Source organism: Erwinia sorbitola (assembly GCF_009738185.1).
Classification (GTDB): domain Bacteria; phylum Pseudomonadota; class Gammaproteobacteria; order Enterobacterales; family Enterobacteriaceae; genus Erwinia; species Erwinia sorbitola.
Genome location: NZ_CP046509.1, coordinates 1475587 through 1532807 on the forward strand (window position 1 = coordinate 1475587; position 57221 = coordinate 1532807).

General features: G+C 53.9%; 57 protein-coding genes, 1 tRNA gene and 1 pseudogene (2 of these 59 only partly in view). 28 read left to right on the plus strand and 31 right to left on the minus strand.

Features of this window, described 5'->3' with window-relative positions:
- The 4 genes from GN242_RS06550 to ompC form a co-directional block, all read left to right on the plus strand.
- A protein-coding gene (locus GN242_RS06550; RefSeq protein ID WP_154753912.1) for a TolC family outer membrane protein crosses the window boundary here: on the plus strand, window positions 1-1319 show its 3' portion. The gene continues 31 nt to the left of window position 1, outside the view; the window shows 1319 of its 1350 coding nt (coding positions 32-1350); the start codon falls outside the window, past its left edge; its stop codon occupies window positions 1317-1319.
- Between the two features lie 36 nt (window positions 1320-1355).
- Entirely contained in the window at window positions 1356-3506 is a 2151-nt protein-coding gene (locus GN242_RS06555; protein ID WP_154753911.1) for a type I secretion system permease/ATPase, read from the plus strand.
- Window positions 3503-4672, plus strand: a complete 1170-nt coding sequence (locus GN242_RS06560; RefSeq protein WP_156287085.1) for a beta-barrel domain-containing protein — start codon at window positions 3503-3505, stop codon at window positions 4670-4672. Before GN242_RS06555 ends, GN242_RS06560 begins: the two co-directional genes overlap by 4 nt.
- Window positions 4673-5264: 592 nt before the next feature.
- On the plus strand, window positions 5265-6371 hold the full coding sequence (gene ompC / locus GN242_RS06565) for a porin OmpC (protein WP_154753909.1): 1107 nt from the start codon (window positions 5265-5267) through the stop codon (window positions 6369-6371).
- A 38-nt stretch (window positions 6372-6409) separates the two neighbouring features.
- On the opposite strand, the gene GN242_RS21635 is transcribed toward ompC, so the two are convergent.
- Window positions 6410-6580: a hypothetical protein gene (locus tag GN242_RS21635; RefSeq protein ID WP_195918389.1), complete on the minus strand. Its 171-nt coding sequence runs from the start codon at window positions 6578-6580 to the stop codon at window positions 6410-6412.
- A gap of 99 nt (window positions 6581-6679) precedes the next feature.
- On the opposite strand from GN242_RS21635, the gene GN242_RS06570 reads away from it, so the two are divergent.
- From GN242_RS06570 to GN242_RS06605, 8 genes and pseudogenes are all read left to right on the plus strand, one after another.
- A complete protein-coding gene (locus GN242_RS06570) occupies window positions 6680-6859 on the plus strand; it encodes a hypothetical protein (protein WP_154753908.1) in 180 nt (59 codons plus the stop codon).
- A 183-nt stretch (window positions 6860-7042) separates the two neighbouring features.
- Window positions 7043-8092, plus strand: coding sequence for an FAD:protein FMN transferase ApbE (gene apbE / locus GN242_RS06575; RefSeq protein WP_154753907.1), 1050 nt, complete (start codon window positions 7043-7045; stop codon window positions 8090-8092).
- 17 nt (window positions 8093-8109) lie between these two features.
- Window positions 8110-8751, plus strand: a complete 642-nt coding sequence (alkB, locus tag GN242_RS06580; protein ID WP_156287086.1) for a DNA oxidative demethylase AlkB — start codon at window positions 8110-8112, stop codon at window positions 8749-8751.
- A 95-nt stretch (window positions 8752-8846) separates the two neighbouring features.
- On the plus strand, window positions 8847-10499 hold the full coding sequence (locus tag GN242_RS06585) for a multidrug ABC transporter permease/ATP-binding protein (RefSeq protein WP_156287087.1): 1653 nt from the start codon (window positions 8847-8849) through the stop codon (window positions 10497-10499).
- 442 nt (window positions 10500-10941) lie between these two features.
- Window positions 10942-11247: pseudogene (locus GN242_RS21830) on the plus strand (phage late control D family protein); the annotation flags it as partial.
- Window positions 11248-11325: 78 nt separating this feature from the next.
- Window positions 11326-11745 carry a DcrB-related protein gene (locus tag GN242_RS06595; protein WP_156287089.1) on the plus strand — a complete coding sequence of 140 codons (420 nt, stop codon included), beginning with the start codon at window positions 11326-11328 and terminating at the stop codon, window positions 11743-11745.
- A 53-nt stretch (window positions 11746-11798) separates the two neighbouring features.
- Window positions 11799-16436, plus strand: coding sequence for an RHS repeat-associated core domain-containing protein (locus tag GN242_RS06600; RefSeq protein WP_156287090.1), 4638 nt, complete (start codon window positions 11799-11801; stop codon window positions 16434-16436).
- Window positions 16437-16438: 2 nt separating this feature from the next.
- Entirely contained in the window at window positions 16439-16831 is a 393-nt protein-coding gene (locus GN242_RS06605; protein ID WP_156287091.1) for an Imm50 family immunity protein, read from the plus strand.
- A 24-nt stretch (window positions 16832-16855) separates the two neighbouring features.
- On the opposite strand, the gene GN242_RS06610 is transcribed toward GN242_RS06605, so the two are convergent.
- Window positions 16856-17053 carry a hypothetical protein gene (locus GN242_RS06610; protein ID WP_156287092.1) on the minus strand — a complete coding sequence of 66 codons (198 nt, stop codon included), beginning with the start codon at window positions 17051-17053 and terminating at the stop codon, window positions 16856-16858.
- A gap of 253 nt (window positions 17054-17306) precedes the next feature.
- Here GN242_RS06610 and GN242_RS06615 point away from each other — a divergent pair, with 253 nt between their 5' ends.
- Together GN242_RS06615 and GN242_RS06620 are read left to right on the plus strand one after the other, a co-directional pair.
- A complete protein-coding gene (locus GN242_RS06615) occupies window positions 17307-18614 on the plus strand; it encodes an RHS repeat-associated core domain-containing protein (RefSeq protein WP_508610857.1) in 1308 nt (435 codons plus the stop codon).
- Window positions 18615-18642: 28 nt separating this feature from the next.
- A complete protein-coding gene (locus GN242_RS06620) occupies window positions 18643-18981 on the plus strand; it encodes a DUF7716 domain-containing protein (RefSeq protein ID WP_156287094.1) in 339 nt (112 codons plus the stop codon).
- A 48-nt stretch (window positions 18982-19029) separates the two neighbouring features.
- On the opposite strand, the gene GN242_RS21960 is transcribed toward GN242_RS06620, so the two are convergent.
- Window positions 19030-19158 carry a DUF7706 family protein gene (locus GN242_RS21960; protein WP_445224732.1) on the minus strand — a complete coding sequence of 43 codons (129 nt, stop codon included), beginning with the start codon at window positions 19156-19158 and terminating at the stop codon, window positions 19030-19032.
- Between the two features lie 402 nt (window positions 19159-19560).
- Between GN242_RS21960 and GN242_RS06625 the strand changes: the two genes are divergently transcribed.
- Window positions 19561-19767 (plus strand): hypothetical protein, encoded by a 207-nt coding sequence (locus tag GN242_RS06625; RefSeq protein ID WP_231617136.1) that lies wholly within the window; start codon window positions 19561-19563, stop codon window positions 19765-19767.
- A gap of 95 nt (window positions 19768-19862) precedes the next feature.
- On the opposite strand, the gene GN242_RS06630 is transcribed toward GN242_RS06625, so the two are convergent.
- The 6 genes from GN242_RS06630 to GN242_RS06655 are packed head-to-tail and all read right to left on the minus strand — an operon-like array spanning window position 19863 to window position 25221.
- Window positions 19863-20657: an amino acid ABC transporter ATP-binding protein gene (locus GN242_RS06630; protein WP_154751757.1), complete on the minus strand. Its 795-nt coding sequence runs from the start codon at window positions 20655-20657 to the stop codon at window positions 19863-19865.
- Window positions 20658-20659: 2 nt separating this feature from the next.
- Complete coding sequence (locus tag GN242_RS06635; RefSeq protein WP_154751756.1) at window positions 20660-21559, minus strand: amino acid ABC transporter permease; 900 nt, start codon at window positions 21557-21559, stop codon at window positions 20660-20662.
- On the minus strand, window positions 21549-22070 hold the full coding sequence (locus GN242_RS06640) for a GNAT family N-acetyltransferase (RefSeq protein ID WP_154751755.1): 522 nt from the start codon (window positions 22068-22070) through the stop codon (window positions 21549-21551). The genes GN242_RS06635 and GN242_RS06640 overlap by 11 nt, the downstream gene beginning before the upstream one ends.
- 11 nt (window positions 22071-22081) lie before the next feature.
- A complete protein-coding gene (locus GN242_RS06645) occupies window positions 22082-23023 on the minus strand; it encodes an ABC transporter substrate-binding protein (protein WP_154751754.1) in 942 nt (313 codons plus the stop codon).
- 57 nt (window positions 23024-23080) lie between these two features.
- Window positions 23081-24211, minus strand: a complete 1131-nt coding sequence (locus tag GN242_RS06650; RefSeq protein WP_156287096.1) for a M20 peptidase aminoacylase family protein — start codon at window positions 24209-24211, stop codon at window positions 23081-23083.
- A gap of 11 nt (window positions 24212-24222) precedes the next feature.
- Entirely contained in the window at window positions 24223-25221 is a 999-nt protein-coding gene (locus GN242_RS06655; RefSeq protein ID WP_154751752.1) for an MsnO8 family LLM class oxidoreductase, read from the minus strand.
- A gap of 202 nt (window positions 25222-25423) precedes the next feature.
- Here GN242_RS06655 and GN242_RS21640 point away from each other — a divergent pair, with 202 nt between their 5' ends.
- Entirely contained in the window at window positions 25424-25594 is a 171-nt protein-coding gene (locus tag GN242_RS21640) for a hypothetical protein (protein ID WP_195918331.1), read from the plus strand.
- Here the strand turns inward: GN242_RS21640 and GN242_RS06660 are convergent.
- The 3 genes from GN242_RS06660 to GN242_RS06670 form a co-directional block, all read right to left on the minus strand.
- Window positions 25591-26325, minus strand: coding sequence for a 4'-phosphopantetheinyl transferase family protein (locus tag GN242_RS06660; protein WP_156287097.1), 735 nt, complete (start codon window positions 26323-26325; stop codon window positions 25591-25593). The genes GN242_RS21640 and GN242_RS06660 overlap by 4 nt on opposite strands.
- Window positions 26326-26400: 75 nt before the next feature.
- Window positions 26401-26607, minus strand: coding sequence for a hypothetical protein (locus GN242_RS06665; protein WP_154751750.1), 207 nt, complete (start codon window positions 26605-26607; stop codon window positions 26401-26403).
- 120 nt (window positions 26608-26727) lie between these two features.
- Window positions 26728-27417, minus strand: coding sequence for a B3/B4 domain-containing protein (locus GN242_RS06670; RefSeq protein ID WP_156287098.1), 690 nt, complete (start codon window positions 27415-27417; stop codon window positions 26728-26730).
- A gap of 43 nt (window positions 27418-27460) precedes the next feature.
- Between GN242_RS06670 and GN242_RS06675 the strand changes: the two genes are divergently transcribed.
- Window positions 27461-28063, plus strand: coding sequence for a helix-turn-helix domain-containing protein (locus GN242_RS06675; RefSeq protein WP_156287099.1), 603 nt, complete (start codon window positions 27461-27463; stop codon window positions 28061-28063).
- Between the two features lie 216 nt (window positions 28064-28279).
- Window positions 28280-28579, plus strand: coding sequence for a hypothetical protein (locus tag GN242_RS06680; protein WP_154751747.1), 300 nt, complete (start codon window positions 28280-28282; stop codon window positions 28577-28579).
- A gap of 166 nt (window positions 28580-28745) precedes the next feature.
- On the opposite strand, the gene GN242_RS06685 is transcribed toward GN242_RS06680, so the two are convergent.
- The 5 genes from GN242_RS06685 to GN242_RS06705 form a co-directional block, all read right to left on the minus strand.
- The gene (locus GN242_RS06685; RefSeq protein ID WP_154751746.1) at window positions 28746-28916 is read right to left on the minus strand and encodes a hypothetical protein; all 171 of its coding nucleotides are present in this window, start codon (window positions 28914-28916) and stop codon (window positions 28746-28748) included.
- 442 nt (window positions 28917-29358) lie between these two features.
- On the minus strand, window positions 29359-30018 hold the full coding sequence (locus tag GN242_RS21740; protein WP_231617137.1) for an Ssp6 family T6SS pore-forming effector: 660 nt from the start codon (window positions 30016-30018) through the stop codon (window positions 29359-29361).
- Window positions 30019-30242: 224 nt separating this feature from the next.
- Window positions 30243-30319 (minus strand) — tRNA-Pro (locus tag GN242_RS06695).
- 75 nt (window positions 30320-30394) lie between these two features.
- Complete coding sequence (yejM, locus tag GN242_RS06700; RefSeq protein WP_156287100.1) at window positions 30395-32146, minus strand: LPS biosynthesis-modulating metalloenzyme YejM; 1752 nt, start codon at window positions 32144-32146, stop codon at window positions 30395-30397.
- A gap of 21 nt (window positions 32147-32167) precedes the next feature.
- Entirely contained in the window at window positions 32168-32395 is a 228-nt protein-coding gene (locus tag GN242_RS06705; RefSeq protein WP_154751744.1) for a YejL family protein, read from the minus strand.
- A 170-nt stretch (window positions 32396-32565) separates the two neighbouring features.
- On the opposite strand from GN242_RS06705, the gene yejK reads away from it, so the two are divergent.
- On the plus strand, window positions 32566-33570 hold the full coding sequence (yejK, locus tag GN242_RS06710; protein WP_154751743.1) for a nucleoid-associated protein YejK: 1005 nt from the start codon (window positions 32566-32568) through the stop codon (window positions 33568-33570).
- Window positions 33571-33690: 120 nt separating this feature from the next.
- Here yejK and rplY read toward each other — a convergent pair whose 3' ends face one another.
- Both rplY and radD read right to left on the minus strand, forming a co-directional pair.
- Complete coding sequence (gene rplY / locus GN242_RS06715; protein ID WP_154751742.1) at window positions 33691-33975, minus strand: 50S ribosomal protein L25; 285 nt, start codon at window positions 33973-33975, stop codon at window positions 33691-33693.
- Between the two features lie 170 nt (window positions 33976-34145).
- On the minus strand, window positions 34146-35900 hold the full coding sequence (radD, locus tag GN242_RS06720) for a DNA repair helicase RadD (protein ID WP_156287101.1): 1755 nt from the start codon (window positions 35898-35900) through the stop codon (window positions 34146-34148).
- Between the two features lie 299 nt (window positions 35901-36199).
- Between radD and rsuA the strand changes: the two genes are divergently transcribed.
- From rsuA to GN242_RS06735, 3 genes are all read left to right on the plus strand, one after another.
- Window positions 36200-36904, plus strand: a complete 705-nt coding sequence (rsuA, locus tag GN242_RS06725; RefSeq protein WP_154751740.1) for a 16S rRNA pseudouridine(516) synthase RsuA — start codon at window positions 36200-36202, stop codon at window positions 36902-36904.
- Between the two features lie 30 nt (window positions 36905-36934).
- A complete protein-coding gene (locus GN242_RS06730) occupies window positions 36935-38137 on the plus strand; it encodes a Bcr/CflA family multidrug efflux MFS transporter (RefSeq protein ID WP_156287102.1) in 1203 nt (400 codons plus the stop codon).
- 370 nt (window positions 38138-38507) lie between these two features.
- Window positions 38508-38852, plus strand: coding sequence for a YejG family protein (locus GN242_RS06735; protein ID WP_231617138.1), 345 nt, complete (start codon window positions 38508-38510; stop codon window positions 38850-38852).
- 14 nt (window positions 38853-38866) lie between these two features.
- Here GN242_RS06735 and yejF read toward each other — a convergent pair whose 3' ends face one another.
- The 8 genes from yejF to GN242_RS06775 form a co-directional block, all read right to left on the minus strand.
- Window positions 38867-40450, minus strand: a complete 1584-nt coding sequence (gene yejF / locus GN242_RS06740) for a microcin C ABC transporter ATP-binding protein YejF (protein WP_156287103.1) — start codon at window positions 40448-40450, stop codon at window positions 38867-38869.
- A 1-nt stretch (window position 40451) separates the two neighbouring features.
- Window positions 40452-41477 carry a microcin C ABC transporter permease gene (locus GN242_RS06745; protein ID WP_154751737.1) on the minus strand — a complete coding sequence of 342 codons (1026 nt, stop codon included), beginning with the start codon at window positions 41475-41477 and terminating at the stop codon, window positions 40452-40454.
- Entirely contained in the window at window positions 41477-42568 is a 1092-nt protein-coding gene (locus tag GN242_RS06750) for a microcin C ABC transporter permease YejB (RefSeq protein ID WP_156287104.1), read from the minus strand. Before GN242_RS06750 ends, GN242_RS06745 begins: the two co-directional genes overlap by 1 nt.
- A gap of 11 nt (window positions 42569-42579) precedes the next feature.
- Complete coding sequence (locus tag GN242_RS06755; protein ID WP_154751735.1) at window positions 42580-44388, minus strand: extracellular solute-binding protein; 1809 nt, start codon at window positions 44386-44388, stop codon at window positions 42580-42582.
- Window positions 44389-44465: 77 nt separating this feature from the next.
- Window positions 44466-46085 carry a cyclic di-GMP phosphodiesterase gene (locus tag GN242_RS06760; RefSeq protein ID WP_156287105.1) on the minus strand — a complete coding sequence of 540 codons (1620 nt, stop codon included), beginning with the start codon at window positions 46083-46085 and terminating at the stop codon, window positions 44466-44468.
- Between the two features lie 311 nt (window positions 46086-46396).
- The gene (mepS, locus tag GN242_RS06765) at window positions 46397-46969 is read right to left on the minus strand and encodes a bifunctional murein DD-endopeptidase/murein LD-carboxypeptidase (protein ID WP_154751733.1); all 573 of its coding nucleotides are present in this window, start codon (window positions 46967-46969) and stop codon (window positions 46397-46399) included.
- A gap of 510 nt (window positions 46970-47479) precedes the next feature.
- Window positions 47480-48187, minus strand: coding sequence for a phosphatase PAP2 family protein (locus GN242_RS06770; RefSeq protein WP_154751732.1), 708 nt, complete (start codon window positions 48185-48187; stop codon window positions 47480-47482).
- A gap of 54 nt (window positions 48188-48241) precedes the next feature.
- Complete coding sequence (locus tag GN242_RS06775) at window positions 48242-49210, minus strand: CobW family GTP-binding protein (RefSeq protein ID WP_156287106.1); 969 nt, start codon at window positions 49208-49210, stop codon at window positions 48242-48244.
- A gap of 117 nt (window positions 49211-49327) precedes the next feature.
- Between GN242_RS06775 and GN242_RS06780 the strand changes: the two genes are divergently transcribed.
- A complete protein-coding gene (locus GN242_RS06780; RefSeq protein ID WP_154751730.1) occupies window positions 49328-49645 on the plus strand; it encodes a YmdA family protein in 318 nt (105 codons plus the stop codon).
- A 63-nt stretch (window positions 49646-49708) separates the two neighbouring features.
- Here the strand turns inward: GN242_RS06780 and yeiP are convergent, their stop codons facing one another.
- Window positions 49709-50281 carry an elongation factor P-like protein YeiP gene (gene yeiP, locus GN242_RS06785; protein WP_154751729.1) on the minus strand — a complete coding sequence of 191 codons (573 nt, stop codon included), beginning with the start codon at window positions 50279-50281 and terminating at the stop codon, window positions 49709-49711.
- A gap of 213 nt (window positions 50282-50494) precedes the next feature.
- Between yeiP and GN242_RS06790 the strand changes: the two genes are divergently transcribed.
- Window positions 50495-50749 carry a YkgJ family cysteine cluster protein gene (locus GN242_RS06790; protein ID WP_154751728.1) on the plus strand — a complete coding sequence of 85 codons (255 nt, stop codon included), beginning with the start codon at window positions 50495-50497 and terminating at the stop codon, window positions 50747-50749.
- A 1-nt stretch (window position 50750) separates the two neighbouring features.
- Here the strand turns inward: GN242_RS06790 and GN242_RS06795 are convergent, their stop codons facing one another.
- Window positions 50751-51965, minus strand: a complete 1215-nt coding sequence (locus GN242_RS06795) for a sugar efflux transporter (RefSeq protein WP_156287107.1) — start codon at window positions 51963-51965, stop codon at window positions 50751-50753.
- Here GN242_RS06795 and GN242_RS06800 point away from each other — a divergent pair.
- The 4 genes from GN242_RS06800 to fruA are packed head-to-tail and all read left to right on the plus strand — an operon-like array spanning window position 51964 to window position 56121.
- Complete coding sequence (locus GN242_RS06800) at window positions 51964-52308, plus strand: hypothetical protein (RefSeq protein ID WP_154751726.1); 345 nt, start codon at window positions 51964-51966, stop codon at window positions 52306-52308. The genes GN242_RS06795 and GN242_RS06800 overlap by 2 nt on opposite strands.
- A gap of 30 nt (window positions 52309-52338) precedes the next feature.
- Window positions 52339-53472, plus strand: coding sequence for a fused PTS fructose transporter subunit IIA/HPr protein (fruB, locus tag GN242_RS06805; protein WP_154751725.1), 1134 nt, complete (start codon window positions 52339-52341; stop codon window positions 53470-53472).
- Complete coding sequence (gene fruK / locus GN242_RS06810) at window positions 53469-54410, plus strand: 1-phosphofructokinase (protein WP_154751724.1); 942 nt, start codon at window positions 53469-53471, stop codon at window positions 54408-54410. The genes fruB and fruK overlap by 4 nt, the downstream gene beginning before the upstream one ends.
- A 16-nt stretch (window positions 54411-54426) precedes the next feature.
- Window positions 54427-56121, plus strand: coding sequence for a PTS fructose transporter subunit IIBC (fruA, locus tag GN242_RS06815; RefSeq protein ID WP_156287108.1), 1695 nt, complete (start codon window positions 54427-54429; stop codon window positions 56119-56121).
- Between the two features lie 71 nt (window positions 56122-56192).
- Here fruA and nfo read toward each other — a convergent pair whose 3' ends face one another.
- Window positions 56193-57035, minus strand: coding sequence for a deoxyribonuclease IV (gene nfo, locus GN242_RS06820; RefSeq protein ID WP_154751722.1), 843 nt, complete (start codon window positions 57033-57035; stop codon window positions 56193-56195).
- 65 nt (window positions 57036-57100) lie between these two features.
- Window positions 57101-57221, minus strand: partial view of a YeiH family putative sulfate export transporter gene (locus tag GN242_RS06825; protein ID WP_154751721.1) — the 3' portion only. 932 nt of this gene lie beyond the right edge of the window; only the last 121 of its 1053 coding nucleotides appear in the window; its start codon lies off the right edge, out of view; it ends in the stop codon at window positions 57101-57103.

Sequence of the window (57221 nt, forward strand, 5' to 3'; positions counted from 1 at the left end):
CCACTTGCCTGGCCGGGCAGATCGTACAGGCCGCGAAACAGGAACCTGTGGCCGAATTTAACTGGCGTGCGGCCCCTACGGAAGAGCAGATCGCCAGTCTCACTCTGCGTGATGCCATTCTTCGCGCCTTCGCCCGCAATCCGAAAATTTCCGAAGCCGCAGCACAAATCCGCGTCGGGGAAGCCGATCTGGATGCGGCAAAAAGTGCGTGGTATCCGCAGGTGTCGCTGGCAGCCAGCGGCGGGCGCTCGCATCAGACCGACTCCGCAGGCAGCCTCAACAACAGCGGCTCTGGCGGTATCACCCTTAGCCAGCTGCTGTATGACTTTGGCCGTACCGGCGGGGCCATTGACGAGCAGCATAAACTCTCCGATGCCTACCGCTACGCGCTGTACGACACCATGACCACCGTGGCACAGGACACCCTACAGGCGTATCTGGCGGTAAAACGCTACCAGGCGCTGGTGGACGCTGCGCGCCTCAATATCAGCTCGTTGCAGCGGGTTCGGGACATGGCAAAGCTGCGTGCCGATGCCGGGTTAAGTTCGCAGTCTGACGTACTCCAGGCGGAAACGCGTATCGCCGGCATGAATGCCAGTATGGAACAGTACCGTGCGCAGGCGCGTTCGGCGCGTGCGCAGCTGACGGTGCTGACCGGGGTGACCCCGGAGGATCTGCCGGAGCTGCCGCAGGCGCTGCTGAACCAGCAGGTGACGCTGGATAAGATCGCCTATGAGAAAAGCGCCGCGGTACGCAGTGCGCAGGCCAAACAGGAGGCGGCGCTGGAGCGCGTACGCCAGGCCCAGTCCAACCACTGGCCAACCATCAAAGTGCAGGCAGGCCGCACCCGCTACGAAAATGAAAGCCGCTCCTACTGGGACGACGAGCTGCAACTTCAGGTTGAGGCGCCGCTGTATCAGGGAGGGCTGGTCAACGCCAGAACCCGTGCCGCTGAGGGCGATCGCGAAGCTGCCGAAGCCGCTATTCAGCAGTCAAAGCTGCAAATTAATCAGAATGCCTCCACCGCTTATGCCGACATGATCGGCGCACAGCAGCGTAAAGAGGCCGGGGAGCAGCAGTTGAGCAGCGCCGATCACACCCGCGAGGTGTATGCCGATGAATACAAACTGAATAAACGCAGCCTGAACGATCTCCTGAGCGTTGAGCAGGACGTTTTTCAGGCTGACAGCAGCCGTCTCACGGCGCTGTACGACGGCTGGGATGCCACGGTTCGCTATGCCTCAGCGGTGGATAATCTGCTGGATATCTTAGGCATTGACCGGGAAAAAAATAGCGGACAAACGCTGCCGTCGCTGTAATGCGGCGCGCACACGACAACCAGATAGGGCAGTTTTATGACTAAACAAACCGCAACCACGGAAAACTGGATCGATGCCATGCTGCGCGTGGCGGCCCGTTTCGGTAAACCGGCGGATGGAAAAACACTGCGGCAGCAGATGCGTTGGTTTGAGCACCTTACACCGTCGCAGCAGCTGGAGCGACTGGCAGGGCTGCTTGGACTGCACCTCACCATGACGGCGCGAGACAAAATCCGCTGGCGACAGGAAGTGACGCCCGTTGTGCTGATTATGGAGAATGGCAGCGTAGTGGTGATTGAGGCCATCGACGGTGAAGGCAACGCCCGCTACTGGCTCAATGACGGCGGTGACGTGGTGCGTGAAACTGAACTGGCGCTGCTGCTGGCGCAAAGCCAGCAGGAGGTCGGTATTATCGGCGTGGCGGCACGTGGCCGCGATGCGCGTATCGATGAGTTCGTTCAGCCCTATAAAAAACACTGGTTCTGGCAGAACTTCCAGGGAATGGGGCGCAAAATTGGCGAGATCTCCCTGGCGTCGATAGTCGGTAACGTGCTGGCGCTGGCGGGTATTCTGTTCTCAATGCAGATCTACGACCGGGTGATCCCGGCGCAGTCAGAAGCCACGCTGTGGGTGCTGTTTGGCGGCGTGCTGATTGCCGCAGTGGTTGAGTATCTGATCCGCCTGATGCGTACCCAGGTGTCAGACCTGATGGGGAAACGCATCGACCTGAAAGTGTCATCGATGCTGTTTGCCCGTGCGATGAATATTCGCAACGAGGCGCGCCCCAAATCTACCGGCTCGTTTATCTCCCAGCTGCGTGAAATCGATCAGGTGCGTGAACTGCTTACCTCAACCACTGTGGGGGCGGCGGCGGATATGCCGTTTGTCATTCTGTTCCTGTTTATCATGGCATTTATTGGCGGCCCGCTGGTGATCGTACCGCTGCTGGCGATCCCGCTGATCGTGATCCCGGGCCTGCTGATCCAGATCCCGATGGCGAAACTGGCTAAAGAGGGGCTGCGCGAAGGGGCGCTGCGTAATGCCATCCTGGTGGAGACCATCGAGGGTATCGAAGATATCAAATCACTACAGGCCGAGCCCTATTTCCAGCGCCAGTGGGAGCAGACGCACGAAGTGAGCGCGGCGATTGGTATGCAGCAGCGCCTGTGGGGGGCACGGCTGACCGGCTGGGCCTCCAGCGTCCAGCAGCTTACCTACGCCAGTATGCTGGTATTCGGGGTTTATCTGGTGCTCGACGGGCAGATTACCACCGGTACGCTGGTGGCCAGCAGTATGCTCTCTTCGCGCACCATTGCGCCGCTGATGCAGCTGACGATGGTGTTCTCGCGCTGGCAGCACGCCAAAAGCGCTATGAACGGGCTGGATGAGCTACTGAAAAAACCGCTCGACCAGCCGGAAGAGGGGGAAATGGCTCACTGCCCGACCCTCACCGGGCATTACGATCTGCGCGGCGTACAGTACAGCTACGATGAGGAGAACGTGAAAAACGTCATCACCATTAATCAGCTGCAAATCAAGCCCGGCGAGCGCATCGCCATCCTTGGGCGCGTGGGGGCCGGGAAGTCAACGCTGCTAAAACTGCTGGCCGGACAGGCGATGGCCACGCAGGGGAAAGTGATTGTTGACGGTGTCGATCTGCGGCGTATCGACCCGGTGGATCTGCGGCGTCAGCTCGGATGGCTGTCACAGGATTCACGCCTGTTCTTCGGCACGCTGCGCCAGAACCTGATGCTGGGCAACCCCCACGCCAGCGAGCAGGATATGCTGCAGGCGCTACGCGTCAGCGGGGCTCTCAGCCTGGTACAGCAGGATGCCGCCAGCCTCGATCGAATTATTAACGAAGGCGGACGCGGGCTATCCGGCGGGCAGCGTCAGATGGTGATGCTCAGTCGTATGATCCTGCGTCAGCCGCAGGTGGTGCTGATGGATGAACCCACCGCATCGATGGATGAACAGCTGGAAGAGCATGTGATTCGTCAGATGCAGGGCTGGCTGAGCGGGCGCACGCTGGTACTGGTGACCCACCGTCCGGCGCTACTCAAAATGGTTGATCGTATTATTGTGATGGATAACGGCCGCATTATTGCTGATGGCCCGAAAGATGAGATTCTGAAACGTGCCGCCGCGCAAACGGCAGCTGCCGGTCAAAAAGGAGACGCTGCATGAGCCTTGTACTGATGGATCGCAGTCTGAAGCAGAATGAACGGCGCACCTCTGCCATCATCTGGGTGTGTACCATCGCGCTGGTGCTGTTTCTTGTCTGGGCACATTTCGCCATTCTTGATGAGGTTACCGTCGGTACCGGCAAGGTCACTCCGCTCAGTCGTGCGCAGGTGATTGAAAGCCTGGACGGCGGCATTGTCGACCAGCTCAACGTGCATGAAGGCAATATTGTTGAGAAAGGGCAGGTGCTGGCAAAACTTGATCCGACCCGCTTCCAGTCCAACTTTGGTGAAGCGGCATCGCGCGCACGCACGCTGCGCGCATCGGCCGAGCGTTTACGGGCAGAGCTGACCGGTTCACCGTTGCAGTTCAGTGCCGAAACCCTGAAAGAGCCGGATCTGGTGGCCCGTGAAACGCAGCTGTATCAGTCACGTCGGCGTAATCTGCTGGAAACCGTCAACAACCTGGAGCAGTCGAAAAAACTGGTGCAGGATGAGCTGCGTATGACCCAGCCACTGGTAGCGAAAGGTGCCGCAGGGGAGGTGGAAGTGATCCGCCTGCGCCGTCAGGTTGCCGAGCTACAGGGAAAAATCGATGAAGCGCGTAACGATTACGCCGTCCGCGCGCGTGAAGAGCAGGTGAAGAATAACGCCGATCTGGACGCACAGTTACAGGTGATGACCGGCAAGGAGGATCAGCTCACCCGCGCCACGATCTACTCTCCGGTTCGCGGCATTGTCAAAGATATCCAGGTCACCACCGTTGGCGGCGTACTGCAACCGGGTGGCAAGCTGATGGAGATTGTTCCGCTTGAGGATCAGCTGCTGATTGAAACGCGCATCAATCCACGGGATATCGCCTATATCCGCCCGGGGCTGCCTGCTACGGTTAAGGTTACTGCCTATGATTCATCAATCTACGGTGATCTGCGCGGTGAAGTTGAGACAGTTTCGCCTGATACTTTGCAGGACGAGGTAAAACGCGATCAGTATTACTATCGGGTCTATGTACGAACCGACAAAGCCGAACTGACCAACAGAGCCGGGCGAAAATTTCCTATTGTTCCGGGAATGGTCGCCAACGTTGAAATTAAAACGGGTCAGAAATCGGTGATGGATTATCTGATCAAACCGCTGAATAAAGTCAAAGAGTCGATGCGCGAACGCTAAATTTTATACAGGAAGTATATTTTAGTTATCTGATGTGACAATATCCTGACTGACGTTTCTCAGAAAAAAAGCAAAAAAATGCCAGGCACAAGGCCTGGCAACAGTAATTAGATGGTTCAACTCATTCGGGGTGAATGAAGATAATAATTCAATAAATGATGATAGCGGGATAATAATACAATCTTAGCTCAGATAATTTTTATCATTCAGTGCCTAATGAACTATTTTGTCATAACTATATGTTTTAAAAGTGTAAGTTAATTATTTATCTTTATGTGCTCTATATTTATCTAATTGTGCTGCATAAAAGTTCCCCATTATTTACATTAAGAAACGTGTTTAATGCTTAATGAAACACTTTAGGAAAATCAGTATCATTTTCTTGATGGATTATTACTCTCTCCGGCTTAACATGACACTAAGTGCTTAATTTATACATTCAGCACGCAGTGGCAATTTATTCGCATCATTTCAAGCTGCAACCGTTGGCCGCGCCCGCTCTCCCCAGTCATGCCTGGGTGCACGGGGTTGTTACCTTTATGCAGCTCGAATTTTTTGGGTAATTAAGGCTTATAATCGAGAGGGTATTAAAATGAAACTTCGCGTTCTTTCCCTGATGGTCCCGGCGCTGCTGGTGGCTGGTTCAGCGGGTGCAGCAGAAATCTATAATAAAGACGGCAACAAACTGGATCTGTTCGGTAAAATTGACGGCCTGCACTACTTCTCCGACGACTCCGGATCCGATGGCGATCAGTCTTATGTGCGTTTTGGCTTTAAAGGCGAAACCCAGATTTCTGACCAGCTGACCGGTTACGGTCAGTGGGAGTACCAGGCTGCGCTGAACAACGCTGAAAACCAGGGGACAGCTAACAGCTATACCCGTGTTGGTTTCGCCGGCCTGAAATTCGGTGATGCTGGCTCATTCGATTATGGCCGTAACTACGGCGTGGCGTACGACATTGGCGCATGGACAGACGTGCTGCCAGAGTTTGGTGGCGATACTTACGGCGCGGATAACTTTATGTTCCAGCGCGGTACCGGTATGGCGACTTACCGTAACAACAATTTCTTTGGTCTGGTTGACGGCCTGAACTTTGCCGTACAGTACCAGGGTAAAAATGACAGCGATGCTGAAGTTGCCGGTAACCGCAGCGCAACTGCGCAGAATGGCGACGGTTACGGCCTGTCAGCGACCTACGATATCGGTGCTGGCTTAAGCGCAGGTGCGGCGATGTTCTCATCCGACCGTACTGATACTCAAAACAGCAATGCTCTGCTGGGCAACGGTGACAAAGCGCAGGCTTACACCGGCGGCCTGAAATATGATGCCAACAACATCTACCTGGCGGCGATGTATACCAAATCGTACAACGCAACCCGCTTCGGCAGCAGCGACAACCCATCAGCTTACGGCTTTGCCGACAAAGCGGAAAACTGGGAGCTGGTTGCGCAGTATCAGTTCGACTTCGGCCTGCGTCCATCTCTGGCCTACGTGACTTCACGCGGTACCGATATTCAGAACTGGGGTACGCAGAACCTGAAACAGTACGTTGATGTGGGCGCGACCTACTACTTCAACAAAAACATGTCGACCTACGTTGATTACCAGATCAACCTGCTGGACGATAATGACTTTACCCAGGCTGCCGGTATCAACACCGACAACGTGGTGGGTGTAGGCCTGGTTTACCAGTTCTAATCTCCCGCTGGTGCGGCCACTTCCGGCCGCGCCAGGTTTTAAGCAGCAATCACCACCGCTTTTTTACCTTCCGTTTCTTCCTCAGCCATTCCTTCTTCTGCTAAACATTGCATGCTGCCTTCCACCGCGGCTCCTCCAAGCGTAAACAGTGAAAAACGCAGTAAACGTCGACGGGCCTGGTTCTCTTTTACCGCTTGTTTGTTGCGCATGGCTCTCTCCCGGCTCTGAATAGTCAGGTAATCAAGCAGAAAGCGTGCCAGGTAGGCCAGGTAGAATGAAAACGGATTGATAAGCGGTTAAGGGGAGTTGTGATAGCGTCTGCGGGGTATCTGCTGCGTGTTCTGCACCATAGCAGTGCCTGGGATGCTCCCCCCCGGCGAGGCCGGGGAGAATTTTACCACCCGCTAGCGATGGCGGGGACGGTGCAGCTGGCGGGTATGCGTCAGCTTGTAATGCTTAAAGCCTGCAAAGATAATCAGGCCGATTGAAACCATGAGAAGCGCGTAATAGATCATTATGGCTCTCCTTTAATAGTGAATGATGAGCACGAAAGTGCCCTGTACAGCTACCATCCTGGTGACCTGAGACGGTAAGATCAAGGGACCGAATCCGAGTTTTACCTGCGGCAAAGCCCGCTTCGGGCCAGTTTATAATCAAGAATACAGGCTGATATGAAGAGTAAATGGCGGTTATTTTTAGGTTTTATGGTGGTTTGCTTGTTGGCAGCCTGTGACGATCCTAAGCCCTCAGCGGGATCTGAAGGGATGGTGCTTGAAGGTAGAACAATGGGAACATTCTGGAGGGTAAGTCTGGCAGGTGTGGCACCTGAACGCCGTGAAATGCTGCAAAAAGCGATACAGCAGCAGCTGGACAACGATGACCACGAGCTGTCTACCTGGAAAAGTGATTCGGTTTTGTCCCGTTTTAACCAGTATCGCGGCAGCGCGCCGCAGCCGGTTAGTAACAATATGGCGGATATCATTACGCTGTCGCTGCGCATCGGCCAGCAGACGGGCGGGGCGATGGATATTACCCTCGGGCCGCTGGTTAATCTTTGGGGTTTCGGGCCGGATAAGCAGCCGGTGAAAACCCCCACCCAGCAGCAAATTGACGCTGCGCGTGCGCTGACCGGCCTGAGCCATTTGCAGGTGATTAACCGTGCCGGGCAGTCGTGGCTGCAAAAAGATCTGCCGGAACTCTATGTTGACCTCTCAACCGTTGGTGAAGGCTTTGCCACCGACCATCTGGCGCGCCTGATGGAGCAGCAGGGGATTAACCACTATCTGGTTTCGGTGGGCGGCGCGGTGCTGACCCGTGGCAAAAATGCGCAGGGCAACCCCTGGCAGGTGGCGATCCAGAAACCCACCGACCAGGAAAATGCGGTTCAGGCAATTGTTGACCTTCAGGGGCACGGCATCAGTACCTCGGGCAGCTATCGCAACTATTATGAACTGGAGGGGAAGCGCATCTCTCATGTGATTGACCCGGTAACCGGGCGCCCGATCCAGCATAAGCTGGTTTCCGCCACGGTGATCGCCACCACCGCGCTGGAAGCTGACGGCTGGGATACCGGGCTGATGGTGCTGGGGACTGAAAAAGCCAGGGAGCTGGCGCTGCGTGATAAGCTTGCGGTATACCTTATTTTCAAAGAGGGTGACCATTTCGCCAGCTGGATGTCGCCGCAGTTTGCGGCCTTTATTCAGCCTTCATCTACCCACTGATAAGCGAAGGAGTTCCGATGCTCGATCTGTTTGCTGAAGATGTGCCCTGGCAGGAGCCGCTAACGGAAGGGGCGGTGATCCTGCGCCGCCGTGCGCGCGATATGGCTGGGGAGCTGATGGCTCAGGTGGAGCAGATCGCCGCACAGAACCCTTTTGAACACCGCATCACGCCTGGCGGTCATCGTATGTCGGTGGCGATGACCAACTGCGGCGATCTCGGCTGGTCGACGGATTCACGTGGCTATCAGTACAGCGATCAGGATGAGGCCAGCGGCCAGCGCTGGCCTGCGATGCCTGCATCCTTCCGCAATCTGGCTACCACCTGTGCCGCCGAAGCGGGGTTTAGCGGCTTTCATCCTGACGCCTGTTTAATTAACCGCTACGAGCCGGGGGCAAAGCTGACCCTGCATCAGGACAAAGATGAGCGCGACCTGCGCCAGCCGATTGTTTCGGTATCGCTGGGGCTGCCTGCGGTGTTTTTATTTGGCGGTTTTGAACGCTCAGATGCCTGTCAGCGTGTTCTGCTGGAGCAGGGGGATGTGGTGGTCTGGGGCGGACCGTCGCGCCTGCGTTATCACGGTATTCTGCCGTTAAAACCCGGCATTCATCCGCTCACCGGTGCCTTTCGTTTTAACCTCACTTTTCGCCGCGCACGCTAGCCCGGCGCTTAAACGCTCCCCAATGAGAATTATTATTGATCTCGTCTGACTTCTCATTAAACTGCAAGCTGCTTTTTACCTGCCGGGACGTTTTCATGGAGTTGCTTCACGTTGTTTATAAGCAGTATCGCTGGCCGTTTATTCTGGTGATCTTGCTCAGTCTTCTCAGCGCCGCGCTGGGGATCGGATTGATTGCCTTTATTAACCGCGAACTGATCGTTACCCTTAATTCCTCTGTGATGGTGTTACCGCAGTTTCTCGGGCTGCTGCTGCTGCTGATGGCCGTAACCCTCGGCTCCCAGCTGGCGCTGACCATGCTGGGGCATCATTTTGTCTATCGCCTGCGCGGCGAATTTATCAAACGTATTCTCGACACGCGGGTTGAACGCATCGAGCAGATTGGTAACGCCCAGCTGCTGGCCAGCCTGACCAGTGACGTGCGCAATATCACCATTGCCTTTGTGCGCCTGCCGGAGCTGATTCAGGGCATTATTCTGACTATTGGTTCTGCGGCCTATCTTGCCTGGCTCTCGCCGAAAATGATGGTGGTGACCTCGGTCTGGGTTGCTGTCACCATTATTGGCGGCTGGCTGCTGGTGGCGCGGGTCTATCAGCATATGGCGGTGCTGCGTGAGACGGAAGACCGCCTCTATCATGACTTCCAGATTATTATTGAAGGACGTAAAGAGCTGGCGTTGAACCGCCAGCGTGCGCAGCAGATTTTCGAAAACGTCTATAGTGAAGATGCGAAGACGTACCGCCATCATATTGTGCGGGCCGATACCTATCATCTCAGTGCGGTTAACTGGTCAAATATTATGATGCTGGGGGCTATCGGACTGGCGTTTTATCTGGCGAACAGCCTCGGCTGGGCCGATACCGCCGTGGCGGCCACCTACTCGCTGACCCTGCTGTTCCTGCGTACGCCGATGCTGTCAGCGGTGGGCGCACTGCCGACGTTACTTACCGCCCAGGTGGCTTTTGATAAGCTGAATACCTTTAACCTGGTACCTTATGAGGCAGAGTTCCCACAGCTTCCGGCGGCGAAAAACTGGCAGACGCTGGAGCTGCGTAATCTGATGTTTCATTACGGCGACAACGGTTTCCACGTTGGCCCGGTAAATATGACCCTTAAGCGCGGCGAACTGGTATTTCTCATCGGCGGTAACGGCAGCGGCAAATCAACGCTGGCGATGCTGCTGACCGGTCTGTATCAGCCAGTTTCCGGTGAGATCCTGCTGGACGGGCAGGTGGTGGATAGCTCCTCAATGGAGAGCTACCGTCGTCTGTTCTCAGCGGTGTTTACCGATGTGCATCTGTTTGACCGCCTGATTGACGATAGTGGGCAGGCGCTTGACCCGGCGCTGGTGCAGAGCTGGCTGGAACGTCTGAAGATGCAGGATAAGATCAAGCTGGAAGGCAACCGGGTGCTTAACCTGAAACTCTCTAAAGGGCAGACCAAGCGCCTGGCGCTGCTGCTGGCCACCGCAGAGCAGCGTGATATTTTGCTGCTGGACGAGTGGGCGGCGGATCAGGATCCGCATTTTCGCCGTATCTTCTATCGCGAGCTGCTGCCATGGTTACAGTCTCTGGGTAAAACAGTATTTGCCATCAGCCATGACGACCACTATTTCCTCCATGCGGATCGTCTGCTGGAGATGCGAGACGGTAAGCTAAGTGAGCTGACGGGTGATGAACGCGAGCAGGCAACGCTGGATGCGGTTAAACGCACGGATACGCTAGTGTAAGCCGGGGAGGATATCTGTGGAATGAGGCACGCACTGGTTATATTTTTTATAACTTTCCGGCGTGTCTCAGGCCACTAAATCATCTCAGTAATGACTCTTCCCGCCCTACATTTTTCCCTCTTATACAAATACCCGCTCCCGCCACTGATTATCAGCCACTGGTCGATCGCGGTCACAGAATCGGCCTTTCGACACGGCCACAGCGCTAACAGGCTGGTTATTAACAAGAAATGCTGGCAGGGTATATGCGATTTTCTCAGTATTTAACTCAGCTGTAATCACCAGCTGACGCAGCAGGCGGAGCCTGCGCGTTAATTTCCAGGAAGGAAAAAAGATGTTTTCTGACAATTCAAATAATCCTGCCGCGTTCGCTGGCAGGTCTCCCGGCGGCCTGCAATTTACGCTTACCCCTGCGGGTCTGTCACCGGACGCCCTGGCGGTGGCTTTTAGCCTGTTTCATCTGCACCCGGCGCGGGAGTTCTGCGTGCAGTATCAGAAGCCGGACTTCAGCTTTATTCAGCGCCTGACCGCCGAAGAGGGCATTTTTTACTATTTCGAGTTCGACGGGGGCAAAAATACCCTGGTGTATGCCGATGATTTTGCCGTGCTGCCGGGCGGCGGCTTGCTGCCTTATAACCCTAACCCGCGAGGGTACGCAATTATTAAAAGCCACAGATCAGCTCGACTTACAGGTTGGCGACAGCAATGTTGTTATGACCAAAGAGTCAATAACGCTGAGTTTTGGTGAGGGCAGTAAAATAGTCATTAACAGTGGGGGCGTATTTGTTGAGGGGCCTGTCATACATTTAAACAGGGATAAATAAAAATGTATCATTTTAATGAAGGAACGATTGATTTACCCGATGAGTGGAAAGATGTCACCATCAATGTGCTCAGTACCTCTGAAAATGACGCGGGCGGGTTGAGTTTCACTATCTCCCGGGATACTCCCCCATGGGGAATGGCGTTCAGAGAGTTTGCTGAAAGGGAAATAACATTGTTGAGCACTCAGCTCAAAAATTTCAGTGAGATTGAAAGGGTACGCGATCCTTTAGACAATTATGAATCGGTCAGCTGTGAATTCAGCTGGAGTTCCACTCAGGGAAATATTCATCAGTTAATGTTTTTTGTCAGCGCCGCGAAGAATGTCCTTATTCTTAATGCGACCATGCCGGCCTTACTTTCGGAGAGTCAGAAGGCATTGATCCTCTCCCTGTTAAATACACTGGTGTTAAGAGATAAATAAGGGCGCGCTGTTCAGTGGCCTGAGCGTGATGGTAAAGAAAGGGAAGACTTATTATGACGGCTGTGACCGGGGCGACAATAGGAGCAATAAGTGCCATTCAGGGCGGCGGTGCATCCCCTCCGGGATCCGCCACGCCAGCTAACCCACAGATTACATCCTGGGAAAGAACCACGGATACGGTGCTGGATTTTCTCGAAAGCCCCGAATACAACTACGGCGTGATGGGGACGTTTGCCTCACTGGCGGTGGTGCAGGGTGCGGTATCCGGCTATGCCGCCCTGGCGAGCGCCGCTGGCGGCGCCTGTGCGGTCTCCACCGGCGCGGCGGTGGCAGGGATGGTGCAGGGGGCGGGGATGGCGCTGGCGCCCCTGGCCGCAGGCATGGCCGCCGGCTACGGCGGGTTCAGGCTGGGCGAGTGGGCGGTGCACGGAATTGCCGGTATGGCGGGGGCGAAGCGGGTTGCCATCCGGGGCGAGGCGCCGGCCCGGGCTGGCGATGACATCGCTCATCAGAGAAAAGGATGGGGGCTGATTGGGGCGATTGCCGGCGTTATCGCCGGGGCTGCCGTGGTTGTCGCAATAGGTGTCCTGACCGGCGGGGCCGGGCTTGTTGTCATGGGTTCCGCATTTCTTGGCTCTCTGGCAACCGCCGGGGCCGCGGCGGCGGTGGGGGGCATTATTGCCGGCGCCGGGAATGCCCTGGGCCAGTATGGCGATAAAAAAGGGGAGGTTGCGCAGGGATCTCCCAACGTGTTCTTCAACGGCCAGGCGGTTGCCCGGGCCAGCGACCCCGTTCACTGCTCCGATCATACCTGGACGCCGCCCCCGGTGATTGCAGAGGGGGCCGAAACGGTGTTCGCCAACGGGATGCCGGTTGCACGCCTGGGCCACAGAACCAGCTGCGATGCCCGCATTAACTCGGGCAGTGGCAATATTGCTGAAACGCAGCAAACCGGGGCGCTGGTCGCGGAGATAAAGGACAGCCGGAATATATTCCTCAGGGCCACCTCCGCGGTTATCAATACGGTTCTTGTTTACATGGGGTTAAGGTCATCCGTCAGCGGGATAAGGAACAGTTTTAAACAACTGAGCAGCGCAGGGGAGCCCGTGGACGTCGTTACCGGTGATTTTTTACAGCAGTGGCCCGTCATCGATCTGCCCGGCGTGTTACCGCTGACGTTATACAGAACCTATCGCTCAACCGGTGCGGTCATCATTGAGGGGGCGCTCGGGGTCAAATGGGCGAACAGCTGGTCTCAGTATCTCGATATCCGGCCTGAAAGTATCGATTACCTGGATGAGGAAGGGTGCATCCTGTCCTATCATACGCCCGGAAATGAGGTCTGCGCGGTTAACCTGCGGCAGCCTCACTACATACTTTCGGGCGACAGGGAGGGGGAATTACTCCTTTTTGACCGTCAGACACAGCGGCGGTATATCTTTGGCCATGCCGACGGCAGCCGGCGCTATTTAAGCCGGATTGAGGACGGAAAAGGGAACCGGATAACGTTCTCCTTCCGTAATAATGAACTGAGCGTCATTGAACACAGCGCCGGCTACAGTCTGAATATTGAAGTACAGGACAGGAGGATAGTCCGGGTCACGCTGGTGACTCAGGAATTCAGCCAGGTGCTGCTGACCTGTGAATATAACCACCGGGGGCAGCTGGCTGACTGCCACAGCTTCCAGTTTGGCCGGCTTTATCATGAATATAATGATAAAGGATTTATGGTGCACTGGCGGGACACCGATCAAACGCAGGCCTGGATCGACTATGACGATACCGGGCGGGTCGTGGCAACGCGCACCGCGCAGGGACATTATAACGACAGATTTATTTATGACGATCTGAACCGGCATAATATCTATATCGACGCTGAGGGCGGGGAAACGCATTATTATTATAATGAAGCGGATCTGGTCACCCGGGCCGTCGATCCGTTAAACGGGGTGGTGTTATCCGAATGGGATCTGACCCGGCTGACGCGCACCACCGATGAGACCGGCCGGGTCACCTCGTATCAGTATAATGCGCTGGGGGAGCTACTGGAGGTCACGCCGCCCGGCGATCTCCCGCTGCGGTACCGCTATGACAGCCGGGGGCAGATAACCGGCGTCATCCGGGGGGAGAGTGAGGCCTGGCGCTGGCAGTATGATGATAAGGGCATGCTGCGCAGGACGGTCTGTCCGTCGGGCCTGGCCATTGACTGGCGTTATGATGCCTGCGGAAATATCGTTACGGAGCAGCACTCCTCCGGCCTGGAGTGGCGTTACAGATATGATGCATACGGCCAGCTGTCGGCAATAACCGCGCCGGGTAATATTACCACGCGCTGTCACGTTGATGTGCTCGGGCGGCTGTGGTTCACCGACGCCCACGGGCAGAAAACGCGCTATTCACACAGCGCTGCGCACGCCAGGCCGGGGCAGAGCGTGACCGGGGTGACGTACCCGGACGGATCCCGGCAGCAGATCCGTTATGACAGCGAGGGGCGCATCCGGAAGCAGACCGACGGCGAGGGCAGGGAAAGCCGCTGTCAGTACGGGGCTTTCGACCTGCTGCTGTCCCGGCGGCGGCCGGACGGACAAACCGTCTCGTATCATTACGATCGTCTGACGCGGCTGACGGGCCTGACGAACGCCGGCGGCGAATCTTATTACCTGATCCGCGACGCAAAGGGACAGGTTGTTGAGGAGCGGGATTTCACCGGACGCCGGCAGCGCTATGCTTACGATGCCGCGGGGCGGCTGGTGAGAAAGCGGTGCGGCCGGCAGACGGTCACTTACCGCTACACGCCCGGCGACCGGCTGGCGCAGGAGCTGTACTGGCTGGAGGAAGAGAACGTCTCCACGCTGCAGGAGCAGGTTGATTTTACCTACGACCGGGAGGGGCGGCTGACGACGGCGGTCAACGGCAGCGCCACCGTGGAGTTTAATTATGACGAACGGGGCGGACTGACCGGCGAACGGATTAACGGCCGGGCCGTCACGTATCAGCGCGATGCGAAAACGGGGCGGGTGATTAACCAGTCCCTGGATACCCTCCGGCTCAGCCTGCACTATGACGCGGCGTCCGGACGGCTGGAAAAAACGCAGTTAAACCACCACCATCCCCTGAGCTTTGAATACGATCCCCTTGGCCGGGAGAGCGTACGCCGCAGCGCCGGCGGGTTTGTGCTCGCGCATAACTACACGGCAAACGGTCTGCTGTTCAGCCAGGCGGCGGGAAGGGACTCGACGCTGTTTAACTGTCAGCCGGGGCTGGCTCATCCGCAGGCGGCCCTGGCCGGCAGCGCGGTGAACCGCCGGTATGAGTACGACAGGGCGCACAACGTTACCCGGATAAGTGACGGTAAGTGGGGCGATATGCGCTACCGGCACGACGTTAACGACCAGGTCACTGAGGCTGAGTTGCAGGGGATCCACCGGGAGAGTGCGCGCTTTGACTACGACGCGAACCTGAACCTGACGCTGGGGCGCACCCGCAGGGCGGCGTTCGCCGCGGAGGGGGAGATCGTGCGGATGCAGCGCCAGGAGAAAGGGCGGGTCAGCGCGTCGGGGCGGTGCCGCTACCGGTATAATGAGCAGGGGCAGCTGAGTGAGAAAAGGGAGCTGGCGGCGGGTTTCAGGCCGCGGGTGTGGAAATACCGCTGGAACGGGCAGGGGCAGCTGGCGGAGCTGCTGACGCCGGAGCGGCGGCGCTGGCGCTATGAGTATGATGCGTTTGGCCGGCGCATCCGGAAGTTTGAGGTTATTCCCGGCGGCGGCGCTGATGAACGGCGTCTCCCGCTGAGGCCGCACGCGGGTGAGGATGCGGAGGTGGCCCGGGGGGAGGGGCGGCGAACGGCCGGTTACGATTACTTCTGGTGCGGCGAACAGATGGTGGAGGAGACCCCGCTGTATGCGGACGGCACGCCGGCGGATGACGGGCGCATCCGGTGGCTGTATCAGCCCGGGGCGGTGAGCCCGTTTGCGCGCTACGAAAGGGGAAGGCTGCACTACGTGGTGAGCGACCACCTGGGAAGCGTGCGGGAGCTGTTAAGCGAGGAGGGCAAGGCGGTATGGTTTGCGCGCAGCACGACGTGGGGCCGCAGCCGGCTCTGGGGATTTGCGGCAAACGATGAGGTGCGTGCGGGGTGTCAGTGGCGTTTTCCCGGGCAGTACGAAGACGATGAGTCGGGTTTACACTACAACCGGTTCAGGTATTATGACCCGGATACGGCGCAGTATATCAGTCCGGATCCAATAGGGCTGGCGGGGGGGATAAACCCGTACGGGTATGTGCATAATCCGCTGGGGTGGATTGATCCGCTGGGGCTTGCTGGTTGTAATGCTCAATTTGGTTCAAGGAAAGAAGCTTTCAGAGCGGCGAAACGAGATGCGGGGATACCCATGAACCAGCATCCGATAGCAGTGAAAAAAGTTCAGCTCACTGACAGAGAAGGACATGTAATAAAAGACAGTAATTTTAATATATTAGAGTCGAGGGAATATCATTATACACGGTCAGACGGTTCCAGGGTTGTTATACAGGAACATTCAGCCGGACACACGTATGGTCCTCCAGGTACTCCAGGCAATCAAGGGCCACATTTTAACCCAAGACCATTTGACCCTAACACCGGGAACGGTTCAAGAAATGGTTCAATTAATGGTTCATATGATCACTATGATTTTCCTAGAGGATTATAATTATGTGGTTTGACTTTGCTCATGGGAAAGAGAAGATTAACTTCATGTTTAACAATGAGTTATATCTTGATGGTTGTGAATTTGAGAATTTTCTATTTTATGATCTTTCAAAAATAAGAATATGTTTTAACACAAAGAATATACCGAACAAAACGCCAGAAAAATGGAGAGAGGTGGCATTTAATAGCTTATCTATAACGTTAATACTTGTGGGGGTAAATAAGTTAAATGTGCAAGGTGAACGTTTGGGTTTTATATGTTCACCAGTAATAGAAAAAATAGATGATGAAATAATATTTTCCATTGATAATGAAGATAAATTTCATTTTTCATGCGCTGCCGAATTGATTGTTATTGACTCAATTGAGCCATATTTAGATCAACGTTGGAAATAGATGCTGAGTTTTTTATTTTCACAGTTATTGTGTGTGTTTAAATTCTGAGGGTTGATATGTTTTGTTGATAATAAGTGGGAGAGGTATCTCGATCTTTCCCGCTATTTTATCCATTCTATCTGCTAAACCCTTATTCCCATAGCACCGCATATCCCGGTTAGCCTGCTTAATCTGCCGCATTTGCTGGCGCAGGGCTTCCTGCTCACGTTTCAGATCTTCCACTTCTTCACTCTCCAGAACCAGCACAATACAGCCGTCAGATCTTTACTGCCGTTACGGCAGCGGGCACCTGCTCCAGAGTGAGTTCCTGCACGGGGGGGAGCGGCACACGCTGGCGGAATACGCGCGCGACCGGCTGCACCGTGAGACGGAGCGAACCCTGGGGGCGCTGACGGAGCGGACGGAGTACGATGCTGCGGGGCGCATCACGGCGAAAACTGCCGGACGGCAGGCGGCAGGCCGGCCCTTCCGCCCGGTGCTGGCGCGGCGCTGGCAGTATGACCGCCGCCACCGGATGGTGAAGATGACGCTGACGACCGGACAGGAGGCGGGCGGATACGGGGTGAGGCAGGACACGCGCTGGGAGTATGACGGGGCTGACCGGGTGCTGGCCCGGTACGCGGAGGGGCGGGAGGAGGCCTTCCGCTGGGACGCGTCGGGTAACCTGCTGAACGGCGGGGCGGTGGCGTGGAACGACCAGGTGAGCCGGGCGGGTGATTACCGCCACGAGTGGGACGAGTTCGGGCGGCTGGCGCGGCGCATCAGCGTGAAGGACAGCGCGGTGCAGCACCTTCACTACGACGGCGACGGGCGCGTGACGTCGGTGACGTTCAGCGGGCATCCCCGCTACCGGGAGGTGTGCTATGACTACGACGGCCTGGGGCGGCGGACGGCCAAAACGGTGAAGCATGTGAGCCCGTACGAGCCGGATAAGCGGACGGATTTTTACTGGCAGGGGATGCGCCTGAGCGCAGAGCAGGGGACGCACGAGGCGCTGACCTTCCACTTTTATCACGGAGAGAGCCACACGCCGCTGGCGCGGTATGACAGCGGCGAGGGCGGGATGCGGTACGTACATGCGGAAGTGAACGGGATGCCGCAGGCGCTGAGTGACAGGGAGGGGAACACGGTGTGGCGTCCGCTGCATACGGGGCTGTTCGGGGTCATCAGAAGGGAGGAGAGCCGGCTGTCGCCGTACGCGGCGAGGCAGAACCTGCGTTTTGCGGGACAGTATTATGACGAAGAGACGGGGCTGCATTATAATACGCTGAGGTACTACGACCCGGGGAGCGGGAGCTTCACGCAGCCGGATCCGATAGGGCTGGCGGGGGGCATTAACTTATATAGTTATGCACCTAATCCGCTTACTTGGATCGATCCGCTGGGCTTGGCTAATAGGCCTAATAATGGGATATATAAAATATTCTTTGAACATACAGTCAATGCATCCAATAGGTATTCAAGTGATGCTGTTCAATTTAAAAGAGCAAATGATGCTTTGATTAAACGTCTAAATACAGACGCAGCATTCCGACGAGATATGTTCAACCGTCATCCTGAGTTAAGTAATTGGATGAAAAATGGCAGTAAGAGTAGCAGTCCGGCAGGCTTCACATGGCACCATCATGAGGATCTGGATAGATTGGTTTTGGTCGATAGACTTGATCATAAATCTAATCATGCTTTATATCACCCGACAGGAAATGGTGGGCGAGATATTTGGGGTGGAGGTGATCCCGGACGGAAAGGGAAACTAGATGGAGCTACAGGGAAAGCTTGTTAATTATTAGCATAATTTAAATAGGTGACATATGTTGAATAAAAATGATCAATATAGTTTAGTAGATATCATTTCTGCCATGAAAAAAGCAGACTCACGAAACGATGACTTTTGTTTGTATGGTGAGACTGATGAACAGTTGAGAGTAGACGGGAGTTATTATGTGGCAGATTATCCTGATGTGAATGATGATGATAAAGAGATATATCCGAAAATAGTAGTTTCAAAAAAATTAAATTATTTATATTCAGGTCAACAGTTTGCAGATGTTGTTGATTCAGTTCTTGAGCAAAAACCATCGGCATCACTTGATGATTTTGTGGAAGCACTAAATTATTACTCTGCGAATGATGATTTTCTTGATTTATAATTATAATAAAGCCGGAAAGATCCCTCGATCCTTCCGGTTTTTTATCTGCTATCGTGGCGCAAACCCTGCCTCAGTCAGTGCGTTCTGGAGCTTATGCACGGCGTATTTAATCTCACAGGCTTCATCGTCACTGATGGCACAGGCGCGCATTTCAGACCGGTTCGGGCGTTTGACCAGCCGGGCTTATGCGATTGCGTCGGCGTGGGTTAAATTAATATTTTTTAAATGGGTAATGGCAATCTTGATAGAAAGAACCTCGAATTTATTGGCATAAATCGTAAAGTGATAACTGCGTGGTGGCTGTTTAACACTTCAACTCAGGTTTAATAATCAGTTGCCCGTCTTTAAAAATAACGGTGACCGGAAGTCCGGCATAAAATCCCAGCGCTTAGACCTGCGGGCAACTCAGCCTTATCCAGAACGCCCTGCACCAGACGGAGCGCCTGACGTTTTCCCCCGCGGGGCGGCGGCTGACGCAGCGGTTTGCCGGAGTGCATCAGCGGGGACGGGGAAACCCGGGTGCGCTACCGCTATAACGCGCGGGGACAGGTGACGGAGCGGCGGGAGGACGGAAAGCGGGTGCGCTTTGAGTATGATAATTTTGGCCGCCTGAGCGCGCTGTACAATGAGAAGGGCGAGCCCTTCCGGTTTGCTTACAGCGCGCTGGACGGGCTGATGCGCGAGGTTCGTCCGGACGGCACGGTGCGGGAGCTGACCCGTAAGCGACTGGGGGCGGTGGTGAAAGAGAGGCTGCTGCACTGTCGCTACGTAAGTGGAAGATGGTGACGGTCAGAACGAGATGACTGTGGGCGAGGCATGCCTCGCCCCTACAAATAGAGGTCATACTTCAGCCGCTACAAATACAGGGAGCGCTACTTTCCTTATAACACTTTGGCAAGAAAACGCCGTGTGCGTGGATGCTGGGGCTGATTCAACACCTGCCCGGCGCTTCCTTGCTCGACAATTTTCCCCTCTACCATAAACACCACGTTATCTGCCACTTCTCGTGCAAAACCAATTTCATGAGTCACCACCACCAGGGTGGTGCCGGAGCGTGCCAGCTGTTTGATAGTATCCAGCACCTCACCGACCAGTTCAGGGTCGAGCGCCGAGGTCGGCTCATCAAACAGAATTACTTTAGGGTTCAGGGCCAGCGCACGGGCAATAGCCACGCGTTGCTGCTGGCCGCCGGAGAGATGGCGTGGCCAGGCATCGGCTTTGTGGCGTAATCCTACGGTTTCCAGCAGCTGCAAAGCGCGCCGTTCGGCATCAGTACGCGACAGCTGTTTATGCGCCAGCGGTGCCTCAATAATGTTTTCCAGCACCGTAAGGTGAGGGAACAGATTGAAATTCTGGAACACATAACCCACGCCGATACGCTGCTTGAGAATCGCTTTCTCTTTCAGCTCATACAGCCTGTTACCTTTGCGACGATAGCCAATATAGTCGCCGTCAATGCGGATAAACCCCTCATCCACGCGCTCCAGATGGTTAATCGCGCGCAGCAGGGTAGATTTGCCCGAACCGGAGGGGCCAAGGATCACTGTGACGGAACCCGGCGGCAGCTCCAGCGATACGTCGTCCAGCGCTTTGAAACGGCCATAGCTTTTACTTACTCCGGCAATTGAAATATGTCCGAGAGTGACGTCGCTGCGCAGATCGATAGCTTCAGACATGATTAGCTCCTGACGGGCGTGACGGCGGCGCGCAGCCGCTGGGATGAAAGACGAGTGACTGATTCACGCGTGGTACCCCGTGCCAGCCAGCGCTCAACATAGTGCTGGAAGACCGACAGTACGGTGGTGATCAGCAGATACCAGACGGCGGCCACCATCAGCAACGGGATCACCTGCTGCGTGCGGTTGTAAACCATCTGGATGGTGTAAAACAGCTCCGGCATTGCCAGTACGTAAACCATGGCAGTGCCTTTGGCGAGGCTGATGATTTCATTAAACCCGGTGGGAATGATGGAGCGCAGCGCCTGCGGTAGAATGATGCGCAGCGTACGGCGCGATGACGGCAGCCCGAGAGCCGCAGCGGCTTCAAACTGGCCTTGATCGACGCCTGAAATCCCCCCGCGAATAATCTCAGCGGTATAGGCGGCCTGCACCAGCGTCAGCCCGATCACCGCAGTGCTGAACTGTCCAAGCACATCAATGGTTTTATATTCAACCAGCGTAAGCGGGGTAAATGGGATGCCCAGCGACAGGGTGTCGTAAAGATAGGAGAAGTTGTAGAGGATGATCAGCACCACAATCAGCGGCAGTGAGCGAAACAGCCAGATATAGCCGAATGCCAGCCCGGAAAGCAGCCACGAAGGAGAGAGACGCGCCAGCGCCAGTCCGACCCCCAGCAGGATGCTCAACAGACTGGCAATCAGTGTCAACAGTAGCGTCTGGCCAAGGCCGCTCAGAATTGCGGGAGCAAAGAACCATTGAGCAAACACTCCCCACTCCCAGCGCGGATTAAACGCCACCGACTGGATCACCACTGCCAAAATAAACAACGCAATAGCTGCACCCACCAGCCGCAGTGGATAGCGCGCAGGCACCACGCGCAGGGTTTCATCAGGTTTCATTGGCGGCTCCTGCTTCAGCATTTTGGTACAGCGCTTTAGTAAAGCGCAGGCGGCCATCGTAGGGCGGCAGGCTGTACTCCTCCGGATCGCGTCGGGTATCAAACTGCGGCTGGTAGCCGTGGGAGAGATAGAGACGCACCGCTTCAGGCTGGCGGAAACCGGTGGTGAGATAGACCTGGCGATACCCGGCCAGCAGGGCGCGGCGCTCCAGTTCCACCAGCACTTTCAGCGCCAGCCCCTGACGGCGCAGATCGCTGCGCGTCCAGATGCGTTTCAGCTCGGCGGTGTCGGCATCAAGCGCTTTATAAGCGCCCATGGCAATAATCTCTCCGTCGCGCTCCAGCACCACAAACATCCCCCGGGGCGACAGATACCACTCCGTCAGCTCAACTTCGGCATCGCGTGCAAAAAAGTCGCCATAACGTGCACTGTACTCACCAAATAACCCGTCGATAATCGGCTCCAGTTCGGGAGCCTCCGGCGACAGCTGGCGGAACTGTTCATGACTCATACTGACCTCCGTTAGTCGCCCAGGCCTTCAGGGTTGATTTCAGAATGATCGAGGCGCTCAACGCCTTCGCCCCAGCGGTTCAGCACTTTGTCGTACTCGCCGCTCTTGATCACGCCGTTTAGCGCGGCGTTAACGGCAGTAACCAGGCCATTACCTTTCTTCAGCGTAACGGCAATATGCGCCGCTTTCGGCCAGCCGCCATCCACGCTGCCAACCAGTTTAGTTTTCCCGGTCAGCGCTGCTTTCCACGCGCCAATCACGTTCGGGCCGAAATAGGCATCGGCGCGTCCGGACTGCAATGCCAGCGTCTGCGCGGCATCATCTTTTACATAGTTTGGTGTAAAAGGCTTCAGGCCTTTCTTCTGGTTTTCGGCATCCCAGGCCAGCAGGATCGCTTCCTGATTGGTACCGGAACCGACAATAATGCGCAGTCCGGCAATATCTTCTGCTTTGGTCAGGGAGGTGATTTTGCTGTCTGATTTGACGTAGAAGCCGAGGGAGTCTTTGCGATAGGTGGCGAAATCGAACTTCTCTTTGCGCGCTTTAGTGACGGTAACGTTGGTGATAGCGGCATCGTATTTACCGGAGCTGACGCCCAGCGGCCAGTCCTCCCATGAGGTTGGCACTACGTTAAGCTCCAGTCCGAGGCTATCTGCCACCAGGCGGGCGATATCCACTTCGCTGCCTTGCAGGGTTTTATTGTCATCGGAAAATAGCGTCAGCGGCGGCGAGTTCAGCGCGGCAACGGCGACGGTGAATTTACCCGGCACGGCCAGCTTTAAATCTTTCGGCAGCAGTGCTACAGCCTGCGGATTGAGCGGAGCATGGACAGGGGCTGCATTGGCCTCAACGCTGATACCCGTGCCGTTAATTTTGACAGTTTCTGCCTTTGCCGTGGTGCCAAGCCATAAAGAAGCACTGAGCAGACCCAGTAATACGGATGTTTTTTTCATGATCTCTGACTCTTATTATGGTGAAAATGCAGATGAAAATGAGCAGATTGCTGCCCGTTAAGCGATGTCCTTCAGTGCCGCTTCAGCCAGCTGGCTGAAATAGTTTGCGGCGGGATAGAGCAGGGCTTCATCCGGATTAAAGCCGGGATGATGCAGACCAAATTCGCTGTTGCTGCCGATGCTGACAAAGGTGCCCGGCGTGTTATGCAGGTAGAAGGCAAAGTCTTCGCCGCCCATTTGCAGATCGGCGTGCTGCACCTCATAACCCTGGCGTGCGGCTACCTGTTTGCTGAACTCTGCCCAGCGTTCGGTATTAATCAGGGCTGGCGGCCCGGGATGCCAGTTCAGCTCGGCACGGGCACCAAATCCCCCGGCAATACCCTCGATAAGCTGTCTCAGCCGCTGCGGAAGCTCACTGCGGATCGCGGAGTTATGGGTGCGTACAGTTCCTTCCAGAACGACTTTCTGCGGTAAAACATTCCAGGTATTGCCGCCTTCAATGCGCGTTACGCTCACCACCACCGACTCCAGCGGGCTGTAGCTGCGGCTGACCAGCGTCTGCAAGGCGCTGACTATTTGGCTGGCGATAACAATGGCATCCACGCCCTCCTGCGGCCGTGCCGCGTGGGCACCTTTGCCATGAATTTCGATATCAAAACGGTCGACGTTGGCGTAAAACGGGCCGCCCCGGGTGGCAAAGATGCCCACCGGCAGCTCGGGCGCATTATGCATACCGAAAATGGCCGCCACATCCTGTAACGCCCCCGCATTAATCAGCGTTTTTGCGCCGCCAAAACGCTCCTCAGCAGGTTGAAACAGCAGACGAACACGCCCGGGCAGGCTCTGCTCACGCTCTTTAAGCAGTTTTGCTGCACCCAGAATCACTGAGGTGTGCACGTCATGGCCACAGGCATGCATCACGCCTGGATGCTGCGATCGAAACGCCACCGGAACGATCTCTTCAATCGGCAAGGCATCGATATCAGCACGCAGGGCAATCAGCGGTTCGCCCTGACCGATTTCTGCCACCACGCCGGTAGCAAGATCGAAAGGGAGGATGGTAATTTCAGCCTCTTTCAGCCAGCCGGTGATGCGTTCGGTTGTGGCGAATTCTTCATTCGACAGTTCCGGGTACTGATGCAGCTCACGGCGCCAGGCGACGAGCTGCTGTGCAAGGGACTGGCTCATTGTGTGTCTCCTCAGGCGGCAACCAGCTGGTGACTCGCCAGCAGTTGCAGTGATTTCAGGCGCGGCGCACCCGCAGTGATTGGTGTATCAATAATGAATTCTTCCACGCCAAAACGCTGATGAAGTTCATTAAGCCGGGTATGAACCTGCGCAGCGGTGCCTTTCAGCACGGCGGATTCGCGCGGTTCTATGCGATGCTGCGTTGCGCCGGACTGGCGAATAAAGGCTTCTGCCTGGGCGAGATTGCCCACCGTGACGCTTTGACCGTTATCCACATGAACGCGGAAGTGCTGTAAATCCGCCGCCAGCAGATCGGCTTCGGCGGAAGTATCGGCAACAATTACCTGCACGGCCAGCAGGGCTGATTTGCCTTTACTGTGGGTGCGATAGGCGGTCAGGGCGCGTTCCAGCTCCTGTTTATCGCCATTGAGGTGAGCAGCAAACACAAACTGCCAGTTAAGCTCGGCGGCCAGCTGTGCACTTGCTTCGCTGGCTCCAAGCAGAAAGCGGATGGCCGGACGCGGCGGTAGCGGGGTGGCAAGCAGCCGATCTTCGCCTTCAGCGTCAGGGGTGGGGTTCAGCCAGCCATCAAGTGCGCGTAGCTGAGTGGCAAAATCCCCTTTTTCTGCGGCATTGATACCCTGCTGTAACGCCCTGGTGGAGAGAGGCAGGCCCCCCGGCGCTTTACCGACGCCCAGATCGACACGGCCAGGAGCCAGCGAAGCCAGCAGATTAAAGTTTTCCGCGACTTTATACGGACTGTAGTGCTGCAACATCACGCCACCTGAGCCAACGCGAATATGCCGCGTATGCGCCAGAATCCAGGCGATCAGCACCTCCGGAGACGGACTGGCCAGCGCCGCAGTGTTATGGTGCTCTGCCAGCCAGAAGCGGTGATATCCCAGCTCTTCTGCCCGCTGTGCCAGGGTCAGGGTTCGTGCCAGCGCGGCGGCGGCGGTTTCACCTTCAGCCAGCGGGCTTTTATCCAGTAAGCTCAGTCGGTAAGCCATAATGCATCCTTGAACGGTATCAGTTACGGGCAATTATTGGAGGCAGGATGGACGGCTGTAAAACAACAAATCCGGCTTAAATCAGTTGTTAAATGGGATAGCAAACTTATGCCGGGAAACGGCAAAGGCTGTGCAAAATGAGTATTTTGCCTGGTGGGAAGAGTCAGGTTTAATAAGGCTTCACTTAACAGAGGAATCAACGATGAATGGTATCTGGCTGCACTTCACGCGATTTTTTCAGGCACCCTCTGGTATGGCAACGCTGGACAGCTGCAGGGTGATTGAGGCAATGATGCCGATGGTCGAACTTTACGGTGTGGATTTACCCGATCTGCACCCGGCGCAACAACGTCACCCGGATGAATCCCGTTAATCTTTGCGCTGCTGCGGCCCGACAATCCAGGTGAGCACCTGATCGGGTTGCAGTTCAGCTTTTCCTGTAAATACTCTCCCTTCTTTCATCTCCTCTGAGAAACTCTGCGTCAGGCGCAGGCTGATATGCTGCAACCTGGTATGACACTCAATCACTTCGGCGGCACTGAAATCCATAAACTGTTTCACCTGCGGATAAAGCGCCTTATACAGACTCTCTTTCAGTGAAAAAACGACCGTCAGCGCGGTGGTGAAGGGAACATCACACTGTTCCAGCAGGATTTTCTCTGAGGGGGCGATCAGCATACTGTGGGTATCACTGGCGACCTGCGCTGTCATTATCCTCTCACAATCAACGCCCAGCAGCAGATCCTGGCGACGCGTCAGCAGTGCGCAGACGCGCTGACGGGTATGTGACAGTGAACCGCTGATGCCTTGAGGCCAGACAGGAGCGCGATCCTCGCCGTTATGCAGTACAAATGAGGCCAGGCCCCAGGTTGCCAGCGCCTGTTGCAGGCAATAGCGACTGACGAGGTATTCCGCCCGGCGTTTCTTTACCGCCCGCTGCAAGTGTGCAGGTGCGGGGATCTTCAGTGTGGAAAACAGGGATTCGGTAAAATACGCGGCGTCATAGCGGGCATCAAGCAGATAAACATCAGGATAGTCAGCCAGCGGTTGCAGGGCGCAGTGGGTGATAAAAGGGGGGCAGGATGTGATATTAAGGACAGACATAGCCACTGACCTGTGCAAATAAGATGAATTATTTAAACAGGTTAGTGGCCGGATATCAAAAGATCGCTATCGATATCAGTGATTCGGCGGTATAGCGAAACTTTTCAAAGAGACAACAAAGTGGTCGTGGCCTTTAGAGATTTTAGCTCCGCGATCGCACCACTGGCTGGCAAGACGGAAGAAATCGTCGCTACCAATATCATAGGCCAGTTCCACTTTACTGATACCTGAATGAAGCAGTTCGTCTGCGTCTTTAAAGTTCTTTGCTTTGATAATTCCCATCTGAGTTATCCCTGTCTACACAATGCGGTTAAAGTGTAACGACAGCCTATGATAATAGTGTGACAGTTTTGTTGCAGCCGGCAAGATTGAGAGTTTCGCCACGTTTTACACCGGCAAAGGTCAGGCAATACTCAGCAGCTGCTTCTCAATTTTCGCGCCAGGCATCATGCGTTGCAAACCTTCAATCAGTTCATCACCCGCAGCATACAGCGCCTCTTCGGGCATGGCGGGCAGGCTTTCCAGGATAAACCACATCTGGCTGGCAGTGGAGTCTAAACGCGTTCTCACTCCCTGGCGCCAGTTCCAGCGGCGACAGGTGACTCCTTTATCGTCGCGCCAGATGACCTCACCGGGATCAACGGATTCATCTACCACCTCACCCTCTTTCACCGTGTCAAAAAGCTCCGTACCCTCGGCAACAGTCAGCCTCGGCTCTCCTTTATAGGCGGCGATGTTTTCGCCCCCCACCGGAATGGCATACTTAATGCTGATCGCGTTATACAGATCCACTACCGGATCGATAGCGGGCATTGTACCGTCGCGCAGTACGCGTTTGCGTAATGCTTCAGCCGAGCAGGGAGTGCGCTTAGGTTTGGCACCAAAAGATTTAAACACCTCTGACCACGCAGCAAGATGCGCCTCAGCCCAGGCGGGGGTTTCAGGAGACACGGCCAGACAGGCGGCTCTCAGCGCCTCCTGACCGATGGCGGCGTTAGCTATTGGCGCGGCTTCAACCACAATACTCAGCGCCCTGAATTGGGGGGCAATAGCGGTAATAGCGGGATCGATTGACGGGCGAACGGTAAGCATCAGATAATCCTTTAATGACTATTTTATTGCATGGTAATGACTAATGACGCAAAAAGTCAATATATTGACTGAATCAGGCGCTGATGTGAACTCGGTCAGTCTGGCCGTTGCGGAGAGAATTAAAGATTTTCGTAAGCAGAAAAAACTGACACTGGATGAGCTTTCGCGCCGTGCCAGCGTCAGCAAGGGAATGCTGGTGGAAATTGAGAAAGGGGCCGCTAATCCCAGCATTGCGATTCTGTGTAAGATTTCTGCCGCCATGGGGCTGTCGGTGGCGGATATTGTCAATGTTGCAGGTAAACCGGCAGTTCATCTTATTGAGCAGGAAGATATTCCGGTTCTCTGGATAGGTGAAAAGGGCGGCACGGCGCGTCTGCTGGCCGGCACCAGTGGCCCGGATATGGTCGAGCTGTGGCGCTGGGAAATGTATCCCGGCGAGTTGTTTTCCTCCTCCGGCCATCCGGCGGGAACCTTCGAGCTGTTTCATATCGAGGAGGGCACTTTGACGCTTCAGGTGGAGAATGCAGAACTGAGAATCAACACGGGCTGTTCTGCCGTTGCCAGAACCGATGTTCCTCACCACTATACTAACGCAGGCGACAGCAAACTGATCTTTACCATGACGGTTGCAGAGCGCTATTTCTAAGGAAGAAGGGCAGTGACGGCGGCTGGCACCCGGCAGGCGATGTTGAAAAGTTTGTATTATAGTTTTCAACAGTACAAAAATTTCAGTTAAAATTTGCGTTATGTCAACAAGACAGGCTGCTCTGTTATTTAGAATTTCGCCCGCGCTGCCGGCAATTAAAGAATAGGCGCCAGCGTGGTTTTATCTCCTGCTTAAACCTATTAAGAGTTGAATTAAATGAAGAAACTAATCGTAGCAATGGTGATCTCGGCTCTGATGTCAGGCCCTGCTTTTGCCATCAGTCAGAGTTACCGCGCCAAGTTAGAGCGCAGCGGCTGCACGCAGGTGAGTGAACTACAGGGCTGTGATATCAATAAAACTAAGGCGCAGAATCAGAAGGCCGCTAATGCGACAACGCCCGATGCCGTAAAGGCAAAGTCGGCTGTTATTGATGGCGTCAAAGTGAGATGTGATAAGCCGTTGCCAGCGCATGCGACACCCGCAGGTAAAGAGTGGCTCGCTACGCACTGTGATTAAAAAATATCGGCTTCCGGGTGAGTTTTTCCGCCTGGAGCAACGAGATCGGATGGTTATAAAATGAATAAGATATTAATAGTTCTCACTTCCGATGAGTAATAAATTAATGGTTCTGTTAATAACAGCCGCTTCACTAAGCCTGAGCGGTTGTCTTTCCGTGGATGAATTACAGGAACGCTGTTCTGGTGGTGATGCGGATGCCTGTGCCACTAAGAATAACCGGGATAGCGCCTTCGGTAGTATGCTTCCATCTCTTCAGTGCCAGCAGGCCGGGGGCAAGTTGTTTGGTAATAAGTGCGTCGTGCAGTAGCAGATCGGGCGATCTGTTATTACTCACTGTATAAGTTACGGCAGGTCGCCAGGTGGCACGGCTTTTACTCACCACTTAGGGCCGGTTTTTCATTGATGGTACCATTTTATAGTATTCGTCTTAAATGATTCTGATAAGGCTGTTAAATCTGTTGAGATTTAGTTACGCTCTTAACGAAGAGTTTTACGTGATTTTCTCTGACTAATTCTGTTAAATCACTTCAATGGATGGAAATGTTTAATATGAAAGCGTTGTGTTATTTTTTTATTTTTCTCTCACTGCTTATTTTTTGTTTCATTATTTTTGCTATTTACTCCTTTGTTACCACGCTTTTATATGTTTATTCTGTTGGCGGTTTGTCGCCACTCAACTACGGTGAGGTAACCGGGCATCTTTTGATGATTTTTTTTGCATTGGGTTGTTTTTTCTTTTCCATCAAAATAATTCGTAAGTTTAGTAAATGACAGGCTTATTTTTTTGTTAAACTTTCTGATAATATTAATAAAATCTCGTCCCAAACATCTGGTTTTTTTTGTTTTAATACCATTGCATCTATAAATGGTCCTGCATAGGCGTCAACAAGAAAGTAAAATAGATCAAGATCACCTGCATTTCGTAGATTAATGTAGAGGTCGTAGTTGGTGTGTTTGAGTTTTTCTGAAGCATAAACCGCTCTTGATGCAGAGCCACCTATAGAAAAAATGGTTGATATTAAAAAGCTAACACTCATTTTACCAACGAATTTTTTTGAAAATATGGAGGATAAATCATTTATTAGAGCCGCGTTTAAGAATAATTTCCCTGTGGTTTTTCCTATGTTTTCTGTGGTGTGTTTTTCTTTGTTTTCCTTTATGTCGTTTAAAAATCTCTTTAACACCATGTTTAATATATTTGACATGTCGGAGTTACTGACTCCTCTTTTTAACCTATGCATTAGTCTCAGTGTGTCAATTTGGTTTCTATGTCTATTATCAACATCAAAATAGCCCCAAAGTAGCGCTGATAAATCGTTTGAAAAGTCTAATACAACTTCGCCAACTTTACTGGTATATCTAATGTAAACTGATTGTTTTCTTCTTCCTTTTAATACCTCTAAGATTCTATTTGCTACTTTTCTTGCTTCTGGCATGGCTACCTCCTTGCCACTGATATTGCGAAGGCCTTACTTGTCCGTTACTGTGTATAACGAAAGCATGATAGCAAACAGAGCATTATATTTTATGCGAAATTATTTATTTTATGGGCAGGGAGAAGGCAGAGGAGAGTATGTGCTGAAACACTTGATGTGTACAAAATCCATATAAAGCAAAGGGGCTAACCTTGCGGTTAGCCCCTTAAACTATCGGAGTAATTTGGTCGGCACGGAGAGATTCGAACTCTCGACCCCCGCCACCCCATGACGGTGCGCTACCAGGCTGCGCTACGCGCCGACAGATGAATCTATCTTACTCAACCGTACTGTTATTGCAAGCTGCTAACACGTTGACTGCTCTAGAATTATACAATTAATTTGCGATAAATCGTTTTTCGTCAGTCAGAACCTGTAACAGTAATGCCAGCTGTAACTTATGGTGTTTTATCCGCTCTCCGTTGACATTCCAGGCGGTATAAGAACCATTATTATCCAGTGCAAGCGTCACCTGCGGGGTCGTGATCAACAGTTGATGATTAGTGCTGCTGGCTACCCAGTTGTGACGGCGCTGTGCAGCAAACAGATCCTCACCCTGCGAATAATCGCTTGCCGGGGTGCTGACATGCAGCAGGCGCTGCATCAGGGTGGTCATAATATCCTGATGGTTAGTTAGCTTATTCACGGTTTGTGCAGGTGTTTCCGGCCAGTGAACCACCAGCGGTACCTGTAAAATCTCGCGATTTCCCTGAGCGGGTTCCCCCTCCAGGGCAACACCGTGCTGTGCGGTGATCACCACCACGGTATTTGCCAGTAATCCTTTCTGCTCAAGCGTGGTCAGCACGTTCTGAATCTGCTGATCAACGCCAGAGGCGGCGCGATTATAGTGGCGGGCAGTCTGCCTGTCAGCACTATCGCCGCTGTCAGAAGTGGAGAACGAAAGATATGAGAACCACGGCGTACCCGCGCTCTTATGCCCGTCCAGCCAGCGTTGCCACTGACTGGTTGTATCAGCATTTGACTGATTCTTCGATGCCGGTAAAGAGAAATCGGTCAGCAGGGCCTGACGATAGAGCGGCGAGTTGAAGCCGTCGCTGGCAAACAGGCCAAACTGGTAGCCCTGCTGGCCAAGCGCATTAATCAGCGTAGAAGGGATGCGCGAAGAGAGCACACCATCCATATAGCTGGGTGATATGCCGTAGAACAGCCCAAACAGCCCGCTATCTTCAGTGGTTCCCGAACTGAAATGCTGGCTGAAGCGCACGTTACTTTCAGCAAAATGCGTCAAATTAGGCAGGGCTTTCGCCATTGATGCTTCATTCAGGCCATCGACGGTGATCACCAGCAGATTATTACGGGTGCCCTGATCGCGGAAGGTGATATCGCTAAGGGGATAAGCCACGGAGACCGCTTCAGGATTCCCCTGCTGAACCAGACGGCGCTGATACTCCTGCGCATCCAGCAGGCCGTGCTTCTCGAGGAAGCGTCGCGCGGTCATCGGATAGGAGAGCGGCAAATTAGAGCGCTGCATGGTAATCGGGCGATAGAAATTAGCATCCGCCCAGATATACATCAGATGACTGGCGAAGAAAGCACTGATAAACAGCCCGGCCAGGGGTTTACCAAAGCTGCGCCGATTCAGGCTGCGTAGCTTCTGCCAGCTCCAGGTGGCAAACAGCATCTCAACCAGGAAAATGGCCGGTACGCTGATAAACATCAGCTGCCAGTCACGTGCCATTTCACTCTGATCGGGATTGACCACCAGCTCCCAGACCACCGGATTAAGATGCAGGTGGAAGCGGGCAAATACCGCACTATCGACCAGTATCAGCGTCAGCCCGGCGGTGGCGATAATCGCCGAGAGAAAACGCAGCAGGCGCTGCGACATCACCACAAAGGTTAGCGGGAAAATAATCAGCAGATAGGCGGCAAATACAATAAAGCTAAAGTGCCCAATCCAGCTGCTGAATGAATAGATGCGCCCGGCCAGCGAGGCTGGCCAGTCAGAAACAAACAGGTAACGACTACCCAGAATGAAGGCAAAAATGATGTTAAACAGGGCGAACCAATGCCCCCAGCTAATCATCTGGGAGACTTTTTCACGGTAGCGCTGTCGATTTGTTACCATATTGGAATCAGGATTATCTCATCAGTGGGCTTTATCATCGCGTACCGAAGCCTGAAGGGCATCGGCAAACGAACGTGCCATTACCTGGCGCTGCGCCGGTGCCACGCTGGTATTCAGTAAATTAGTGACCATATTTCCCAAAACCATCAGGGAAAGGTCGGTTGGGGTCTGGTTTGATTCCAGTACCTGAACCATTTCTGCGAGGATTTTCTCCACGCGCTCGTTGCTGTAGCGGGATGATTGTGCCATAACGTCTATTTTATTATTGAGGTTTAAAAAGCGCTATCTTACCGTAAGAATGCACTTTTTTCTGCATTTTTATCGCAATGAAGCGCGAATGAACAACCCACCATTCTGACAGTTGATCGTAAGGGCACACAGTGATTGAATACGCGCCTGTGCCTAAAGGAGAGTTTACCATGAGTCTGGATATTACCCAGATTGCCCTTCACCAGATGATCAAGCGTGACGAACAGACGCTGGAACTGGTTTTGCGTGATTCACTGTTACCGACCAACGCGACCGTGACGGCAATGATGGAAGAGCTGCATCGCGTTTACAGCGCCAAGAGCAAAGCTTATGGCCTCTTCAATGAAGAGAGCGAACTCGCCGAGGCATTACGTAACTGCCGCAAAGGTGAAAATGACTTCCTTGCTTTCAGCCGTGCAGCCAGTGCGCGCCTGCGCGATGAGCTGGGTAAATACCCGTTCGCAGAAGGCGGCGTGGTCTTGTTTGGTCACTATCGCTATCTGGCGGTGGAGTATCTGCTGATTGCGGTGCTGAACAGCCAGAACAGCATGCGTGTTAACGAAGAGCTGGATATCAGCAGCACTCACTATCTGGATATCAATCATGCCGATATCGTCGCGCGTATCGATCTGACCGAGTGGGAAACCAACCCGGAGTCGACCCGCTACCTGACCTTCCTGCGCGGGCGGGTAGGGCGTAAAGTGGCTGACTTCTTTATGGACTTCCTCGGTGCCAGCGTTGGTCTGGATACCAAGGCGCAAAACCGTGGCCTGCTTCAGGCCGTGGATGATTACTGCGCAGAGGCCAGCCTGGATAAAAATGAGCGGCAGAACTACCGCCAGCAGGTGTCCACCTACTGCAACGAACAGCTTAAATCCGGTGAAGAGATTGAACTGGAAGGGTTGTCGAATGAGCTGGCTCCGCTGGGCGATAAAACCTTTCAGGCCTTTACTCAGGAACAGGGTTACGAGCTGGAAGAGAGCTTCCCGGCAGATCGCAGCACCCTGCGTCAGCTGACCAAATTTGCCGGTAGCGGCGGCGGGCTGACGATTAACTTTGATGCCATGCTGCTGGGTGAACGCATTTTCTGGGATCCGGCCACAGATACCCTGACCATCAAAGGTACTCCGCCAAACCTGCGCGATCAGTTACAGCGCCGCACCAGCGGTAAGTAACGGTAAAAAAGGGCTGGCCCGGTTTTCTCCGGCCAGCCCGTCATCAATTCAATACACCTGCTACAGACGAAAAAAAACGCCACATTAAGCGGCGTTTCTTTCACATCTACGAACGGGTAATTATACGCGTACGAAGTCGATGTGGTGCAGTTTTGGCTTGAACGGGTGACGCTGAACAGCCTGCACTTTTACTTTAGTTTCTTTACCATCAACAACCAGAGTCAGAACTTCGTCGTAGAACCCAGGTTTAGACTGAAGGTTCAGAACAGGGTCGTGATCCAGTTCGATAGCAATAGCAGCTTCTTTTCCGCCATAGATGATGGCTGGGAATTTGTTAGCTAAACGCAGGCGGCGGCTCGCACCCTTGCCCTGCTCTTTACGAGCTTCAACATTAATAGTGAACATTTTTAAGTCTCTTCAAGTTTTATTCCTGCTACAGGCGACCCAGCAACAGGTGGAGTGTTCAGCTTTCACCGGGCAGAGCCAGGCAAAAGCGGGCGGAATTATACCCGGGTTTCTCTTTTCAGGCAATGAATTAACTCAGGCAGTTGGCCGGGAAGCACAGCACACCTGTTTTAGCCTAATTCATTGGCACGGCGAAAGCGTCCCTGGTAATCAAACACTTTCTCGCGCACTACCCAGAAATTACGCTGTTTACGTGCTACCACGAAATCGGGATGGCGTAGCAGGGGCTGGAGCGCAATGATATCGGCCGCGCTTTTCCAGCCCAGCGGTACGCCGGGTGCACGCTGGTGCGGGCGCAGAAACAGTTGCTCAAAAGCAGTTCGCTGTGCCGGACTTTTTAAACGAAAGCGTTCGCTGACTTCGGTAGCATCCTCATCGTAGTAACGCACCTTCAGCCATTCACCGTGCTGGTCATTGCCGCTTTCCAGCACCATAGCCGCGCAGCGCAGAACCAGCGCATCTTTCAGTTTCAGCGCGGCTTTCAGCATATCGTCAGGGTCAACGAGGATGGCGTCGCACTCCCGGCAGCGGCGAGCGGCAATATCATTTTCCGCATGGCAGTTCGGGCAGTTCTTAAAGCGGAAGCGATAGTCACACTGTTCGCGCTGCCCCTCATCATCTTCCAGAACCCCCTGACAGCGGCGGCCGAAATGCTCGATAATGGTGCCATCTTCGGTGGCTTTACCCCAGAACGTATTGGCGAAGCCACAGCCGGGACAGAAAACCTGCACCGGCTGGTTGTCACTCTTGCCTTTAGGCGCGCCCACTTCCGGGGTGAATAAATCGTGCGGATTACCGGCGTAGTCGAGGATCAGGCAGTCGCTTTTCCCCGGACTGAGCCGCAGGCCACGCCCGACGATCTGCTGATACAAACTGACCGATTCGGTGGGGCGCAGGATGGCGATCAGATCGACATGTGGCGCATCAAACCCGGTAGTCAGTACCGCCACGTTAACCATATACAGCAGCTCGCGCGCTTTAAATGCGGCGATCAGCGCATCGCGTTCGGTGGCAGGAGTTCCGGCGCTGATCAGCGCTTTGCTGCCCGGAAGCAGCCCGAGTACTTCACGCGCGTGTTCGACGGTAGCGGCGAAGATCATCACCCCGGCCCGCTGCTGGGCGAACTCAACAATCTGCTGAATAATATGAGGAGTAATGCGCTGCTGCTGTTTCAGTTCGCGGTTAAGATCCGCCTCGCTGAACAGCCCATTTTCCTGCGCCTGCAAACGGCTGAAATCATACTGCACTACCGGCATATCCAGCCGCTCCGGTGGAACCAGAAAGCCGTGTTTGATCATATAACGCAGCGGCAGTTCATAAATGCAGTCGCGGAAGAAAGCGCGCTCATCACCCCTGACCATGCCGTGATAGTGAAACTGATAAATCCAGCCTTTTCCCAGGCGGTAGGGTGTGGCGGTGAGGCCCAGCAGCCGCAGCTGCGGATTATGCAGGCGCAGCTGGTTGATAATTTGCTGATACTGGCTGTCGGCGGCGTCGCTGATGCGGTGGCACTCATCAATGATCAGCAGGGAAAACTCCGCGCTGAACTGATCGAGATTACGCGCCACCGACTGAACGCTGCCAAATACTACTTTGGCGCGGCTCTCTTTACGCTGCAATCCGGCGGCGAAGATATCCGCTTCCAGCCCGTAAGCCTGATATTTAGCGTGGTTTTGCGCCACCAGCTCTTTCACATGAGCCAGCACCAGCACACGCCCGCGTGCCACCCTTGCCAGCTCGGCGATCACCAGGCTTTTACCCGCCCCGGTGGGAAGTACAATGACAGCGGGCTGTGAAGAGTGGCGGAAATAGCTGATGGTGGCATCAACGGCTTCCTGCTGATAGGGGCGAAGGGTAAACGACATGACAACTCATAACCGATGGACAGGAAGCTATTATACCCTAAATAATTCGGGGTGCGGGCAGGCGGCAACGCAGTGAATCCTCAGTGGCTTACCGCAGTAAATGCGTGGGCCGGGTAGTGAGAGAAGCCAGCGAACCTGCGGCTTGAGGTATGACGGGGATATATCCCAAATACCCTCTGTGCCTGAGCGCCTTCAGACGCTATACTCTTCATTCCATTCCGGATGAGCGTTCTGCGCCACATCACAAGACGATTTTCGTCAGTTTTCATTCCAAACCAATAACAGGCAGTGCAGAGTTAATGCGACTTGATAAATTTATATCCCAGCAACTGGAAGTCAGCCGTGCGATTGCCGCGCGTGAGCTGCGTGCAAGAAAAGTCACCGTTGACGGTGAAGTGGTGCGCGAAGGGGCGTTTAAATTAAGCCCGGACAGCTCGGTGGAATATGATGGCAACCCGCTGCAACAGCAGCATGGGCCGCGCTACTTTATGCTGAACAAGCCGGCAGGCTATGTCTGCTCGACGGAAGATCCCGATCACCCGACGGTACTGTTCTTTATGGACGAGCCTCTGGCTTATAAACTTCATGCTGCCGGGCGCCTGGACATTGATACTACGGGCCTGGTGCTGCTGACCGACGATGGTCAGTGGTCACACCGCATCACCTCACCGCGCCATCATTGCGAGAAGACCTATCTGGTCACGCTGGAATCGCCGCTCAGTGACGATACCGCACAGCAGTTTGCTGATGGGGTACAGCTGCATAATGAGAAAACACTGACTAAACCCGCTACGCTGGAAGTGATTGATCCGCATCAGGTGCGCCTGACGATTAGCGAAGGGCGATATCACCAGGTGAAACGTATGTTTGCTGCCGTAGGTAATCACGTGGTGGGCCTGCATCGTGAACGTATCGGTGCCATTGAACTGGATGCAGAGATGGAGCCAGGGGAATACCGTCCGTTAACTGAAGAAGAAGTAGCCAGTATCGGACTGACGCGTTAGTTAATTTTTGTCCATTAAAGGGGCAGGTGAGTGGCAAAAGATAAAAATTCCTCCATGGGGCTGGTGGTGATCCTCGGGCTGCTGGCGATGCTGATGCCGCTGTCGATCGATATGTATCTTCCTGCCTTACCGCAGATTGCGCGTGAATTTAGCGTATCAGCGGGCAGCGTCCAGATGACGCTGAACATGTATATTCTCGGTTTTGCTTTGGGTCAGCTGATTTATGGCCCACTGGCCGACAGCTTTGGCCGTAAACCGGTCATTGCCGCAGGAACGCTGATTTTCGCTATCGCGGCCGGCGCCTGTGCGCTGGCACAAACCATCGATCAGCTGATAATGCTACGTTTTCTGCACGGCCTTTCTGCTGCGGCAGGCAGTGTGGTGATCAGCGCCCTGATGCGTGACACCTACTCGAAAGAGGAGTTTTCACGCATGATGTCTTTTGTCATGCTGGTGACGACGATTGCGCCGCTGCTGGCCCCCATCGTTGGCGGCTGGATGCTGCTGATCTGGAGCTGGCATGCGATCTTCTGGACTATTTCAGGTGCGGCAGTGGTTACGACGCTGCTGGTGGTTACGCAGATCAAAGAGACGCTGCCGAAGGAGAAGCGGCAGCAGTTCAGCCTGCGTACCACGCTGCGTAACTTCCTTTCACTGTTTCGCCATAAGCGAGTGTTCAGCTATATGCTGGCAAGCGGCTTTTCGTTCGCCGGGTTGTTCTCGTTCCTCAATGTCGGGCCGTTTGTGTATATCGAGCTGAATCATATTTCGCCGCAGGATTTCGGTTACTACTTTGCGCTGAATATTGTATTTCTTTTCCTGATGACGCTGCTGAACAGCCGCTGTGTACGCCGCTTTGGCCCGTTGGTAATGTTCCGCTTTGGCCTGTTGATACAGTTCACCATGGGCGTCTGGCTGGTGGTGGTGAGCGCACTGAATCTGGGCTTTATCCCGCTGGTGTTTGGCGTCGCGATGTTTATTGGCTGTGTGGCGATGGTTTCTTCTAATGCGATGGCAGTGATTCTGGAAGAGTTTCCGCATATGGCAGGGACGGCATCGTCGCTGGCCGGTACGCTGCGCTTCGGTGTGGGTGCGCTGGCGGGAGCCTTGCTCTCCACCGTGACTTTTACCAGCGCCTGGCCAATGGTCATCGCCATCTTTATCTGCGCCACAACCTCAATCCTGCTATTTATTTACGCTTCACGCCCGCGCAACGCTGCGGCAGCGGTCTGATTCAGTACCCCGGGGCGACATTGATTGTTGCCCCGCAAGCGGTTTTCCCTTCTCTGTCCTTCCGTTGCCCCCTTTAAAGTCAAGAATTGCATCTGTATGTTGGATTTTTGTGAATGTAATTTCGTGAAAAAGTAACAAGATTGCAGCGAAAATGATTGTTATCCCCTGATGAACGCGGTAAATATAACGAATAAATGAGAGGCATCTCGCAAAAAATAACCGGAAGTGTGTTGTATTAGCGTGATCTGCGCTGCGCACTAAAGGTAAATAGTCACATTTATTAACAAGTTAACTTATTACCGTGAATTGATGATTTACCTTGTGAATTATTTGTGAAAATATTGTTTGAAAATCGTTCTGGGGAATCCTGGTGAATACGCTACAACATTCAGTGGTACATCGTCTGCCGCAACGCTATCACTGGTGCGCCAGCGCGGTCGGGCAGGTTATTGAGGCACAGGCGGTTAGCGGGCTGAACAGCGAAGATGATCTTATCGGGCTGCGCCTGTTGAGCCATAGCGGCGAGTCTGCCTGGGAAATCATGCAGAAAATTGAATCTGCACTGGCGGAAATTCAGCTGGTTTGCTCTGTGGTGGAGTGGGAAGGAGAGCCTTGCCTGTTTGTTCACCGTGATGATGAGTGCGCTGCAACCTGCCGGCTGAAAAGCTTCGGCGTGGGCATTGCCGAACCCTTTCTTCGCGATCGCCGTGCCTGAACGCTACCCAGCGATCAGGCCAGCGCCAGTAATTGCTGTGTATAGCTCTGCTTCGGGGCATTAAATACCCGTTCACACTCTCCCTGCTCCACCACTTCCCCCTGACGCAGTACCACTACCTGATGACACAGAGAACGTACAACGCGCAAATCATGGCTGATAAAAATATAGGCCAGGCGGTGCTGTTGCTGAAGAGTTTTCAGCAGTGCCAGAATCTGCTTTTGTACTGAACGATCCAGAGAAGAGGTAGGTTCGTCGAGGATGATCAGCTGCGGTTGCAGGATCAGCGCCCGTGCAATTGCCACTCGCTGGCGTTGCCCGCCGGAAAACTCAGCCGGATAGCGCTGGCGTGTTTCAGGATCAAGCCCGACTTCCTGCATCGCCGTAATCACCCGCGCTTCGCGTTCGGCCTCATTCAGCTCAGGATGGTGTACCTGTAAACCTTCCGCGATAATCTGCAATACGTTCAGGCGCGGATTTAGTGACGAGTTCGGATCCTGGAATACCACCTGAATCTGGCGGCGCACCGGCAGCATTTTCTTGCGATCCCACAGGTGCAGTGGCTGCTGGTTAAACCAAATCTCGCCCTGCGAGCGGATAAGTCGCAGCAGCGCCAGCCCGGTGGTACTTTTACCGGAACCTGACTCTCCCACCAGCCCCAGGCTTTCTCCCGGACGCAGCGTAAAGCTTAGTGATTTAAGCGCATGATGATAGCCGACGGTGCGCTTCATCAATCCCTGTTTAATCGGGAAAGCAACCGCAAGATTTTCCACGCGCAGCAGAGGTTCTGCCTGCTCATCGGCGGGGTCGGGTTGGCCCTCAGGCTCTGCGTTAAGCAGCTGTTGGGTGTAGGCGTGCTGAGGGGCACTGAACAGCTGTCGGGTGCTGTTATGCTCAACCCCACGGCCGTTGCGCATCACGGTAACGTTGTCTGCCAGCCGCTGCACAATATTCAGGTTATGGGTGATAAACAACAGCCCCATATTCAGCTCTTGTTTCAGCTCTTTGAGCAGCGTGAGGATCTGCGCCTGCACGGTAACATCCAGAGCGGTAGTCGGTTCATCGGCAATCAGCAGCTCGGGCTGGGTCAGCAGCGCCATGGCAATCATCACGCGCTGGCGCTCACCGCCGGAGAGCTGGTGCGGAAAATCGTTGAGACGGCTGGCTGCCTGACGGATGCCCACCCGATCCAGGCAGGTCAGCATTTCTGCCCGGGCGGCTTCACGACGCATCCCGCGATGCAGCGACAGTACCTCATACAGCTGCTTTTCAATATTGTGCAACGGGTTTAGCGACACCATCGGTTCCTGGAAGATCATCGCGATGCGGTTGCCGCGCAGGCCACGCAGTGTACGCTCGTCTGCGTGCAGCATGCTCTGCCCGTCAAACAGAATATCGCCCTGCGGATAGACCACCGGAGGCGTTGGCAGCAGCCGCATCACTGACAGGGCGGTCACGCTCTTACCTGAACCGGACTCGCCCACCAGCGCCAGGGTTTCACCCGCATCAACGGAGAGCGAAAGCCCCTCTACCACCTTGCGTTCGGTATTTCCCTGACGGAAAGCGATGCTGAGATCCTGAATTGTAAGGAGCGCCATATCAATATACCTTGCTGGGGTCGAAGGCGTCGCGTACGGCTTCACCAATAAAGATCAACAGCGACAGCAGGATCGCCAGTGAGAAGAAGGCGGTAAGGCCAAGCCACGGTGCCTGTAAATTATTCTTGCCCTGCAGCAGCAGCTCGCCCAGTGAAGGCGAGCCGATCGGCAGACCAAAGCCGAGAAAATCAAGCGACGTCAGGGTGGTTATCGAGCCGCAGAGAATAAACGGCAGGAAGGTCAGGGTGGCGACCATTGCATTCGGCAGCATATGGCGCGACATTATGCGCCAGTCGCTGACGCCCATCGCCTGTGCGGCACGGATATAATCAAAGTTACGGGTGCGCAGAAACTCAGCCCGCACCACGCCCACCAGCCCCATCCAGCCAAACAGCACGGTAATACCCAGCAGCCACCAGAAACCTGGCTGGATCACGCTGGAAAGCAGGATAATCAGAAACAGGGTCGGCATTCCCGACCAGACTTCAATAAAGCGCTGACCCCACAGATCAACGCGACCGCCAAAATAGCCCTGCACCGCTCCGGCAAAAATGCCGATGACGCTGGAGGCAACGGTCAGCATCAGACCAAACAGCAAAGAAATACGTGTGCCGTACAGAATACGCGCCAGCACATCCCCGCCGTTAGCATCAGTTCCGAGCCAGTTTTGTGCGGAAGGAGGGGAGGGGAAAGGCACGGTGCTGGCAAAATTGATGGTGTCATCATCAAAGCGAATCGGTGCCCAGATAGCCCAGCCATTGTTGGCCAGGCGGGATTTTAGCCAGGGATCCTGATAATCCGCCGGAGTTTCCAGCGGGCCGCCGAAATCACTCTCCTGATAGTTCACCAGCAGCGGATAGTAAGTACGATCCTGGTAATGCACCACCAGTGGTTTATCATTCGCCAGCAGCTCTGCGCAGAGGCAGAGGATAAATAATACGGCGAATATCCACAGCGACCAGTAGCCACGGCGGTTATGCCGGAATCGCGCCCAGCGCGCCTGATTAATTGGATTTAAACGGCTCATTATCGGCCCTCAAAATCAATGCGAGGATCGACCAGCGTATAGGTGATATCGCTGAGGATATTCAGCAGCAGGCCAATCAGGGTGAAGATATACAGTGTTCCGAACATCACCGGATAATCGCGCTGAATGGTAGCGTCGTAACCCAGCAGGCCCAGCCCGTTGAGTGAGAACATCACTTCGATAAGCAACGAACCAGTGAAAAACATGCTGATAAAGGTGGCGGGGAACCCGGCAATCACCAGCAGCATGGCGTTGCGGAAAACGTGGCGATAGAGGATTTTTTCCTCATCCAGGCCTTTGGCGCGAGCGGTAACCACATACTGTTTGCGGATCTCATCCATAAACGAGTTTTTCGTCAGCATGGTGAGCGTGGCAAAGCCCCCAATCACCGTTGCCAGCACCGGCAGGCAAATATGCCAGAGATAGTCGGTAACTTTGCCATACCATGGCAGAGTATCGAACTGCGGAGAGACCAGACCGCGCAGCGGGAACCAGTCGAGGTAACTTCCTCCGGCAAACAGCACAATCAGCATGATACCGAACAGGAAGGAGGGGATAGCGTAGCCGACGATAATCAGCGTACTGCTCCAGATATCGAAGGCGCTGCCGTTGCGCACCGCCTTTTTAATCCCCAGCGGTATGGATACCAGATAAATAATCAGGGTGCTCCACAGCCCCAGCGTGACTGAAACCGGCAAACTCTCTTTGATCAGCTTGATCACCGAACTGCTGCGGAACAGACTGTCACCAAAATCAAATCGTACGTAGTTCCACAGCATGGTGAAGTAACGTTCATGCAAGGGTTTGTCGAAGCCGTAACGTTTGGTGATTTCGGCAATCACTTCCGGATCCAGCCCGCGCGAACCGCGATAATTTCCATCACCCGGTGAGGCGTTAAGCGAGCTGCGTCCGTGGGCAGACCCTCCGCCATCCGCCCCAGCCAGCCCGGTAGTCTGACCAAACTCAATATTAGCAATCGCCTGATCCACCGGGCCACCCGGCGCGATCTGTACAATGAAAAAGTTGATTGTGATAATCGCCCACAGCGTGGGGATAATCAGCAGTAAACGACGAAGTAAATAAGCACCCACAGTCAGTCTCCTTAGCGACGCTGCGCCGGCAACTGTGCGGCTTTATTGACATCAAACCACCAGCTATCAAAACCCAGCGCGTAGGTTGGACGCGTGGCGGGCATGGAAAATTTGTTCCAGTACGCATAACGATCGTTAGCGGTATACCACATCGGGATCATGTAATAATTCCACAGCAGCACTCTGTCCAGTACGCGACCCAGCGGTAGCAGGGCATCTTTATCGCCCTGATGCTGATTTATCTGTTCAATCAGGTTATCCACCAGCGGGCTGGTAACACCCGGCGTATTCCACGAAGAGTTAATATAAGCCGATGCCCAGACAATTTGCAGATTGGTATCCGGCGTAGCAAACGCCAGATAGCGCGAGGGCAGCATATCAAAATCACGTTTGCGCAGTCGGGCCAGATACTGGGAACTGTCCACCTGACGCAGGTTCAGAGTAATACCGATGCGAGCCAGGTTGTGCTGGAAGGGCAGCACCCACTGATCGTTGCCGCCGCTGCGCAACAGCAGTTCAAAAGCGAAGGGCTGACCGGTTTTCACATTGACCAGCCGCTGATTTTTCAGTTCCCAGCCTGCCTGCTTCAGTAAGTCCAGCGCCTGTAACAGTTTTTCACGGTCATAGCCGGAGCCGTCAGATTTCGGCGGATGGTAAACTTTATCAATAACTTCTTCAGGATACTGGCCTTTAAGTGGCGCTAAAATCTCCAGCTCTTTGGCATCCGGATAATTCTGCGCTGCATATTCGGTATTCTGGAAATAGCTGTCCACGCGCTTATAGGAGTTGTAAAACAGCGCCTTGTTCATCCATTCAAAATCAAACAGCAGAGAAATTGCCTCACGCACCCGGCGATCGGCAAACTGGGGTTTCTGAATATTAAACGCCAGCCACTGGGTGTCGGTGGCAACGGTATTGGGAACTTCATCTTTGATGATATAGCCGCGAGAGAAGTTATTGCCTGTGTACTGGGTGGCCCATTTTTTGGCTGAACCTTCGCTGCGGAAATCAAATGCCCCGGCTTTAAACGCCTCAAAGGCGACGTTATCGTCCAGATAGTAGTCGTAGCGGATGGAATCAAAGTTAAAGCGGCCCCGGTTCACCGGAAGGTTTGCCGCCCAGTAATCCTTTACCCGGGACCAGGTGACAGACTGGCCTACTTTATAGGCGCTGATACGATATGGCCCGCTTCCCGGCGGCGGCGAAGGAAGCGGATCGCCGAGGTTATGGTCTTTCCAGAAGTATTTTGGATAGACCGTTGAAGAGAGCAGCGACAGCATCTGGTCGCGATCGGGTTTTGGCAGGTCAAAACGGACGGTGAGACGAGAAATGGCTTTTGCGGTTACGCCTTTGAATACCACGCGGTACTGTGGCACCCCCTGCGTCATAAACATATTGAAAGTAAAGGCCACATCCTCGGCGGTAATGGGCGTGCCGTTATGGAAACGCGCCAGGGGATTGATCGTCACTTCCACCCAGCGGTAATCGTCCGGGTAACGGGCAAATTCAGCAACTAATGGATAAAGGCTGCCGGTTTCATCCTCAGAGGAGGTGAACAGGCGGTCGTACATGTCGTCTGTTCCGATGGCAGGATTGCCGCGCATCGCTGCACGATTGAAATTGTCGTAAGTGCCGATGGCGGAAAGGGTGATATTGCCGCCTTTGGGCGCAGCCGGATTGGTATAGTCAAAGTGATTAAAATCAGCGGCATACTTCGCAGTGCCCAGCTGGGCAAAACTGTAGCTCTCATAGATTTTTTCTGCCTGTGCGCTGACCGCAAACAGGCTGAGTAATGTCAGTGCAATAAGGCGCACAATCATGGCTTCAACAGGCTCCTACCGGAAACGAAACAGTGATTTTGCCAGCCTGGCAGTAAAACCATGGTGACACAATGATATTAAAGGTTTTTACCTGATTTGACACTCATGTTATTCCCTGGAGTGCATGCTGAACCGGCGGGAAACTGTTCGAGATAGAAATTGATAAGCTGTGGAACGGCAAGCGGGCGGCTGAAAAGATAGCCTTGCAGATGGCTTACGCCGCGATTAATCAGCCATAATGCCTGTTCTGCGGTTTCCACGCCTTCGGCCACCGTGTTGAGATGAAGCTTTTTCGCCAGCGTCAGCACGGTATCAAGCACCGGGGAGTTGACCGTCTCCATGCCGATACTCTGGACAAAACCGCGATCGATCTTCAGATAATCAAACTGGAATTTTTCCAGATAGATTAAGGCGCTGTGGCCGGTTCCAAAGTCATCAATGGCAATTCTGATATTCTGATTCCGGATCCAGTCGAATATGGCATCGGCGTTATGATCGCTTACCATCGCACGTTCGGTAATTTCAAAGATATATTCGAAATGGCCTGCCGGCATCATTTCCAGCCAGTCCAGCACATCCTGGCGAAAACTGGGATCAACAAGATGATTGGGAGATAAGTTAATCCCCAGCCGGGCGCCTGCGGGCACAACTTTGCACAGCCGCTGTGCGTCCTGTGCCACCAGGGTAAACAGATGCCGGGTGAGCGGGGCGATCAGGTTTTGACCTTCGGCATAGCTGATAAAAGAGTCGGGCGGGATGCGGCCCTCAATCGGGTGCGTCCAGCGTAACAGAGCTTCGAACCCGCAGGGCTTTCCATTATGAGCTTCAATAACCGGCTGATACTCAACGTGAAACTCCCCGCGCTTGATGCCCAGCAATATTTCTTTGCCCGGGCGCAGTCGCAGCGTGAACATCAGGAAACATCCGCAGGTAATCATCACCCCCATCAGCAGTCCGGCCAGCAGAATGACGGTGATATCACGGCGGGGCAGCGTTTCGCCATACATATTGAGCGTCAGCGGATAGCCGGGGATTGTAATGCTGCGCAGCGGCTGTTTCGGTAGCAGGCTGCTATTTATCACCTGTGTATTCCAGGTGGTTATTGCACTGTCTCCGGCAACCATCGCCATTCCGCTGATCTGCTGCTCGCGTGAGGCCAGCAGTAAGTATGGCGTCAGATTGATATTGAGGGTGGTAAATATGCCGCTGTCGGGATGGGTAGGGTTCTTCAGCCACAGTACAATAGCCGGCTGACCGCGCACCATTGGTGTACCGGAGATCAAACGAATATCTTTCGTATTGCGGACATCGGTAAACGGAGAGATTTTACTGATATCCAGCTGCATCGGGCCGGTGGCTGAGGAGCAAAAAGCACTGTGATCTTTTACCAGCAGAATAGCGCGAACATTTGACGCAAAGGCCGAACGCTGGGTGAGGTCATTGCGAATGAGTTCACAGCTTTGCTCAGTCGCACTCTGAAGGGGTTGCAGCGTTGTATTCAGATCGCCAAAAACATTAGCAACGTAGCGTTGGGTGTAGCTGGCAAGACGGTCGTGCGCTGCGGAACGACGGTTTGAGGTCACAGTCAGCATAATGACCACAAACAGTAGAAAAAAGAATAAACCTATAGATGCACTGAGCAATACTATCTTGCGCGGCTGTGTCACCTGCCGCCTGACGGTGGTCGATAGTGGCATTCGGTGATCTCTCCCGTTTTCGCCGATTTTATTATTATTGGGCAACATCAACTTTCTTCTGGTGTCAAGCAGTGAGGATATAACGGAGGGGGCATTCTGTCTCTATCTTATTGATGATAATCAAGACCTTTTACGCCGCTCAGACAGACACATTGACTAAAAAATCGCTTCATGACGACTTTATCTCTTATCAGGCAAAAATGGGGTTCAGCTGGTCGGATTAGGGGGGAGTTTTACCGGGGAAGGGAACAAAAAAAACGCTGCCGGGGCAGCGTTATTATCTCGTGTTCGCAGACTTCAAGGGAATGAAATCAGCTCTGCGTTCGGCTCAGTACTCTGCGTGCGTCGCGGTAACGGTTTTTCCAGTAGGACTCATTCAGATTCGAAATCATCACACCGCTGCTGGTGGAAGCATGCACGAAGTTGTCATTACCGATATATATACCGACATGACGACCCGTGGAGCCTGCACGGAACAGCACTAAATCACCGGGGCGCAGTTTTGTGCGCTGAATACTTTTTCCGGTATCTTCCTGCTCATAGGTTGAGCGCGGTAGATCCAGGCCAAACTGTTCACGGAATGTGGTCTGAACAAACGCAGAGCAATCGATACCGCGTTTGCTGGTGCCGCCAAGACGATAGCGCACACCTTTCCAGCCCGCATACTGATCCATCAGACGTGATTTAATATCCACGTTTTGAACCATCTGTTCGAATTCATCCTGAGACGCTTGCAGTAAAAAACCATTTTGATCTTTAACTGCATGAGTATCAGTTTGTACATTGTGTCCGCTGTTCGAACTACATGCTGACAACAGCGTCGCTAACGCGACAGCGGGGAGTGCCCGCAAGATATATCTCAGAATAGGTTGAGACTTGACCATTGTGTTTGTGATCCCTTGAAGTCCTTAACGACTAAGTCGTTAGCAAAATTGCGAAACGAAACGAGATTAATTAGTACTGAGGGATAAGACAATTCGGAAAAGGTTAAAATGTGTTATTGAGCACAAATTAAAATGTAACTTACCGAAATACTTTAGCCATTTCGCCTAATTGAAAATGAGATTAACCGATTACAAGCCGCATGGCGAGGGCTTTTAAGTACTTTTTCAAAGGTTTTTGACTTGTCAAATCATTAAGTAACGATTTGTTCAGATTATCACCAATAAGCAGATGAACAGGATCTCCTTAAGTGCAATTTTAATGCGAACCGCCAGAGGTCAAGTAAAAATCAGAACAATCTGGATGGACAATCATAAGTCTTAGGGGTTTCAACTACTTTGTCGGGGATCACGATGATATTGATTAGTCGATGATTTGAGGTCGGATTATTTGTTTGTCTGAGATGCAGAGCGGGCGAAAAAGAGAACATTCGCGCCCGCACAATGAGGGAATTACTTCGCCGGCTTATATTTACCCGGCAAATTACGATACAACCAGTTCACCAGATAATCACTTGCCGGAGTCAGCAACCACCAGCTCATACCTACCAGCACGATCGAGAGAGAACCCACCGCAATATCGGTAAACCAGTGTGCACCAATCATCACTCGCGGCAGAGCAAAGATCAGCACAATTGCCACTCCGACGGCAAAGGCGCGGCGGCTGAAATAGCGCAGCATAAAGCAGGCAAAAATAATCAGCATCATGCCGTGGTCGCCGGGGAAACTATCGGCTGAGGAGTCTTTGGTCGGGATGCCGGTGAGTTTGGTGACATGATTGACGTCCGGGAAGAATTTTGTCGGACTGACATGAGATACCGGGATCAGGTGGCCGAGCTGGTTAAGGCCAACTGCGGAAATCAGCATGGTAATGCCGATGGCAAACATACGGCGGCGTCCTTCCGGGTTTTCACGACGCCATAAATGAAGATACAGCCCTCCCATTGCCAGCAGCGACACACCGTCAAAGGCGCGGTAATTGGTGATGGCAACCAGCCATAGCAGCGCCTGACTGGTAACCAGTCGTTGGTTAAACCAGTAGAAAATATTTTTATCAATGGTAAACCACAGGCCGTGGCCGGCCGGAAGATACCATGAGAAAAACAGCGCCAGGCCGAGTATATTCAGCAGCAGGATAAGTAATAATCGTTTAGTAGTCATGTTGAAATTAAGGCTTTTTTAAGAAAAGACGCGGCACATAGGATATTCCTTATATTATAAACGAAGACTCAACAAATTAGTTTGCAAAAGATTCCAGTTAACCGGGTCTTCGTGAATCAGCTCTATACGGCTGTCCGGGGGGGGTATCTGGCGCGTTTCTATATGGAAGTCTGCGCCCTGGCGGTTAATACTTACCAGCCCTTCCGCAATACGTAACACGCCTTTAACGCGGGTAACGGGTGCCAGCCTGGCCCACTCCAGCAGGCCAATAGTGTCGAATACTGTTTCGCTGTCGAAAATCCAGCCGCAGGCCTGGTAACCCTGCCCCTGGTTAAGTGCCCGACGCCAGCGCGCATTGTCATCCAGCTTCAGCGCCGCGAGACCAGACTGCGACTGATGAGAATGGTGTGCAGGTTTTGGCAGCGTTTGCAGATTAGTGCGCGGCTGGTCGAGCAGTTCAGCGTCGATCTGGCCGTGAGAGGTCAGGAGCAGCGGACGCGAAGGGGCTGTCGCCTGATGCCACAGTTGCAGCGCTCTCTGATCCGCCTCTTCCCAGCGATCCTGCTTATTAGCGATAATAATATCGGCGGCAGCCAGCTGGTCGCGGAAGTTTTCATTTTCCACCACGCGCCGATCGGCGAGCTGGCGCGGGTCGAGCAGGCATAGCGTAGCGCGCAGGTCAATCCATGGCTGATACACGGCGGCTGACAGCATATCGAGGATCTGTTTCGGATGACCAAGCCCGGTGGGTTCAATCAGCAGGCGGTCAGGTTTAGCCTGCTTCAGCAGCATATTTAGCCCGACCTGCATCGGCAATCCGTTCACACAGCACATGCAGCCACCGGGAATTTCTTTTAACACCGCTCCGCTCTCCGCCAGCAGGGCACCGTCAATACCAATCTCACCAAATTCATTTACCAGCACAGCCCAGTTCTCTCCCGCAGGCTTACCGGCGAGGAGATGGCGCAGCGTGGTGGTTTTTCCACTACCGAGAAAACCGGTGATCAGATTGACGCGGGTCATGTGCACTCCTTAAATAACTTTAATGATTTTTTTTACTCTTAAACCTTATTTGTTTTCATCACGCTCTCCTGAGTTATTGACTAAAGTCAGCGTGAATAAGTAAACAAAGAGGTCGATATGAATAGCATTGCTACGGCATCAGTCGTTATGCTTTTCGCCTCATGGACGAGCAATGTTTTAGCAGAAGAGAATCAGTCAGCAGGCAGTTCTGGAAGAATTCAGTTTTCTGGAGAAATTGTTGAATCTCCCTGTACCCCGGAATTTAAAAAGCAAAAACTGCAAATCTCATGCAGCCGCAACGGCGCAACCAGTGCCGCACACCAAAGACTTAATACCCCTGATTCGCAGCCATTACCCTATAATCTCGGCAGTAGCCAGTTTCGCTGGGTTGATGTTAAGCAGAAGCTGGGGATCCTCACCGTCGAATATCTCTGAATGATTTTGTTATAACATAACATTTGTGGCGCTGTCATCTGACCGCGCCATGTTTCTCAGAAACTAGTCAGCGCGGCTCATATAGCGACGCTCAGGGATATGAATGCGGATTTTATCGCCATTACTGAGGTATTCCGGCACCTGTACGATCAGGCCGGTGCTCATTTTAGCAGGCTTGGTGCGGGCGCTGGCGGATGCGCCTTTAATGCCAGGCGTGGTTTCGACAATTTCCATATCCACCGTCTGCGGCAGTTCCAGCGCCAGGATCTGGCCATCCATTGTCAGCACCTGAATACCCGGAATTCCCCCTTCCGGCAGGAACAGCAGCTCATCTTCGATCTGCTCCTGTTTGAAGTTGTAAGGGGTGTAGTCTTCATCATCCATAAAGACATATTCATCACCATCAATATACGAGAAGGTGACCTGGCGACGGCTGAGGGAAATGGTGTCGATAATATCATCGCCCTTGAAACGCTCTTCCACTTTCATCCCTGTGCGGATGTCAGTGAAGCGCATTTTGTACAGCGTGGATGCACCGCGCGCGCTCGGGCTTTGTACATCAATATCCTTCACTAACAACAGCTTGCCGTCAACGCTGACGGCCATGCCTTTTTTGATTTCATTGGCTCTTGGCATAAAACAGGTCTCGTGTAGAAGGTGGTGGGAAAATTTATCGCGACACGTTACTCGCGCCCGCGTCGCCAGGCAAGATCTGCCTGCGTCCATCGTAGAAAATATGATCTTCAGCATCTTCCGGGCTGTCGCCTGCCGAACGTGAAGCATGACGGGTATTAATAGTATTCGCCTGAGAGGACTGCTATTGTCGCGCTTTGTTATGGAGGATTAGTGATGGAGTGTCGCGCCGCCTGTGGTGCCTGTTGTACGGCACTGTCAATTTCATCGCCTATCCCGGGTCATCCGCACGGAAAACCCGCCAATACGCCCTGTGTTCAGCTTGATGAGCAGATGCGCTGCAAAATTTTTGATTCGCCTGAGCGGCCTAAAGTCTGCGGCAGTTTACAGCCTGAGGCTGAAATGTGCGGCCTCAGCCGTCAGCATGCGATGGTCTATCTGTTGCATCTGGAAATAGAGACAGCGCCCTGAATCACGGTGCGGGCGGCTCTGCTGATATCTCCATGGCCTGCGGCTCAGGCACCCGCAGCAGGCAGAGCAGTGAAGCGGCCATCATGACTACGGCAAACCAGAATACCGCATGAAAACTCCATACTTCTGCCACCATTCCAGCCAGCGAGCCGCCGATAATCCAACCCATGCGGGTGGTGTTGGTAAACAGCGTGGTGGCAGCTCCTGCCTGGCCCGGCATCATATCCTGGAAGTAAATCATTCCAATCGCGGCCACTACGCCGATAAATATCGCATTGAGCCCCTGTAACAGCAGCATGGAAAATTCACCGTCAAACAGCAGCGTTCCGCTGTAGAACAGCAGTCCGGAAAAGGCCGCCACGCGCATCAGGCGGCGCTTACCGCAGCGCCGGGCATAATAGCCCGCCAGCAGCATCACCGGGATCTCCAGCCCGGCGGCAAGACCCATCATCAGCCCGGCCAGTTTCTCCGGCAGATGCAGCTCATTCACCACATACAGCGGCATGGTAATCAGATACAGGCCGTTGCTTGACCACATCAGCGTGCAGGCAATAAACAGCATCAACGTGGCGCGACGATGGCGACGCGGTGCCTGCACCGGCTGACTCATCACCACGGTAGTTTTGCGCATTGAGGGCAGCAGGTAACGCACGATCACGGCGCAGAGCACAAATGCCACGGCGGCGGTCAGATACATGGTGCGGAAACCGTAGCCGAGCGCAAGAGCGAAGGCCAGCGGCGGGCCAATCATCCAGGCCAGCGAGATCTGGGCGCGCATCACCGAGCTGAACATCACATTTTCCCGCCCGGTTTTATCAGAGTGCTCACGCGCCAGTGCAAACATCTGCGAAGTGGCGCTGGTGCCGAAGCTGGAGAGCAGCACGCCAACAAACAGTAAAATAAAATAGTTACGGTTCCAGGCGAACAGCAGTGAAGCCAGCGCTCCCAGCAGGCAGCAGTAGAGGATGAGGGTTTTTCGATCGCCCTTACGGTCGGAGTAGCGCGCCAGAAGCTGGCTGACAACGATGCCAATTACCGCACTGAGGGTGAAGAACAGTCCTACCATAAACGGCCGTACATGGACTTCCGTACTCAGAAACAGGCTGAGAGTCGGGGTTTGCAGTGCACCGGCCAGACCGGAAATAAAAGCCACAATCAGAAATGCCAGTGATTTGCTGTCTGGCAGGGTGCGCGCGGGGGCAGCAGGAAGCGACATGAGTTCAGTAAGCCCGGTGATGAAAAACGGCGCGATTTTACGCCGTTATGCAAAAGTCGGGAAACCTTTTTCAAACTATGGTGAATACGCTGTCATTTTAAGCACTTTTTGCACAATTCAGCAGCGGACAGGATCGTCAGCATGGCTTCAGCTTTTACACTCTGTAACGGGTGTTTTTCCTAAAATGATTGATGAAATGTGCGGGGCGTCAAAAATCTACTACGTCGTTCACGGTAAAACTTGCAACGGATCCACTATCAGTACCAAACTAATTGAAACGTTTCAGCGTTGTCTCATCAGCTTGTTAGTAGAGGGATGGCGCTTTTTTTCTCAAATTAGCTGAAACGATTCAAATTCAGCAGCGAGGAGAACCATGTTCCAGTTAGAACTCAATGCCATTAAGCCCGGCGCCCAGGCAGGCGACAAACAAGATGCTATCCGTCAGGTAGCCGCAGCGTTGACCGCTGCCGGAAACGTTGGCGAAGGCTATGTCAACGGTATGCTGGCGCGCGAGCAACAGACCTCCACCTACCTTGGTAATGGTATTGCCATTCCTCACGGCACCACAGATACCCGCGATCTGGTATTGAAAACCGGCGTACAGGTGTTTCAGTTCCCGCAGGGCATCGCCTGGGGTGAAGATCAGACTGCTTACGTGGTCATTGGTATTGCGGCGAAATCAGATGAACACCTGGCGCTGCTGCGTCAGCTGACACACGTGCTGAGTGATGACAGCGTAGCTGAACAGTTACGCACTACTGACTCTGCTGAAACCCTGCGCAGTATTTTAATGGGTGAAAAACTGGCAGCAGAATTCAAATTCGATACCTCGCTGATTGCTACCGACGTGGCCGCCAGCGATCTGATGACCTTACAGGCGCTGAACGCCGGACGTCTGCAACAGGCGGGCGCGGTTGATGCTTCCTTCGTCAGCTGCGTGATCGCCGGTAAGCCACTGAACCTGGGGCAGGGCATCTGGCTCAGTGACAGCCCCAACGGCAACCTTGCCAGCGCTGTCGCTATCAGCCGTGCTGCTGCACCGTTCAGCGTAAACGGAGAAACAGCCTCAATGCTGATTACCGTTGCCGTGACTGACGACCAGCCGCTGAATGTGCTGAACTACTTAAGCGATCTGCTGATTAAGCAAAAAGCAGATCGTCTGCTGAGTGCTGACGCTGCCGGAATTCTGGCACTGCTGACCAGCGAAGTCTCCGAGCAGGAAGATGTGCTGACCGAAGAGTTCACCATTCGTAACGAACATGGCCTGCACGCTCGTCCGGGCACGGCGCTGGTCAGCGTGATCAAACAGTTTAACTGTGATGTGACCGTGACCAACCTTGACGGCAGCGGTAAACCGGCCAACGGTCGCAGCCTGATGAAAGTTGTCGCCCTGGGAGTGAAGAAAGGCCACCGCCTGCGCTTTACCGCCAGCGGTGAAGATGCCCGTGCGGCGCTGGATGCTATTGGTGAAGCCATTGCAGCCGGTCTTGGCGAGGGGGCAGCATGAGCAGACGTGTAGCCACCATTACCCTGAACCCTGCTTACGATCTGGTCGGTTACGTTCCGGAAATTGAGCGCGGCGAAGTGAACCTGGTGAAAACCACCGGGCTGCATGCAGCAGGTAAGGGCATCAATGTAGCCAAGGTGCTGAAAGATCTGGGTATTGACGTCACCGTAGGCGGTTTCCTGGGGAAAGAGAATCAGGACGGCTTCCAGCACCTGTTCAGCGAGCTGGGCATTGCTAACCGCTTCCAGGTGGTAGAAGGCCGCACCCGCATTAACGTTAAGCTGACTGAGAAAGACGGTGATGTGACCGATCTGAACTTCTCCGGCTTTGAAGTTACTGGTCAGGACTGGGATCGCTTTACCGCAGATTCACTCACCTGGCTGGGCCAGTTCGATATGGTCTGCGTCAGCGGCAGTCTGCCGTCAGGCGTCGATCCCGATGCTTTTACCGAATGGATGACGCAGCTGCGTACCCACTGCCCATGCATTATTTTTGACAGCAGCCGTGAGGCGCTGGTTGCGGGCCTGAAAGCCGCACCGTGGCTGGTTAAACCCAACCGCCGTGAGCTGGAAATCTGGGCAGGCCGCAAATTACCGACATTACAAGATGTGATTGAAGCAGCACATGCATTACGTGAGCAGGGCATCGCACACGTGGTTATCTCTCTTGGTGCCGAAGGGGCGCTGTGGGTGAATGCTTCAGGCGAATGGATTGCAAAACCACCTGCCTGTGAAGTTGTAAGCACCGTGGGTGCTGGCGATTCAATGGTTGGCGGGCTGATTTATGGCCTGCTGATGCGTGAATCCAGCGAGCACACACTGCGTCTTGCAACGGCAGTGGCGGCTATGGCCGTCAGCCAGAGCAACGTGGGCGTTACCGATCGTACCCAGTTGGCCGCAATGATGGCGCGTGTCGACCTACAACCTTTCATTAACTAACAGCAGGAGACGCATAATGAAAACGCTGCTGATAATCGATTCTTCGCTGGGGCTGGCAACGGGCCATCTGGCAAAAAACATAGCAACTGCAGCGGCAGCAAACGCCGGTGTGACTCTGACGGATAATCCGGCAGAAGCAGATCAGGTGATTGTTGCTGGCAAAAATATTCCGGCAGACAGCTCGCTGAACGGTAAAGCCATCTATCTGGCCGACATCGAACAGCTGCTGCGCCAGCCAGCGGAAGTGCTGGCAAAGGCGCAGACGGATGCTCGTCCATACCAGGCACCGGCAGCCTCGGCGGCGGCAACGCCTGCTGCTGCGGTGAGCACCGGGCCAAAACGGGTGGTGGCAATTACTGCCTGTCCGACCGGCGTGGCACATACCTTTATGGCGGCGGAAGCCATCGACACCGAAGCGAAAAAACGCGGCTGGTGGGTGAAGGTGGAAACCCGTGGCTCAGTGGGTGCTGGCAATGCCATTACCCCTGAAGAAGTGGCAGCAGCCGATCTGGTTATTGTGGCGGCAGATATCGAAGTGGATCTGGCGAAGTTTGCCGGTAAGCCGATGTACCGTACATCAACGGGTCTGGCGCTGAAGAAAACCGCTCAGGAGCTGGATAAAGCCGTGGCAGAAGCCCGTGTTTATCAGCCTCAGGGTGGTAACACTTCTGCACAGGAAGAGAAAAAAGAGAAAGCTGGCGCCTATCGTCACCTGTTAACCGGCGTCTCTTATATGCTGCCGATGGTGGTGGCGGGTGGTCTGAGCATTGCTCTGTCATTTGCCTTTGGTATCACCGCGTTTAAAGAACAGGGTACGCTGGCGGCGGCATTGATGCAGATTGGTGGCAGCAGTGCATTTGCCCTGATGGTGCCGGTGCTGGCAGGCTTTATTGCCTTCTCGATTGCCGACCGTCCTGGTCTGACTCCAGGTCTGATTGGCGGTATGCTGGCTACCAGCATTAATGCCGGGTTCCTTGGCGGTATCATCGCCGGTTTCATTGCGGGTTATGCGGCGAAGTTCCTCAGCTCGAAGGTCAAACTCCCGAGCAGTATGGAAGCGCTGAAGCCGATTCTGATCATTCCTCTGGTGGCGAGCCTGATTACCGGCCTGCTGATGATCTACGTGGTGGGCAAACCGGTTGCCGAAATCATGTCTGGCCTCACCGCCTGGCTGGCCAATATGGGTACTGCTAACGCCGTGGTGCTGGGTGCAATCCTTGGTGGCATGATGTGTACTGATATGGGCGGTCCGGTGAACAAAGTTGCCTACGCCTTTGGTGTTGGCCTGCTGAGTTCGCAGACCTATGCACCAATGGCAGCGATTATGGCGGCCGGTATGGTGCCACCGCTGGCGATGGGCCTGGCAACGCTGGTTGCACGTAAGAAGTTCAACAAAGGTCAGCAGGAAGGGGGCAAAGCGGCGCTGGTTCTGGGTCTGTGCTTTATCTCTGAAGGGGCAATTCCTTTCGCGGCCCGTGATCCGATGCGCGTTCTGCCTTGCTGCATCATCGGCGGTGCGGTAACAGGTGCCATGTCGATGGCGATTGGTGCGAAACTGATGGCGCCACACGGCGGCCTGTTTGTACTGCTGATCCCAGGCGCAATCACTCCGGTAGTGGGTTACCTGGCGGCGATTATTGTCGGTACGCTGGTAGCTGGCCTCTCTTACGCGGTGCTGAAACGCCCGGAAGCAGAAGCTGTTAAAATATAAGACGTATCCCCGCAGGGGCGAGGTTTCCTCGCCCGTTAACCCGGGTCAGGCGTACCTGACCCCTGCGGGTTTTAAATTTGCTCTGACTTCAGCCACGCAATTTCATCTTTCCAGATATCCGGATTCACCGTCTCCAGAATCATCGGAATCCCGTCAAAACGCGCATCTTTCATCAGCCAGCTGAACACGGTTTTACCAATGTTGCCTTCACCCAGACTGTGGTGGCGATCGACGCGACTGTTAAACTCACTTTTGGCATCGTTCAGATGCATCCCGCGCAGATATTTAAAACCGACGATACGCTCGAAATCAGCAAAGGTCTTCACGCACTCCTCTTCCGTCCGCAGGTCATAGCCTCCGGCGAAAGCGTGGCAGGTATCAATACAGACGCCGACGCGGGTTTTATCTTCCACGCCATCAATGATGGCCGCCAGATGCTCAAAACGGAAACCGAGATTACTGCCCTGTCCGGCGGTATTTTCGATCACCGCAGTGACTCCCTCGGTTTTATCCAGCACGATATTGATCGACTCAGCGATGCGTTTCAGGCAGTCGTCTTCAGCGATCTGATGCAGGTGACTGCCGGGGTGGAAGTTCAGCAGCGTCAGCCCCAGCTGCTGGCAGCGGGTGACTTCGTCATGAAAAGCTTCACGCGATTTTTCCAGCGCTTCAGTTACCGGGTGACCAAGATTAATCAGGTAGCTGTCATGGGGCAGGATTTGACCTGGCGTGTAGTGATACTTTTCACAGGCCGTGCGAAAGGCTGAAATCACTTCATCAGTCAGCGGGGCTGCGCGCCACTGGCGCTGGTTTTTCGTAAAGAGCGCGAAAGCCGTTGCTTCCAGTTCGTATGCGCGTAGTACCGCCTGATCCACACCGCCAGCTGCGCTGACGTGGGCACCGATATATTTCATGCCGTTCTCCTGTTGATGGCCTGCTTAATGGCAGGCAGGCCATCATAACCGGAAAAGGATGGAAGTTATGCCATCAAATGCTTCACCAGCAGGTTGATCGCACCGCCGCCGATGATCAGCCAGACAAACAACATCAGCCCCAGCAGCAGCGGTTTGAAGCCTGCTCGCTTCAGTGCGCTCACCTGG

Bases quoted from the DNA above. Each gene is read 5' to 3' on its own strand.
- GN242_RS21635 (WP_195918389.1), bottom strand. From the start codon at position 6,580: ATGCGCAACAAACAAGCGGTAAAAGAGAACCAGGCCCGTCGACGTTTA.
- mepS (WP_154751733.1), bottom strand. From the start codon at position 46,969: ATGGTCAAGTCTCAACCTATTCTGAGATATATCTTGCGGGCACTCCCC.
- GN242_RS06795 (WP_156287107.1), bottom strand. From the start codon at position 51,965: ATGTCGCTTCCTGCTGCCCCCGCGCGCACCCTGCCAGACAGCAAATCA.
- GN242_RS06620 (WP_156287094.1), top strand. From the start codon at position 18,643: ATGTTGAATAAAAATGATCAATATAGTTTAGTAGATATCATTTCTGCC.
- GN242_RS06555 (WP_154753911.1), top strand. From the start codon at position 1,356: ATGACTAAACAAACCGCAACCACGGAAAACTGGATCGATGCCATGCTG.
- rsuA (WP_154751740.1), top strand. From the start codon at position 36,200: ATGCGACTTGATAAATTTATATCCCAGCAACTGGAAGTCAGCCGTGCG.
- GN242_RS06640 (WP_154751755.1), bottom strand. From the start codon at position 22,070: ATGAGTCATGAACAGTTCCGCCAGCTGTCGCCGGAGGCTCCCGAACTG.
- yejF (WP_156287103.1), bottom strand. From the start codon at position 40,450: ATGGCGCTCCTTACAATTCAGGATCTCAGCATCGCTTTCCGTCAGGGA.
- GN242_RS06790 (WP_154751728.1), top strand. From the start codon at position 50,495: ATGGAGTGTCGCGCCGCCTGTGGTGCCTGTTGTACGGCACTGTCAATT.
- GN242_RS06800 (WP_154751726.1), top strand. From the start codon at position 51,964: ATGAGTTCAGTAAGCCCGGTGATGAAAAACGGCGCGATTTTACGCCGT.
- GN242_RS06635 (WP_154751756.1), bottom strand. From the start codon at position 21,559: ATGAAACCTGATGAAACCCTGCGCGTGGTGCCTGCGCGCTATCCACTG.
- GN242_RS06705 (WP_154751744.1), bottom strand. From the start codon at position 32,395: ATGGCACAATCATCCCGCTACAGCAACGAGCGCGTGGAGAAAATCCTC.
- GN242_RS21640 (WP_195918331.1), top strand. From the start codon at position 25,424: ATGAATGGTATCTGGCTGCACTTCACGCGATTTTTTCAGGCACCCTCT.
- rplY (WP_154751742.1), bottom strand. From the start codon at position 33,975: ATGTTCACTATTAATGTTGAAGCTCGTAAAGAGCAGGGCAAGGGTGCG.
- GN242_RS06585 (WP_156287087.1), top strand. From the start codon at position 8,847: ATGGAGTTGCTTCACGTTGTTTATAAGCAGTATCGCTGGCCGTTTATT.
- GN242_RS21740 (WP_231617137.1), bottom strand. From the start codon at position 30,018: ATGCCAGAAGCAAGAAAAGTAGCAAATAGAATCTTAGAGGTATTAAAA.
- GN242_RS06665 (WP_154751750.1), bottom strand. From the start codon at position 26,607: ATGGGAATTATCAAAGCAAAGAACTTTAAAGACGCAGACGAACTGCTT.
- apbE (WP_154753907.1), top strand. From the start codon at position 7,043: ATGAAGAGTAAATGGCGGTTATTTTTAGGTTTTATGGTGGTTTGCTTG.
- GN242_RS06680 (WP_154751747.1), top strand. From the start codon at position 28,280: ATGAAGAAACTAATCGTAGCAATGGTGATCTCGGCTCTGATGTCAGGC.
- GN242_RS06650 (WP_156287096.1), bottom strand. From the start codon at position 24,211: ATGAGCCAGTCCCTTGCACAGCAGCTCGTCGCCTGGCGCCGTGAGCTG.
- GN242_RS06655 (WP_154751752.1), bottom strand. From the start codon at position 25,221: ATGGCTTACCGACTGAGCTTACTGGATAAAAGCCCGCTGGCTGAAGGT.
- yeiP (WP_154751729.1), bottom strand. From the start codon at position 50,281: ATGCCAAGAGCCAATGAAATCAAAAAAGGCATGGCCGTCAGCGTTGAC.
- fruB (WP_154751725.1), top strand. From the start codon at position 52,339: ATGTTCCAGTTAGAACTCAATGCCATTAAGCCCGGCGCCCAGGCAGGC.
- GN242_RS06670 (WP_156287098.1), bottom strand. From the start codon at position 27,417: ATGCTTACCGTTCGCCCGTCAATCGATCCCGCTATTACCGCTATTGCC.
- GN242_RS06755 (WP_154751735.1), bottom strand. From the start codon at position 44,388: ATGATTGTGCGCCTTATTGCACTGACATTACTCAGCCTGTTTGCGGTC.
- fruA (WP_156287108.1), top strand. From the start codon at position 54,427: ATGAAAACGCTGCTGATAATCGATTCTTCGCTGGGGCTGGCAACGGGC.
- ompC (WP_154753909.1), top strand. From the start codon at position 5,265: ATGAAACTTCGCGTTCTTTCCCTGATGGTCCCGGCGCTGCTGGTGGCT.
- GN242_RS06775 (WP_156287106.1), bottom strand. From the start codon at position 49,210: ATGACCCGCGTCAATCTGATCACCGGTTTTCTCGGTAGTGGAAAAACC.
- GN242_RS06770 (WP_154751732.1), bottom strand. From the start codon at position 48,187: ATGACTACTAAACGATTATTACTTATCCTGCTGCTGAATATACTCGGC.
- yejK (WP_154751743.1), top strand. From the start codon at position 32,566: ATGAGTCTGGATATTACCCAGATTGCCCTTCACCAGATGATCAAGCGT.
- GN242_RS06645 (WP_154751754.1), bottom strand. From the start codon at position 23,023: ATGAAAAAAACATCCGTATTACTGGGTCTGCTCAGTGCTTCTTTATGG.
- GN242_RS06605 (WP_156287091.1), top strand. From the start codon at position 16,439: ATGTGGTTTGACTTTGCTCATGGGAAAGAGAAGATTAACTTCATGTTT.
- GN242_RS06560 (WP_156287085.1), top strand. From the start codon at position 3,503: ATGAGCCTTGTACTGATGGATCGCAGTCTGAAGCAGAATGAACGGCGC.
- GN242_RS06675 (WP_156287099.1), top strand. From the start codon at position 27,461: ATGACGCAAAAAGTCAATATATTGACTGAATCAGGCGCTGATGTGAAC.
- GN242_RS06600 (WP_156287090.1), top strand. From the start codon at position 11,799: ATGACGGCTGTGACCGGGGCGACAATAGGAGCAATAAGTGCCATTCAG.
- radD (WP_156287101.1), bottom strand. From the start codon at position 35,900: ATGTCGTTTACCCTTCGCCCCTATCAGCAGGAAGCCGTTGATGCCACC.
- fruK (WP_154751724.1), top strand. From the start codon at position 53,469: ATGAGCAGACGTGTAGCCACCATTACCCTGAACCCTGCTTACGATCTG.
- GN242_RS06660 (WP_156287097.1), bottom strand. From the start codon at position 26,325: ATGTCTGTCCTTAATATCACATCCTGCCCCCCTTTTATCACCCACTGC.
- GN242_RS06760 (WP_156287105.1), bottom strand. From the start codon at position 46,085: ATGCCACTATCGACCACCGTCAGGCGGCAGGTGACACAGCCGCGCAAG.
- yejM (WP_156287100.1), bottom strand. From the start codon at position 32,146: ATGGTAACAAATCGACAGCGCTACCGTGAAAAAGTCTCCCAGATGATT.
- GN242_RS06745 (WP_154751737.1), bottom strand. From the start codon at position 41,477: ATGAGCCGTTTAAATCCAATTAATCAGGCGCGCTGGGCGCGATTCCGG.
- GN242_RS06630 (WP_154751757.1), bottom strand. From the start codon at position 20,657: ATGTCTGAAGCTATCGATCTGCGCAGCGACGTCACTCTCGGACATATT.
- GN242_RS06780 (WP_154751730.1), top strand. From the start codon at position 49,328: ATGAATAGCATTGCTACGGCATCAGTCGTTATGCTTTTCGCCTCATGG.
- GN242_RS06595 (WP_156287089.1), top strand. From the start codon at position 11,326: ATGTATCATTTTAATGAAGGAACGATTGATTTACCCGATGAGTGGAAA.
- nfo (WP_154751722.1), bottom strand. From the start codon at position 57,035: ATGAAATATATCGGTGCCCACGTCAGCGCAGCTGGCGGTGTGGATCAG.
- alkB (WP_156287086.1), top strand. From the start codon at position 8,110: ATGCTCGATCTGTTTGCTGAAGATGTGCCCTGGCAGGAGCCGCTAACG.